This is a genomic window from Nocardia seriolae NBRC 15557, assembly GCF_007990715.1.
Taxonomy (GTDB): Bacteria; Actinomycetota; Actinomycetes; order Mycobacteriales; family Mycobacteriaceae; genus Nocardia; species Nocardia seriolae.
Genome location: NZ_BJWY01000029.1, coordinates 1 through 57,671 on the forward strand (window position 1 = coordinate 1; position 57,671 = coordinate 57,671).

Annotated in this window: 45 protein-coding genes and 1 pseudogene (1 of these 46 running past the window's edge); 32 read left to right on the plus strand and 14 right to left on the minus strand. The window is 67.1% G+C overall.

Annotation, left to right across the window (positions count from 1 at the left end):
- From NS2_RS38410 to NS2_RS11840, 4 genes are all read left to right on the plus strand, one after another.
- Positions 1-158 (plus strand): DddA-like double-stranded DNA deaminase toxin (locus NS2_RS38410; protein WP_222594868.1); only part of this gene is annotated, 158 nt, incomplete at its 5' end.
- Positions 159-178: 20 nt separating this feature from the next.
- Positions 179-601 carry an Imm1 family immunity protein gene (locus tag NS2_RS11830; protein WP_071812251.1) on the plus strand — a complete coding sequence of 141 codons (423 nt, stop codon included), beginning with the start codon at positions 179-181 and terminating at the stop codon, positions 599-601.
- Between the two features lie 273 nt (positions 602-874).
- Positions 875-1,336, plus strand: coding sequence for a hypothetical protein (locus tag NS2_RS11835; protein ID WP_147207162.1), 462 nt, complete (start codon positions 875-877; stop codon positions 1,334-1,336).
- 233 nt (positions 1,337-1,569) lie between these two features.
- Positions 1,570-2,181, plus strand: a complete 612-nt coding sequence (locus NS2_RS11840) for a hypothetical protein (protein WP_063864976.1) — start codon at positions 1,570-1,572, stop codon at positions 2,179-2,181.
- Here NS2_RS11840 and NS2_RS11845 read toward each other — a convergent pair.
- Positions 2,175-2,897, minus strand: coding sequence for a helix-turn-helix domain-containing protein (locus NS2_RS11845; RefSeq protein ID WP_033087589.1), 723 nt, complete (start codon positions 2,895-2,897; stop codon positions 2,175-2,177). The genes NS2_RS11840 and NS2_RS11845 overlap by 7 nt on opposite strands.
- Positions 2,898-3,158: 261 nt before the next feature.
- On the opposite strand from NS2_RS11845, the gene NS2_RS11850 reads away from it, so the two are divergent.
- A complete protein-coding gene (locus NS2_RS11850; protein WP_143161502.1) occupies positions 3,159-3,356 on the plus strand; it encodes a helix-turn-helix domain-containing protein in 198 nt (65 codons plus the stop codon).
- 65 nt (positions 3,357-3,421) lie between these two features.
- On the opposite strand, the gene NS2_RS11855 is transcribed toward NS2_RS11850, so the two are convergent.
- From NS2_RS11855 to NS2_RS11870, 4 genes and pseudogenes are all read right to left on the minus strand, one after another.
- Positions 3,422-3,922 (minus strand): MarR family winged helix-turn-helix transcriptional regulator, encoded by a 501-nt coding sequence (locus NS2_RS11855; protein ID WP_033087591.1) that lies wholly within the window; start codon positions 3,920-3,922, stop codon positions 3,422-3,424.
- A 265-nt stretch (positions 3,923-4,187) separates the two neighbouring features.
- Entirely contained in the window at positions 4,188-4,586 is a 399-nt protein-coding gene (locus NS2_RS11860; protein WP_033087614.1) for a PIN domain nuclease, read from the minus strand.
- Positions 4,587-4,695: 109 nt separating this feature from the next.
- Positions 4,696-4,798, minus strand: a pseudogene (locus tag NS2_RS38415) (type II toxin-antitoxin system VapB family antitoxin); the annotation flags it as partial.
- 119 nt (positions 4,799-4,917) lie between these two features.
- Positions 4,918-5,649, minus strand: a complete 732-nt coding sequence (locus NS2_RS11870; RefSeq protein ID WP_033087593.1) for a S1 family peptidase — start codon at positions 5,647-5,649, stop codon at positions 4,918-4,920.
- A gap of 291 nt (positions 5,650-5,940) precedes the next feature.
- Between NS2_RS11870 and NS2_RS11875 the strand changes: the two genes are divergently transcribed.
- The 3 genes from NS2_RS11875 (at position 5,941) to NS2_RS11885 (ending at position 8,107) form a co-directional block, all read left to right on the plus strand.
- Positions 5,941-6,393, plus strand: a complete 453-nt coding sequence (locus NS2_RS11875) for a DUF4189 domain-containing protein (protein WP_052086318.1) — start codon at positions 5,941-5,943, stop codon at positions 6,391-6,393.
- Between the two features lie 103 nt (positions 6,394-6,496).
- Positions 6,497-7,252, plus strand: coding sequence for a MerR family transcriptional regulator (locus tag NS2_RS11880; RefSeq protein ID WP_033087594.1), 756 nt, complete (start codon positions 6,497-6,499; stop codon positions 7,250-7,252).
- Between the two features lie 195 nt (positions 7,253-7,447).
- A complete protein-coding gene (locus NS2_RS11885) occupies positions 7,448-8,107 on the plus strand; it encodes a hypothetical protein (protein WP_052086319.1) in 660 nt (219 codons plus the stop codon).
- A 62-nt stretch (positions 8,108-8,169) separates the two neighbouring features.
- On the opposite strand, the gene NS2_RS11890 is transcribed toward NS2_RS11885, so the two are convergent.
- Positions 8,170-9,396 carry a hypothetical protein gene (locus NS2_RS11890; RefSeq protein ID WP_033087617.1) on the minus strand — a complete coding sequence of 409 codons (1,227 nt, stop codon included), beginning with the start codon at positions 9,394-9,396 and terminating at the stop codon, positions 8,170-8,172.
- Between the two features lie 312 nt (positions 9,397-9,708).
- Here NS2_RS11890 and glf point away from each other — a divergent pair, with 312 nt between their 5' ends.
- From glf to NS2_RS11995, 21 genes are all read left to right on the plus strand, one after another.
- On the plus strand, positions 9,709-10,905 hold the full coding sequence (gene glf / locus NS2_RS11895; RefSeq protein WP_033087595.1) for a UDP-galactopyranose mutase: 1,197 nt from the start codon (positions 9,709-9,711) through the stop codon (positions 10,903-10,905).
- A complete protein-coding gene (locus tag NS2_RS11900; protein WP_033087596.1) occupies positions 10,902-12,863 on the plus strand; it encodes a glycosyltransferase in 1,962 nt (653 codons plus the stop codon). Before glf ends, NS2_RS11900 begins: the two co-directional genes overlap by 4 nt.
- Positions 12,860-13,450: a phosphatase PAP2 family protein gene (locus tag NS2_RS11905; RefSeq protein WP_081985866.1), complete on the plus strand. Its 591-nt coding sequence runs from the start codon at positions 12,860-12,862 to the stop codon at positions 13,448-13,450. The genes NS2_RS11900 and NS2_RS11905 overlap by 4 nt, the downstream gene beginning before the upstream one ends.
- A gap of 26 nt (positions 13,451-13,476) precedes the next feature.
- Positions 13,477-14,424, plus strand: coding sequence for a decaprenyl-phosphate phosphoribosyltransferase (locus NS2_RS11910; protein ID WP_033087597.1), 948 nt, complete (start codon positions 13,477-13,479; stop codon positions 14,422-14,424).
- 46 nt (positions 14,425-14,470) lie between these two features.
- Positions 14,471-16,417, plus strand: a complete 1,947-nt coding sequence (locus tag NS2_RS11915; protein WP_033087598.1) for an arabinofuranosyltransferase AftB family protein — start codon at positions 14,471-14,473, stop codon at positions 16,415-16,417.
- 320 nt (positions 16,418-16,737) lie between these two features.
- Positions 16,738-17,781, plus strand: a complete 1,044-nt coding sequence (locus NS2_RS11920) for an alpha/beta hydrolase (RefSeq protein WP_033087599.1) — start codon at positions 16,738-16,740, stop codon at positions 17,779-17,781.
- Positions 17,782-18,080: 299 nt separating this feature from the next.
- On the plus strand, positions 18,081-19,169 hold the full coding sequence (locus tag NS2_RS11925; protein ID WP_045437339.1) for an alpha/beta hydrolase: 1,089 nt from the start codon (positions 18,081-18,083) through the stop codon (positions 19,167-19,169).
- 212 nt (positions 19,170-19,381) lie between these two features.
- Positions 19,382-20,431 (plus strand): alpha/beta hydrolase, encoded by a 1,050-nt coding sequence (locus tag NS2_RS11930; RefSeq protein WP_052086320.1) that lies wholly within the window; start codon positions 19,382-19,384, stop codon positions 20,429-20,431.
- Between the two features lie 227 nt (positions 20,432-20,658).
- Complete coding sequence (locus tag NS2_RS11935) at positions 20,659-21,642, plus strand: alpha/beta hydrolase (RefSeq protein WP_071812443.1); 984 nt, start codon at positions 20,659-20,661, stop codon at positions 21,640-21,642.
- Between the two features lie 363 nt (positions 21,643-22,005).
- Positions 22,006-23,046, plus strand: a complete 1,041-nt coding sequence (locus NS2_RS11940) for an alpha/beta hydrolase (protein WP_033087602.1) — start codon at positions 22,006-22,008, stop codon at positions 23,044-23,046.
- A gap of 200 nt (positions 23,047-23,246) precedes the next feature.
- Complete coding sequence (locus NS2_RS11945; RefSeq protein ID WP_425575438.1) at positions 23,247-24,575, plus strand: alpha/beta hydrolase-fold protein; 1,329 nt, start codon at positions 23,247-23,249, stop codon at positions 24,573-24,575.
- A gap of 107 nt (positions 24,576-24,682) precedes the next feature.
- A complete protein-coding gene (locus NS2_RS11950; RefSeq protein ID WP_081985867.1) occupies positions 24,683-25,723 on the plus strand; it encodes an alpha/beta hydrolase in 1,041 nt (346 codons plus the stop codon).
- A gap of 266 nt (positions 25,724-25,989) precedes the next feature.
- Positions 25,990-28,104, plus strand: coding sequence for an alpha/beta hydrolase-fold protein (locus tag NS2_RS11955; RefSeq protein ID WP_081985868.1), 2,115 nt, complete (start codon positions 25,990-25,992; stop codon positions 28,102-28,104).
- Between the two features lie 164 nt (positions 28,105-28,268).
- A complete protein-coding gene (locus tag NS2_RS11960) occupies positions 28,269-28,775 on the plus strand; it encodes a DUF732 domain-containing protein (protein WP_237088105.1) in 507 nt (168 codons plus the stop codon).
- The gene (locus NS2_RS11965; protein ID WP_052086322.1) at positions 28,772-29,752 is read left to right on the plus strand and encodes a cutinase family protein; all 981 of its coding nucleotides are present in this window, start codon (positions 28,772-28,774) and stop codon (positions 29,750-29,752) included. The genes NS2_RS11960 and NS2_RS11965 overlap by 4 nt, the downstream gene beginning before the upstream one ends.
- Before the next feature lie 473 nt (positions 29,753-30,225).
- Positions 30,226-32,148 (plus strand): long-chain-fatty-acid--AMP ligase FadD32, encoded by a 1,923-nt coding sequence (fadD32, locus tag NS2_RS11970; protein ID WP_033087604.1) that lies wholly within the window; start codon positions 30,226-30,228, stop codon positions 32,146-32,148.
- A 116-nt stretch (positions 32,149-32,264) separates the two neighbouring features.
- Positions 32,265-37,397, plus strand: coding sequence for a polyketide synthase Pks13 (gene pks13 / locus NS2_RS11975; protein WP_186817592.1), 5,133 nt, complete (start codon positions 32,265-32,267; stop codon positions 37,395-37,397).
- A 57-nt stretch (positions 37,398-37,454) separates the two neighbouring features.
- Positions 37,455-38,999 (plus strand): acyl-CoA carboxylase subunit beta, encoded by a 1,545-nt coding sequence (locus tag NS2_RS11980; RefSeq protein WP_033087606.1) that lies wholly within the window; start codon positions 37,455-37,457, stop codon positions 38,997-38,999.
- 55 nt (positions 39,000-39,054) lie between these two features.
- Complete coding sequence (locus tag NS2_RS11985; protein ID WP_143161503.1) at positions 39,055-39,375, plus strand: hypothetical protein; 321 nt, start codon at positions 39,055-39,057, stop codon at positions 39,373-39,375.
- Complete coding sequence (locus tag NS2_RS11990; protein WP_033087608.1) at positions 39,333-39,533, plus strand: hypothetical protein; 201 nt, start codon at positions 39,333-39,335, stop codon at positions 39,531-39,533. Before NS2_RS11985 ends, NS2_RS11990 begins: the two co-directional genes overlap by 43 nt.
- Before the next feature lie 85 nt (positions 39,534-39,618).
- Entirely contained in the window at positions 39,619-39,825 is a 207-nt protein-coding gene (locus NS2_RS11995; protein ID WP_045437349.1) for a DUF5988 family protein, read from the plus strand.
- Positions 39,826-39,958: 133 nt separating this feature from the next.
- Here NS2_RS11995 and NS2_RS12000 read toward each other — a convergent pair whose 3' ends face one another.
- Together NS2_RS12000 and NS2_RS12005 are read right to left on the minus strand one after the other, a co-directional pair.
- Positions 39,959-43,312 carry an arabinosyltransferase domain-containing protein gene (locus NS2_RS12000; RefSeq protein WP_033087609.1) on the minus strand — a complete coding sequence of 1,118 codons (3,354 nt, stop codon included), beginning with the start codon at positions 43,310-43,312 and terminating at the stop codon, positions 39,959-39,961.
- 153 nt (positions 43,313-43,465) lie between these two features.
- Complete coding sequence (locus tag NS2_RS12005) at positions 43,466-46,720, minus strand: arabinosyltransferase domain-containing protein (RefSeq protein WP_033087625.1); 3,255 nt, start codon at positions 46,718-46,720, stop codon at positions 43,466-43,468.
- Positions 46,721-47,076: 356 nt separating this feature from the next.
- On the opposite strand from NS2_RS12005, the gene NS2_RS12015 reads away from it, so the two are divergent.
- Complete coding sequence (locus NS2_RS12015; RefSeq protein ID WP_082062608.1) at positions 47,077-48,957, plus strand: serine/threonine-protein kinase; 1,881 nt, start codon at positions 47,077-47,079, stop codon at positions 48,955-48,957.
- A 29-nt stretch (positions 48,958-48,986) separates the two neighbouring features.
- The gene (locus tag NS2_RS12020; RefSeq protein ID WP_052086325.1) at positions 48,987-50,552 is read left to right on the plus strand and encodes a serine/threonine-protein kinase; all 1,566 of its coding nucleotides are present in this window, start codon (positions 48,987-48,989) and stop codon (positions 50,550-50,552) included.
- Position 50,553: 1 nt separating this feature from the next.
- Here the strand turns inward: NS2_RS12020 and NS2_RS12025 are convergent, their stop codons facing one another.
- Both NS2_RS12025 and NS2_RS12030 read right to left on the minus strand, forming a co-directional pair.
- Complete coding sequence (locus NS2_RS12025) at positions 50,554-52,419, minus strand: glycosyltransferase family protein (protein ID WP_033087610.1); 1,866 nt, start codon at positions 52,417-52,419, stop codon at positions 50,554-50,556.
- Positions 52,420-52,575: 156 nt separating this feature from the next.
- On the minus strand, positions 52,576-54,489 hold the full coding sequence (locus NS2_RS12030; protein ID WP_045437355.1) for a galactan 5-O-arabinofuranosyltransferase: 1,914 nt from the start codon (positions 54,487-54,489) through the stop codon (positions 52,576-52,578).
- Between the two features lie 82 nt (positions 54,490-54,571).
- On the opposite strand from NS2_RS12030, the gene NS2_RS12035 reads away from it, so the two are divergent.
- Positions 54,572-54,748 (plus strand): NAD-dependent epimerase/dehydratase family protein, encoded by a 177-nt coding sequence (locus NS2_RS12035; RefSeq protein WP_121556085.1) that lies wholly within the window; start codon positions 54,572-54,574, stop codon positions 54,746-54,748.
- On the opposite strand, the gene NS2_RS12040 is transcribed toward NS2_RS12035, so the two are convergent.
- The 4 genes from NS2_RS12040 to dprE1 all read right to left on the minus strand — a co-directional run.
- Positions 54,745-55,164, minus strand: coding sequence for a PIN domain-containing protein (locus tag NS2_RS12040; protein ID WP_033087611.1), 420 nt, complete (start codon positions 55,162-55,164; stop codon positions 54,745-54,747). The genes NS2_RS12035 and NS2_RS12040 overlap by 4 nt on opposite strands.
- Positions 55,161-55,385, minus strand: a complete 225-nt coding sequence (locus tag NS2_RS12045) for a type II toxin-antitoxin system VapB family antitoxin (RefSeq protein WP_033087629.1) — start codon at positions 55,383-55,385, stop codon at positions 55,161-55,163. The genes NS2_RS12040 and NS2_RS12045 overlap by 4 nt, the downstream gene beginning before the upstream one ends.
- 121 nt (positions 55,386-55,506) lie before the next feature.
- Complete coding sequence (gene dprE2 / locus NS2_RS12050; protein WP_033087612.1) at positions 55,507-56,268, minus strand: decaprenylphospho-beta-D-erythro-pentofuranosid-2-ulose 2-reductase; 762 nt, start codon at positions 56,266-56,268, stop codon at positions 55,507-55,509.
- On the minus strand, positions 56,265-57,671 hold the 3' portion of the coding sequence (dprE1, locus tag NS2_RS12055) for a decaprenylphosphoryl-beta-D-ribose oxidase (RefSeq protein WP_373867318.1). It continues 93 nt past the right edge of the window; 1,407 of the gene's 1,500 nt are visible here — the last part of the coding sequence; the start codon falls outside the window, past its right edge — the gene reads right to left on this strand; it ends in the stop codon at positions 56,265-56,267. Before dprE1 ends, dprE2 begins: the two co-directional genes overlap by 4 nt.

Sequence of the window (57,671 nt, forward strand, 5' to 3'; positions counted from 1 at the left end):
CGACACTAGGTGTCAAAGATGCGAAACTTGTAATAAACAAAACGGAAGGTCCGTGCCGAGGCTGTGATGAGACGCTGCAGTACGTACTGGAACCCGGCAGCCGTCTCGAGGTCCACTGGCCCGGCGGGTTCAAGGTGTATATTGGCGTGAAGTGGTGAGCTAATTGGAAGGAACATGGATGACATTGACAGTCGAGGTTGCCTATCTGCCGGAGCATCGAAAGAATCCGATTTGGCCAAACTCGGCTGAAGAACTCGTCGGAATCGTCGATCAATTTTCGACTGGCGAGAGACCTAGCTGCACCTTGATGTGGATTATACTAACCGACGACCAGGACGAGACTTCCATACTATTCGTTGGCATATCGCCCGGAGCATCCACCGGAAGTCTTCTATTTCAGGGCGAGGAAGGGCAATTCTTCAGTAAAGGTTTGGATGACGCCGAAGGCATCGAAGAGTACTTCGATTTTGGTGAGTGTCGCCGACATCCCGAAAACTCAAAAATAGATATCAGTGGCGTTCGTGCTGCTGTGGCCGAATTCTATTCAATATCAGGGAAACTGCCAAAGTGCATTGAATGGCAGGATTACGTAGAGTACTAAAATCCGACATTGAGCTGAGGTGAGTTATCCGCTGGGCCCAGCGGCCCTCCTGAGGGCGTTGATTGCTATACCATCTCTCGACATCCGGGAAAACGTCGGACAGCTCGATTGAGAGCGCTCTTTCTACCTGCTCGAGTATCCGCACTGGCAAGGTAAATCATATCTACAAGAACTATAGGCCGTACTTATCCCGGGCGGCCAGATTGCACTACATGGCAAGACTATTCGAGTGTCTGCAGCGGCGGCGCGGCGTTGAGGCGAAGAGGTTGGCCGATGGAGCTTTATCTGGCACCGCCTATCGGAGTGGCTCCGTTGGTGCTTGGAATGTCTGTCGACCAGGTGATGCATTCGATGGAGATTTGGGGAAGTCCCGAGTTATTGCCCGGGCCTACCAATCGTGTTCGAGTGCGTAACGATGTCTTGGATCTGGACATCTTTGCGCACTTCAACCCGGATGGTCTCCTCAGTGCTATCGAGATTTGGAGACCTGAAAATATCTACGGGGATACGGTAGTGAAATTCGAAGGAATCGATATGTTCAGAGAGACTGCGGATTCGATTCTAGCTGAACTGCAATTTCGAGGCTATCGTATCGATGACGATGACCCCTATTATCCCACCTTCCCTGATCTGACGCTTGGATTCAATCGGGAAGGCTCGGATGATGCCGACGTTAATGGCCTGTCGCCGTACTTCGAATCGGTTCTGATTGCGGCCTCGGGTTACTACGATTAGATGTAACGGACGGATCCTCCCGCCGCAGGTGATGTAGATATCGCCTTGGTCGTCGATCCTGTCAAGTTCGACAGATGCGGCCAGCAGTTTCTCAGCTATTCACAGGAGAACAACGTTTCGAAGTCCATAATAAAGGAGATTCCGAAGGGGAAGCTCGGCTATACTCGCTGGGCGCCCAGGAGCCCTGGGGGCAACTTGGGTGTCATAATTCCGCCACCAATCACGGCGCCACCGTGACCGGAAATGCGTTGCAGGGCCAGAACATCGGCTACGGCTACGCCGTCAACGGCGTCACGAATTGGACCGTGGCAGCCAACCTCGACCACACGCGACATGTCGGCGCCTCCGCCTCCGCCTGCGCGTTCGAAGGCGCTCCGTCGGCACCGGCCGGGTTCCAAGTTCAGTCGGCGACATCGAGCACGCTCCAGCCGGAATTCCAGACCGCGCAACTGCATAACCTGCTGGGGATTTCCGAGCAGGCGATCCTGCGCGTGGTCGCCACGCCGCCCACCGGTTGCGGGGTGATGCGGCGCGGAGATGGTCTCTGCCCCGGCCACTCGTTGTCCTCGTGCGATGGGCGTTTCACGCTCACCCTGCAAGGTGACGGCAACCTCGTGCTCACCCAGACCGGTACTCCGATATGGGCTTCCGCGACCAACGGCGGCGTCATCGCGATCATGCAGAACGACGGCAACTTTGTCATCTACAACTCCGCCGGGGCATCGTCGTGGGCAACCGGTACGAATCCCAGCGGTTCGACCCTGGTGGTTCAGGACGACGGCAATGTCGTCGTCTATACGGCAGGCGCCCAGCCGCTGTGGTCATCGCACACGGCCGGTCACTGATCGCCGACCCCGGGCACCAGCCGGCGCAACCACCAGGCGCGCTGCGGGTATTCGGGCGAGTAGAGCCGGACCCGCAGCGACCTGACCTGGCGGTCGATCGGATCGCGGACCAGTAGGTCGCTGTCGAAGTCACTGCGGGGCTTGCTGTTCCACAGTTCTTCCCACTCGGTCGCCTCGCTGCACGCGCGGATCGTCGTGCCCAGACCTTGGTCCTTGGCGAGGCCGGGGGAGAGTTGGCGGACGGTGTGGATGCACCGGCGTGCCTCCTTGCGCCATTCCACGATCACCTCGCGGGCGATGGGCTCGAGGAATATCCATTCCAGGAAGCTCGTGCCGGGGACGAGGCCGGGGAAGGTCCGGCGATGGGCCGCGTTCGCGGCGGCGATCGTGAGCGCGGGCAGCGTGTAGAAGCTGGCCGGGTGGTCGAGGACGGCCAGGTCCGCCAGGTCGTCGGCATCGGGTGCGGAGGGCGCGGTCGGTGGTGGTCCGAACAGGCCGGGCAGGCTCAGGTCGAGGATGTGGCGGCGGAACATCGGGGCCACATCCAAGTGGTCGAACAGGATTTGAAGTGAGTGGAGGGTGGGTGGGCGGGTGCCCAGTTCGATCTTTTCGATGAGGGAGACGGACAGGTTGGCCTTCTTGGCGAGTTCGGTGCGCGTCAGCCAGGCGTCTTCGCGGCGTTGGCGGATGTAGTCACCGAATAGGTTGTCAGCCAAGAGGGTTCGCCTTTCCCGCGGGGATTTGTATTGCGCTATGTACGGCGGGGTGTCCCACGGATTGTGCGGACGGAGTTCGTTGAACTCTCATCTCGTTACTCCGGATAATAGAACACATGTTCGAACGATAGCTCAAATGCTGCCGCTGACCGCGATGACGGGGCCGGGGGTGGCGACGGGCTAGGGGTGGAAGGCGGTCTTGTGGACTGGATGGACAGATGTGTCGGGAACCGGGTGGGCCGGGCTGTGAAGGAGGCGGGGGTGAGCTACGTGGACCTGGGGGAACGACTCGGGATGACGGATGCGGTGCTCGCGCGCCGGATGGCCCGACCCGGCTCGTTCCGGGTGGACGAGTTGATTCTCGTCGCCGCGGCGCTCGGTCACGAGGTCCAGGATCTGCTCCCGGCTGCCGATTGCTTGCCTAAAAAAGGCTGTGCGGTCTGTTTAGTTGAAACGTGATCGGCGGCAGGTAATTTCGGCACACGAAGGCGGCGCTCGAAAAGGGAGCGCCGCCTTTTCGTGTTTCAGTCCAGGGAGAGGTCGCCGAGGGATTCGGAGAACTTGCGCAGCAGGGGGATGAGGGTTTCGCGGTCGGTGGGGGAGAGGGCAGCGAGGAGGCGTTGTTCGTTTGCCATGTGCAGCGGGAGGATTCGGTCGATCAGGTCGCGGCCGGTGTCGGTGAGGTGGACGCGGATGGCGCGGCGATCGTGCGCGTCGGGGACGCGTTCGGCCCAGCCCTTGGCGGTCAGGCGGTCGATGCGGTTGGTGATGGCGCCGGAGGTGATCATGGCGGCCTTGTTGAGTGCGCCTGCGCTGAGGCCGGATTCGTTGCCGGAGCGGCGCAGGGTGGCCAGCACGTCGAACTCCCAGCGTTCCAGGCCCTGGGTGCGGAAGAAGTCGGTCAGCTCGCGGTCGACGATCCGGCCGAGGCGGGAGAGGCGGCCGAAGATCTCCATGGGGGAGGTGTCTACGTCGGGGCGTTCCTGCCGCCAGGCGGCGGTGATCTGGTCGACTGCGTCGGGCAAGACGGGCTCCTGGCTGCGGTGGAATAAATCTCAACATTGAGATACTTGACGCTGAGGTACTTGGATGGTGTTATCTCAACGTTGAGATTATCAATGAGGAGCTATCGATGACCGCCTCACGCGCCGGAGCCGCCGGACTCGCCGGGACGCTCGCCCTCACCGGGCTCGCCGCTGCAGCTCCTGGGCATGGTCATCGTGCTCGGCGGCACCCTGCTCGGCCAGAGCGGAACCGCGCCCCGCGCAATGGAATCCGCGACTCAGCTGATCAGGAAATCCGCAGCCTCCGCTGCGGCTGCCCGGTGATTCCGGCGATGGTCTCGTAGTCGCCGTCGACGTGAAGCACGGTGGCGCCCTGGATCTCGGCGGTGGCTGCGATGATCAGATCCGGGATGGGTAGCCGGTGGCAGCCGTGTTGCGCCAGCATGCCCTGCACTTCCAAGGCGCGATCCATGGCTTCCTCGGTGACAGGAAGCCAGACCAGTGATTTCTGCCCGGCGAGCTTGGCCAGATAGTCCTGATGTGATCGCGCGGAGTATCCGATCTCCAGTGCTGTCAGATGGCAGGCGGCGACCAATGTGCCTGGTGTGCCGATGATTTCCGCGAAGTGAGCTGCTGTCCGCTCGTCGCGGAGCACCCGCTCGAATGCTGACTTGTCGGTCAGCATGAACAGGGTTCTCAGTGCCAAGCACCTCCCATCGCCTCGGGCGACAGGTCGGTGTCACTGTCGCGAAGCTGCTGCAGCACCTTCGCGACCGCGCGTCGGTTCGCTACTTCGCGGAGCGCCGCGTTGACGGTGGCCACCTTGGTCTTGGTGCCCAGCTCTTCCGCCGCTAGCGATAGCGCATCATCGTCGATGTCGATCAGGGTTCGAGACATGGCCCACCTCGCTGATATCGGGAAATTCAATCCAAGGATATCAATTTTTGGGCGACGCTGATATGAAGAATGGGGCGTGACCGAATCCGGTCACGCCCCGTTTCGCAGTCTCGGGGGACTCAGGCGATGTGGAAGCCCGCGCCCGCCCCGCCGCGGCTGTCGATGTCCGACAGCACCGCGCCGATATTGGTGGCCAGCTCCGGCTCGTGGATCAGGTTGCCGCCGCCCTCGCACAGCGGCAGTTCGACATTGATCGGTCCGAGCTTGAAATCGGTTCCGGCAACGACCATTCCGACCAGCTGGTCGCCGCGCAGCACCGGCGCGCCGGAGTCGCCGTGGTTGGCACACACCTGGCTACGGAAGGTCAGGGCCTTGGTCTCCCACACCGGTCCACAGGTGAACCCGGTGGTGCGGCCGTTCTTGCAGACGTTCTCACCGATCTGCACCGGGGAGCCGACCGAGTTGATCACCGACTGCGCGACCTTGCGGGTCGGGGTGACCCGCTCCGGGTTGAAAACGATGATGGCCCAATCCATGTCCTCGCTCTTCTGCGCGATGACACCGATGCCGCCGCTGCGGGTGTACTCGGCCGCGACGCGCGCGCCGACCTCGCCGCAGTGGCCGGCGGTGAGGCCGACCAGCTGGTTCTTGTTGTCGTAGCCGACGGCGGTCAGGGTGCAGTCGCTGACCGTGTCCTTGGAGGTGAGGTCCTCCACGTAGACACCGGAACCGCCGCCCAGAGTCACCACCGGGGCGGCGTCCGCGGGGCCGGCGAACAGGAGCGAGGAGCTGACAGCGGCGGCGGCGATGGCCGCCACGCGCAGAACTCGGGCGCGGCCCGCAGAGAACATTGGATTTTCCTCATCCCCCGAGAATCGAATTCGTGCGCGCGCGGTAATCGGGAGTCCGGCAGCGCGCACGCGGAGCATGTCACGCCGGCAACCGACATGCAAGCCCCTACACGGATGACCGATACGGCGGCCGATCCGGAAGGCTTTGCCCGGCAGCCGCTTCCGAGCGGCCGAAACGGACTTGGCCGTGTCGGTGCCCCGTGATAGAACTCCGGGCAGTGGTGATCGCACCACCGAGTGCAACCGGATCGGCCATTCTCGCGGGCCGCTTCCAATTGGGGAGAATTTCGAATGGCTTTTTCGGGCAAGATGGCCCTGACCATGTTTGTTTCCGCCGCGGCCGTGCTGGTTTCGACGGTGGGGGCCGGTACCGCCAGCGCCGAGCGCGGTCCGGACGGTTCGCTCTACGGCTCGCTCGCGCTGAGCACCGATGGTGGCACCTTCTACGGCGCGGCCTGGAACTACCCGAACTGGGCCGGCTCCGATGCCGACGCCCTGGGCCAGTGCGCGCACCGCGGCTGCAAGGTCATGGTGCAGTTCCGCGACGGCTGCGGCGCCATCGCCGAAAGCGCCGATCACAGCTACTACTACGGCGGTTCGGGCGCCAACCGGGCGGCGGCCGAGAAGGACGCCATGGACCGGCTCACCAACTGGATGCCGTCCCCGCCGGCCATGTTCGGCAGCTCCGCGCCGCCGAAGCAGTCGGTCCACATCCGCTACTCGGAGTGCACCGCCGGCGCGTAGACCCGTGTCGTGGGCGCGCGTAGGTTGAGGCTTGACCTTGACGTTGCGTCAACTTGCATCCTGAATTCGTCGAGGCGAACGAGAGGATACGAAAGGCCGGAACGTGAGCGCCGAATGGTCCATCCAGGAATTGGCGAAAGTGGCCCGCACCACCAGCCGCACCCTGCGGCATTACGGTGACCTCGGGATACTGCCGCCGTCGCGGATCGGATCCAATGGCTATCGCTATTACGACCAGGAATCTCTCGTGCGGTTGCAGCGCATCCTTTTGCTCCGGGAACTCGGTCTGGGCCTGCCGGCCATCGCCGAAGTGCTCGACGGGCAAAAGGACACCGCCGCGGCCCTGCGCACCCATCTGGAATTGCTCCGAACCGAGCAGGACCGGATCGCGCGGCAAATCGTCTCGGTGCAAACAACATTGCGCAAGACGGAAGCAGGTGAGCAACTCATGGCAGACGAAGTATTCGACGGATTCGACCACGCCCGGTACAAGGACGAGGTCATCGAGCGCTGGGGCAAGGACGCCTGGGACAGCGGCAACAACTGGTGGAACTCCAAGAGCGACGCCGAGAAGAAGGCGCATCTCCAGACCCACCTCGATATCGCCGCCGACTACGGCCGCGCCCACGCTGCCGGTCTCCCGGTCGACGGCGACGAGGTCCAGGCCATCGTGCAGCGGCATTACGACTGGCTCGGCTCAACGCCCACGAACGGGCCGGTGACCGCGCGGTACTTCAACGGCCTCGCCGACATGTACGTCGGTGACCCGCGGTTCGCGGCGAACTACGACAAGCACGGCGACGGCACGTCCGAGTACGTCCGCGACGCGATCCGGGTCTACTCCGCCACCCGGCTCTAGCCGGAAATCACGCCACCGCAGCCCCTTTCGGCATCCCCCGGAAGGGGCCGCGGTCGTCTGCGGCCGACCCGGAAACAACCTGTTCGTGCATGTCAACGCCCCGGAGTAGGGTCATCCCAGAGTGTGAGGGGAGGAGACCCGATGAGCCATCCATATGGACAATCCGGACAAACCGGTCCAGAGGATCAACCGCAGATGGGCTTCGCGCCGGTGGAGTACCCGCCGCAGCCGACCGCCCAGCCGGTGGGCATGCCGCCACAGACCGGCTATCCGCAGCAGACCGGCTATCCACCGCAGGGCGGCTATCCGCAGCAGCCCTATCCCGCGTATCCCGCCGCGCCGGGCTACCCCGGTGCACCGGGCTATTCGCCCTACGGCGTCCCGCAGACCAGGGCGAGCGGCGGCACCGCCATCACCGCGGGCGTGCTGGCCATGATCGCGGGCGCGCTATCGGTCATCGGCGGGGTCATCATGCTCATCGCCGCCTTCGTGGTGAACAGCGAGGACACGTCGTACCGCAGCGGCAGCCAATACTCCACGCGCGACGACGAGGGCCTGTTCGGCATTCTGCTCGGGGTCGGCGCGCTCGTGCTGGTGGTCGGGGTGCTCTGGTGCGTCGGGGCCATCATGCTGTTCCTGCGCAAGACCGCCGGACGCTTCATCCTCATCGGCATGTCGGCCATCGCGGTGGTCCTCGGACTGATCAGCTTCGTCCTGAAACCCGGCTCGGGCATCATCGGCCTGATCTTCTCCATCGCCATCCTGGTGTTCGCCGCGGTCCCGCCCACCGGCCGCTGGATCGCCGAGGGCAAACAGCCCCTCGTCCCGGCACAGCCCTACTACCCGTACTACTGACGGAAAACGCCACAGCCGCCCGGTTTTCCGACCGGGCGGCTGTGTGCTGTCGGGAGGCCGGATCAGGCCGCGCACATGGATTGCATGACGCCGCGCAGGATCGGCGCGCCGCAGGTGGCGGGTGCGAAGGCGATGGTCTCGGCGATGCCCAGCGGAGTGGTGATGGTCGAGGCCACGCCCGTGAAGCCGGCGATGGTGTTGCCGACGGTGAGCAGCAGGCTGGTGGTGTCGAGGGCGAAGGTGATGAGGGAGAAGAGGTTCTCCACCTTCACATCGGCCAGCGCCACGGTGTTGAGGGCGCGGCCCTCGTAGATGTCGAAGCCCAGGTTGGCCAGGAAGGTGAGCGGGCCGTAGTCCAGTGCGTCCACGATCGGGCCGAGTTGCTCGGTGCGGCGCAGCATCATGACGTCGGCGACCCGGTTGCTCTGCAGGAAGCCTTGCAGCGCCGCGGCATTGGCGTTGATCGCATCGGGGTCGACCGGCAGGGCGGCCGTGGTGAGGAAGTTGCGGGTGCGTTCGACCAGATCACCGGTCCGCAGCTCGGCGATCGGGGTGCAGCTGCCGTCGGCCTTCATCACCTGGTTGGCCAGATCGATCAGTGGCTGCGGCAGATCCACGTGCTCGTCGGGCAGGTCCAGTTGCAGCTTCCGATAGACGCTGTGCGCGTCGCAGCCCACCGACAGCTGCGACTGCACCGCGCGTGCCAGCGACTTCACGCCGTTGAACAGTGCGCCCACGATCGGCTTGAGCACGAACCCGACGGTCGGCACCAGGCTGGCGGCGAACTGGGCCGGAATCTTCACGATGCGGGCGGCGAGGATGAAGACCTCGACCACATCGCGCACCTTCAGCTGCGAGACCGCGACGGTCTGGTTCACCTGGCCGGTGCGCACCGCGTCGAGGCTGTTGACCAGGTAGGTGACGATCGGGTCGTCGAGGAACTGGGTGCGGTCGTTCACCTCGTCCGGGCTCAGCGGCAGGAACCCGCGTCGGTGCACGTGCATCGAGGCGATGTTCTGCCGGAAGTCGTTGACCGACCGGTCGTATGCGTCCTGCTGGCCGGCGGGCACGACGGTGCGGATGGCGGTGGCCGCCGCGCTGATGACGTCGTCGAAGGTGGCCGCGCCGGGCTTGCCGCAGAGTTCGCCCGCGTCGGCGATCTCGGACGCGGCGAGGGTGTCGCCATCGTCGGCGCGGGCCGGAGCCGCGTCCGGAACGAGGGCGGCCGTGCCCAGCACGGCGGTGATGGACAGCGCACCCACGAGTGGGGTGAAGCGAGTGAAGCGCATGGAGATGTTCTTCCGGGTCGAGCGAAGGGGCACGGCCGCGCAAACACACGGCAAAAACTGGTCGTCCGATCAGTTCGGGTGTCTATGTAATACAGCTCTCATGACGCAGCTGTCCGCTCTTTCGTGAACTTTGTGCAAAAACCTGGCAACCTCGTCCACTCACCGGGATGACGGGGATCACTCAGCGGCCGACCCCCGCGGAGATGATCCGGGCCCCGGCAAAGGCGTGGCATCGCCTCCGGGCGAACCCCGCCAACCCACCCCGATGGAGCCCACGCGCGCTTTCGGTCGATGCCGGTACGCTGGGCACCCGTGACCGTCGCATCCCCGTTCGATCTCATCGTTGTCGGCTCCGGTTTCTTCGGACTGACCATCGCGGAACGCACCGCCAACCTGCTGGGCAAGCGGGTGCTGGTGGTGGAACGTCGCTATCACTTGGGCGGCAACGCCTATTCTGAACCGGATCCGGAAACCGGTATCGAGATCCACAAGTACGGGGCGCACCTGTTCCACACCTCCAACAAGCGGGTGTGGGACTACGTCAACGAGTTCACCGAGTTCACGAACTACCAGCACCGCGTATTCGGCCTGCACAAGGGCCAGGCGTACCCGCTGCCCATGGGCTTGGGCATGATCTCGCAGTTCTTCGGCCGCTACTACAGCCCGGACGAGGCGCGGGCACTCATTGCCGAGCAGTCGGCGGAGATCGCCAGCGGCGAGGTGACCAACCTCGAGGAGAAGGGCATCTCGCTGATCGGCCGCCCGCTCTACGAGGCGTTCATCCGCGACTACACCGCCAAGCAGTGGCAGACCGATCCCAAGGAACTGCCCGCGAACATCATCACCCGGCTGCCGGTCCGCTACACCTTCGACAGCCGCTACTTCAACGACACCTACGAGGGTCTGCCCAAGGACGGCTACACCGCGTGGCTGTCGAAGATGGCCGAGAACGACCTCATCGAGGTTCGCCTGGACACCGACTGGTTCGAGGTGCGCGACGAGATCCGCGCCCAGAACCCGGACGCCCCGGTCGTCTACACCGGCCCGCTGGATCACTACTTCGACTACGCCGAGGGCGAACTCGGCTGGCGCACCATCGATTTCGAGACCGAGGTGCTCGAGACAGGTGACTTCCAGGGCATCCCGGTGATGAACTACAACGACGCGGACGTCCCCTTCACCCGCATCATCGAGCCGCGCCACTTCCACCCCGAGCGCGACTACCCGACCGACAAGACGGTCATCATGCGCGAGTTCTCGCGCTTCGCCCAGACCGGCGACGAACCGTACTACCCCATCAACACCCCCGAGGACCGCGCCAAGGTCCTCGCCTACCGCGAGCGCGCCAAGGCCGAAACCGCCTCGAACAAGGTGCTTTTCGGCGGCCGCCTGGGCACCTACCAGTACCTGGACATGCACATGGCCATCGGCGCCGCGCTCAGCATGTTCGACAATGTGCTGCGCCCGCACCTGGAGTCCGGCGCGGCGCTGGTGGACGACGCCGAATGACCGCCCAACTGACTCGGGAAGAGATGAGCACCGAGACCCGCGCCGTATCCCTGCTCCAGCGCGTCATCCTGCCCCGGCCGGGTGAGCCGCTGGACGTGCGCAAGCTGTACCTCGAGGAATCCGAGACCAATGCCCGGCGCGCGCATGCCATTACGCGCACCGCGCTGGCCATCGGCGCGGAGTCCGAGGTGTCGTTCTGCACCTACTTCAATGCCGTGCCCGCCAGCTACTGGCGGCGCTGGAGCGTGCTGAAGTCGGTGGTGCTGCGGCTGGAGCTGTCCGGCCACGGCCGCGTGGACGTCTACCGCTCCAAGGCCGACGGTTCCCGAATCCACGTGCAGGGCAGCGAATTCAGCACGCCCGGCGACGGCGCGGCGGCCGCGGACTTCATCGAGTTCGAGGTGGATCTGGGCCCGTTCGAGGACGGCGGCTGGATCTGGTTCGACATCACCACCGACAGCCACGTCGAAATGCGCAGCGGCGGTTGGTACGCGCTGGTCGAGGCCCCCGGTGAGGGCAGCATCGCCGTCGGCATGCCCACCTTCAACCGGCCCACCGACGCGGTGAAAACCCTGACGGCCCTGGGCTCGGACCCGCTGGTGCTGGAGAAGATCAAGGCCGTCATCATTCCCGACCAGGGCAACCGCAAGGTGGTGGACGAGCCCGGCTTCACCGAGGCCGCGACCCGCCTGGGCGGCCGCCTGGCCATTCACGATCAGCCGAATCTCGGCGGCTCCGGCGGCTACAGCCGGGTCATGTACGAGGCGCTCGAGACCACCGACGCCGAGTACATCGTCTACATGGACGACGACATCGAGATCGAGCCGGACTGCATCCTGCGCGCGCTGGCCTTCTCGCGTTTCGCCAAGTCGCCCATCCTGACCGGCGGTCAGATGCTCAACTTGCAGGAGCGATCGCACCTGCACACCATGGGCGAGATCGTGGACCGTTCCATCTTCATGTGGACCGCGCCCGCGACGGTCGAGTACGACCACGACTTCTCCAAGCATCCGCTGCGCGACCGCGACAACTCGAAGCTGCTGCACCGCCGCATCGATGTGGACTTCAACGGCTGGTGGACCTGCGTCATCCCGCGTCAGGTCGCCGAGGAGATCGGCCAGCCGCTGCCGCTGTTCCTGAAATGGGATGACGTCGAATACGGTTTGCGCGCACGCGAACACGGCTACCCGACCGTCACCCTCCCGGGCGCGGCGGTGTGGCACATGGCCTGGTCCGACAAGGACGACGCCATCGACTGGCAGGCCTACTTCCACCTGCGCAACCGCCTGGTGGTCGCCTCGCTGCACCTGCCCAACGACGGCCGCCCGATGGTCGTCAACACCATCAAGGCCACGCTGAAACACCTGCTGTGCCTGGAGTATTCGACGGTCGCCATCCAGAACGAGGCGATCCGCGACTACCTCGCCGGTCCGGACAAGCTGTTCGAGCTGCTGCCGAGCGCGCTGGGCAAGGTGCACGCCATGCGCAAGGAATACCCGGACGCGGTGGTGCTGCCGTCCTCCACCGAACTGCCGCTGCCCTCGCACGCCGAGGTGGGCGCGGTCGGCGAACCCGGCAACCCGCTCGCCAAGGTGACCCGCCTGGGCAAGGGCGTGCTGCACAACTTCCGCAGGGCCAACCAGAGCCACCATGAGACCCCGCAGCTGAACGTGCCGACGCTGGACGCGCGCTGGTTCCTGCTCTCGCAGGTGGACGGCGTCACCGTAACCACCGCCGACGGGCGCGGCGTCGTCTACCGTAAGCGGGATCCGCGAAAGGCCATGGAGCTGTTCAAGGAAGCGATGCGCCTGCGCAAGGAGCTGGCCGAGCGCTTCCCGGAGGTGCGCGAGCAGTATCGTCGCGCGCACGCACACCTCACCAGCAAGGCCGCGTGGGAAACAGTCTTCGGTATCGATACTGAATCAGGCAGCAACACTTCAAGGAATGAACCCAAATGACCGCTGCTCACACAGCTTCCGGCCCGGACCGCGGCCTGCACGTGGTCCCGGACGAGCCGGTGGCCCCGGCCCCGGCCGAGTCCCCGGCCGAGGTCAAGATCATCAATTTGGTGCAGGGCGCCATCGGGCAGAACCCGGCGGTCATCAAGGCCGCCCGCGGTATGTCCCACTTCGGTGAGCACTCGCTGGGCTGGCTCGGCATCGCCGCGGTCGGCGCGCTGGTCGACAAGCCGCGCCGCCGCGAGTGGGCCGGGGTCGCCGTGGGCGCGTTCGGCGCGCACGCCGCCTCGGTCGTGATCAAGCGCGTCGTCCGCCGCAAGCGCCCGCACGATCCGTCCGTGCAGGTCAACGTGTCGACGCCGTCGAAGCTGAGCTTCCCGTCCTCGCACGCCACCTCAACCACGGCGGCGGCTGTGTTGCTCGGCAGACTCACCGGGCTACCCTTGCCTGCGGTGCTCGTCCCGCCGATGCTGCTCTCCCGCATCGTGCTCGGTGTGCACTACCCCACCGACGTTCTCGGAGGGGCGGCGCTGGGCGCAGCATCAGCAGCCGCCGTGCTCGCAGCCGAAAAGAGACTCGCGAAGTGACCGCCCAGGAAAGAGCCATCGTTGACATGAGCGAAGAGCCGACCAGCACAGACCTAGCGGAGGCGGTCATCAAGGGACCGCCGAAGACGTTGGGCGGCGGCCTGATCAAGGCCATGCGCCCGCGCCAGTGGATCAAGAACGTGCTGGTGCTGGCCGCGCCGCTGGCGGCCGGGAAGACCATCGGCGGCGACCTGGTGATCACCGACCTGTCGGTGCTCGGCCACGTGGCCATCGCGTTCGTGGTGTTCTGCATGGCCGCCTCGGGCATCTACCTGGTCAACGACGCCCTCGACGTGGAGGCCGACCGGGCCCACCCGACCAAGCGCTTCCGGCCCATCGCGGCCGGCGTGGTGCCGGTGAACCTGGCCTACGCGCTCTCGGCGGTGCTGCTGATCGGCTCGATCCTGGTGTCGTTCATCGCCAATTGGCATCTGGCCGTGGTGATGGCGGTCTACATCGGAATCCAGCTGGCGTACTGCTTCGGTCTCAAGCACCAGGCGGTGCTGGACATCTGCATCGTGTCCTCGGGCTTCCTGCTGCGCGCGATCGCCGGTGGCGTGTCCTCCGATATCCGCCTGTCGCAGTGGTTCCTGCTGATCATGGCCTTCGGTTCGCTGTTCATGGCGACCGGAAAGCGCTACGCCGAGTTGAAGCTCGCGCTCGACACCGGCGCCAAGATCCGCAAGTCGCTGGAGTACTACACGCCGACCTACCTGCGTTTCGTCTGGACCCTGTCGGCCACCGCGGTGGTCGTGTTCTACGGTCTGTGGGCGTTCGAGCAGGACAAGACCAAGGACACCATCTGGTTCGCCATCTCGATGATCCCGTTCGTCATCGCCATCATGCGGTACGCGGTGGACGTCGATCGGGGCGAAGCGGGTGAGCCGGAAGAGATCGCCCTGGGGGACCGCGTCCTCCAGTTCCTCGCCATCGCCTTGATCGGAGCATTGGGTGTCGCTGTCTATCTCACCTGACGTGGTAGAGGGAGAAGAGCGAGAGACGGGCGCGCCGACGGCACAATTGCCGCTCGGTCGCGCCCGTCGGCGTGCGGAGGACTCCGCGCGCGGTTTCTCGCGACTATCCCGAGCCACGTTCCTCGGTGGGATGGTGCTGACCGCGACGCTGTTCGCGGCCGGCGCCTGGCAGCGTCGTTGGATCGCCGACGACGGTCTCATCGTGCTGCGCACGGTGCGAAACCTGATGGCGGGCAACGGTCCGGTCTTCAATGCGGGCGAACGGGTCGAGACCAACACCAGCGCGGCCTGGACCTATGTGGTCTGGTTCTTCAGCTGGCTGACCCAGGCCCGGCTGGAGTACGTGGTGCTCGGCATCGCGCTCACCATGTCGGTGCTGGCCATCGTGATCGCCATGCTGGGCGCGGCCCGGCTTTGGGGCGGCACGTCCTCGGCGCTGCTGGTGCCCGCGGGCGCGCTGGTCTACATCGCGCTGCCCCCGGCCCGCGACTACGCCACCTCCGGACTGGAAAACTGCCTGGTCATCTTCTGGCTGGCGGTGCTGTGGTGGGCGCTGATCCGCTGGTCGCAGGCCGAGAAGGTGCGCGTCGCAGGCTTTTTCGCGCTGGTGTTCTGGGCGGGCCTGGCACCGCTGATCCGGCCCGAGATGGCGGTCGTGGGCGGGCTCGCGCTGCTCATGCTGTTCTGCGCCCCGGTGCCCGAGACCCGGTTGCGGCCCTGGATGTTCCGCACCGTGGTCGTGGTGGTGGCCGGACTGGTGCCGATGGGATACCAGATCTGGCGAATGGGCTACTACGGCCTGCCCTATCCGAATACCGCGGTGGCCAAGGACGCGGGCGGGGCCAAGTGGTCGCACGGCTTCACCTATATGTGGGATCTGGTCGGCCCGTACTGGCTGTGGCTGCCGTTGCTGCTGGCCGCGGCGTCGATCGTGCTGGTGCGGCAGGGCCGTGGTGCCGCCGCCCACCGCGAGGCGGACGGCGAGGCCCGGGAAACCAACTGGCGCGGCCGGATCCACCGGTTCAGCCTCTGGCTGCGTACCCCGGCCGCGATCGTGACCCTCATGGTAGGCAGCGGTGTGCTGCTGGTGATCTACGAGCTGCGCGTCGGCGGTGACTTCATGCACGGGCGCATGCTGCTGCCGCAGCTGTTCCTGCTCATGCTGCCGGTTTCGGTGATCCCGCTCCGGTTGCGCAGTGCCGCCGATGCCGGTGCGCGCCGCCTGAACTGGGCGTTCGTATTCGTGCTTGCGGCCTTCGTCGGCACGGCGGGCTGGGCGCTGTTCGCGGCGAACACCACCGCGATCAAGACCGGTACCACGATCCGCGCCAACGGCATTGTGGACGAGCGCATCTACTACGTGCTGCGCACCGGTCACGACCACCCGATCCTGGCCAGCGACTACCTGGACTACCCGTGGATGCGTGCCATGGTGCGCGACATCGACAATTCGCCCGACGGTGCGCTGTTGATCGTCTCGCCGTCGTTCATGAACTGGTACCTGGATCCGGCCCCGCAGCCCGAGCCGGGGAACGACGAGAAGCCCGAACATGTCGTGTTCTTCCTGAATCTCGGCATGACCAGCATGAATGTGCCGCTGGACGTGCGCGTCATCGATCAGATGGGGCTGGCGTACCCGCTTGCCGCGCATACCGATCGGTTGACCGACGGTCGCATCGGCCACGACAAGGCGCTCTACCCGGACTGGGTCGTGGTGGACACCGGCATGGTGGACAAGCACCCGTGGATGCCGTCGTTCCTGGACGAGAAGTGGGTGACGCAGGCTCGAGTCGCCCTGTCCTGCCCGGACACCCAGGCCCTGCTGGCCTCCTCGCGAGCGCCGCTCACCTTCGACCGCTGGCGGCACAACCTGATGCAGTCGCTGGACTTCGCCAAGTACCGCATCGACCGCGTACCCAAGTACGAGATCCAGCGCTGCGGACTGGTCGATCCGACCCAGCCGCCGCCGCCCGCCCCCGCGCTGCCGAAGTAGACGAAAAGACAGCACCCCGCGCCCTTGAACGGGCGCGGGGTGCTGTGTTTATGGGGGTTCGGGGGCGAAGCCCGGCCGCGGGGAGGCGGAGGCCCGAGCTACGAGAGTTGTTGTCCCCCTTTGACCGAAACGTCACATTCCGGGTGCGGGATATGGGATGCTGTCTCGATTTGGTAACACCCCGGCGTGGGTTTCGCGATAAGCTCCGCGAAGACTCCCGTCGCCGACTGTGGAAACCCGCTGCGCGGCAACGGTTGTCGCAATACGAACCCGGGCGGGTAGACCAGGGAGGCCCGGGGCGCACGGACGGAAGGCCGAATATGCGGGGCGTGACGGTTAAGGGTGGGGCGCGGAGCTGGTTGCGGAAGTCGGTGCTGGCCTTGGCATTGGCGACCACGGTGCCGCTGGGGGTGTCGGTCCTGGGAACGGGTACGGCACAGGCGGCCTTCGGTCCGGACGGCATGGACTTCTATGTCGACTCCAGCATGGGTCCGATCAAGAACCGCGTCTTCCGGGCGGCGGACGGCAATACGAACCGCGTGGTCTACGCGCTCGACGGCGAGCGCGCCCGCGACGACCTCAACGGCTGGGAGATCAATACCGATGTCGCCCACGCGCTGACCGCCGCGAACATCAATGTCGTCATGCCGGTCGGCGGCCAGTCCAGCTGGTACGCCGACTGGAACTCGCCGAGCACCTTCCTCGGCCTGCCCGCGGGCACGGCCTCCCAGCAGTCCGGATCCGGTATCACGCAGGCGCTTTCGGGTGGCCCCGGCAAGTCCTACACCTACAAGTGGGAGACGTACCTGAGCTCGGAGCTGCCGGGTGCGCTGCGGGATCGCCTGGGCTTCAGCTCGACTCGCAACGGCATCTTCGGCCTGTCCATGTCCGGCGGCTCGGCGTTCATGCTGGCGGCCTTCCACCCGGCCCAGTTCTCCTACGCCGGTTCGATGTCCGGCGCGCTGGACCTGTCGTTGCCCGGCATGCGCGATGCCATCCGGGTGGCCATGGTGGACGCGGGCGGTTACAACGTGGACGCGCTGGCCGGGCCCAAGGATCTCAAGTGGCAGCACCTGGACCCCTTCCAGTTCGCGCCCAAGCTGAAGGCCAACGGCACCCACCTGTTCATCTCGGCGGGCAGCGGCCTGCCGAGCTCGCTCACCGATATCAACACCACGGTCGTCCAGGCCATGGGTATCGAGGCGGTGTCGCTGGTCGGCACCAAGGCCTTCCAGGCCCGCTGGGCCGCGCTCGGCGGCGGCAACCTGGTCACCGACTATCCGGCCATCGGCGTGCACAACTGGAAGAACTGGGAGGCCGAGACCGGCCGCATGATTCCGGACCTGTCCGCGAACATCGGCTGAACCACACTGCGCGCCTTGGGTATTCGACTCCGATGCCCGGAGATGCCGAAGGCGCGCAGCGCGGTTCGCGCGAGTTTGGAGTGATAGCGAATGCATATGAGTTCACGGGGGCGGAATTCGACCCTCGAGTCGCAATCAGGCACAGGTCTACGCCACATTCCTGGCGAACCGTGGCGCTCGTCACTTTCGTCACGATCCGATAACGTCCCGTTGCCGATCGCGCGATAGGGTCGCCGAGACCTCTGCCGTGGTCACGAGCACACGGTGAGACCGAACGACAGGAAAGGCCGGACAGAAAAATGCGAGGCGATAGACGTCAGAGATCCCGCGGTTGGCTCAAGAATTCCGTGGTCGGATTGGCTCTGGCGATTGCGCTGCCGTTCGGGGTGTCGGCGGTGGGCGCCGGAACCGCCAACGCGGCCCTGGACCCCAGTGGATTCGACTTCTACGTCGACTCGGCGTCGATGGGCCCGGTCAAGTCGCGGGTCTTCCGCGCGGCCGACGGCAACACCGCCCGCGTCGTCTATGCCCTCGACGGCATGCGCGCCGGGCAGGATCTGAGCGGCTGGGAGATCAACACCGACATCGCCCGCGCGCTGACCAACGCGAATATCAACGTGGTCATGCCGATCGGCGGCCAGTCCAGCTTCTACGCCGACTGGAACGCGCCCAGCAGCATCCTCGGTGAGGGCGGCGGCACCGGTTCGGCCGGTTCCTCGTCGCTGTCCTCCTCCGGTTCGGCCTCGGGGTCGTCCTCGGGGTCGGGCGCCTTCCAGATCCTGGGCGGCGGCCCCGGCAAGAGCTACCGCTACACCTGGGAGACCTTCCTGTCCCGGGACCTGCCCAACGCGCTGCAGGCGCGCCTGGGCTTCAGCAAGACCCGCAACGGCATCTTCGGCCTGTCCATGGGCGGTTCGGGTGCGCTGACCCTGGCCGCCTACCACCCGGATCAGTTCAGCTTCGCCGGCTCGTACTCCGGCTACCTGAACGTCTCCGCCCCGGGCATGCGCGAGGCCATCCGCCTGGCCATGATCGACGCGGGCGGCTACAACGTGGACTCGATGGCGCCGCCGTGGGGCCCGCAGTGGCTGCACATGGACCCGTTCGTGTTCGCTCCGCGCCTGCGCGACGCCAACACCCGCCTCTGGATCTCGGCCGCGAGCGCCATTCCGGCCGCGGGTGATGTCACGGGCATCATGCCGGTGATCCAGGGCGTGCCGCTGGAGGCTCTCGCGCTGGTCAACACCCGCGCCTTCCAGGCCCGCATGATGTCGCTGGGCGCCAACAACGTCACCTACGACTTCCCGGCCACCGGTGTCCACAACTGGAACAACTGGAACGCCGAGGTCTACCGGATGATCCCGGATCTGTCCGCGAACATCGGGTAACCCACAACCCCTCGAAAAGGCCCCCGCCCACTTGGACGGGGGCCTTTTTCGTTCCCCGCGGAAGATCGTTTCGCGACTCGCCGCGCTGAGCGCACCGGACACGCCCAGCTGGTCATCCGATAATCGTTCCGTAGCGAAGATGAGTTCTGCGTGATCGATGTGATCTGTTCTGCGTGATCAGTGTTCTGCTCAAACCGAGAAGGGCTGGGTCGATGCGGGTGCGAGGCTTCACGCGAAAGGTTCTGGGCGTCGCCGCTGCCGCCCTCCTGATGCCATTCGGGGTGGCGGTGATCGAAGCACCACCGGCGGCAGCGGCATTCGATCCCGCCATCTTCGACTTCTGGGCCGATTCCCCGTTCATGGGGCCGATCAAGACCCGGGTGCTGCGGGCCCGGGACGGCAACACCCAGCGGGTGGCCTACGTGCTGGACGGCATGCGGGCGCAGGAGGATCTGAGCGGCTGGGAGATCAATACCAATGTGCCCCAGGTGCTGGCCGACTGGAACATCAATGTGGTGATGCCGATCGGCGGGCCGTCGAGTTTCTACGCCGACTGGGATTCGCCCAGTTCGTTCTTCGGCATCACACCGGGCACGGGTTCCGCGGCCTACGGCACCGGTTCGGGCGCGACCGAGGCGCTGGGCGCGGGTCCGGGCAAGAGCTACCGGTACGCGTGGGAGGACTTCATCACCAACCACCTGCGCTGGGAGTTGCAGAATCGCCTGGGCTTCAACCCGAATCGCAATGGCGTGTTCGGGCTGTCCATGGGCGGCAGCGCCGCGCTCACCCTGGCGGCCTACCACCCCGACTTCTTCAGCTACGCCGGTTCCTACTCCGGCTACCTGAACATCTCCGCGCCCGGCATGCGCGAGGCCATCCGCCTGGCCATGCTCGACGCCGGGGGCTACAACGTGGACTGCATGGCCCCGCCGTGGGGTCCGAGCTGGCTGCGCATGGACCCGTTCGTCTTCGCGCCCACCCTGATCGCCAACAACACCCGGGTGTGGGTCTCGGCGGGCAGCGGCGCGCCCATGCCCGAGGATCTGGACATCCCGATCGGTATGGCCGCCGACCGCCTGATCCGCGGCGCGCCCCTGGAAGCCTTGGCGCTGGCCAACTCTCGCGCCTTCCAGGTCCGCATGCTGACCCTGAACGCGCAGAACGTGGTCTACGACTTCCCGGCCAACGGGCTGCACGCCTGGACCAACTGGGCCAATGACGCCTACCGCATGATCCCGGACATGTCGGCGAATATCGGCTGACGATTCGACGATCCGGCCGCCGCCCGAATGGGTGGCGGCCGGTGTCTTTGGCGGGTTCGGGGGCGAAGCCCCTGAGAGCCCCGAGAGTTGGGATTAATCACGGTTTGGTCGCGTGAGGTGTTTCGATAGCGATTCGCTCCGAATTGGGGCCTATAGAAGATCCAGCGTCAGCAGTTTCTGCATTTCGGCTGTGGTCAACGGTGACCACGCTCGTGAAAGGCGAGTCGATGCGGTCTGTTCGGGTGCTTCGCGGTGGGTTGTGGCGGTCCCTGGCGGGACTCGCTGTGGCAGTTGTCGTTTCACTGTCTGGTATGGCTGGGTTGGCCGGGCCCGCGCGGGCCGCATTCGATCCGGGCGGCTACGACTTCTGGGTCGATTCCAGCATGGGCCCGATCAAGTCGCGCATCTTCCGCGCCCAGGACGGCAATACCCACCGCGTGGTCTACGCGCTGGACGGATTGCGCGCCCGCAACGACCTTTCCGGCTGGGAGATCGATACCGCGATCGAACGCGCGCTGACCGCGTGGAACATCAATGTGGTGATGCCGGTCGGTGGCCAGTCCAGCTTCTATTCGGACTGGGTGGCCCCCAGCAACACCAATGGGCAGACCGTGCCCTACGCCTGGGAGACCTTCCTGACCCGGGACCTGCGCAATGCGCTGGCGGCCCGGCTGGGCTTCAATCCGTCCGGCAACGGGGTCTTCGGTTTGTCCATGGGCGGGAGCGCCGCGCTGGTGCTCGCCGCCTATCACCCGGACCAGTTCCGTTATGCCGGATCGTATTCCGGGTATTTGAACAATTCCGCGCCCGGCATGCGCGAGGGCCTGCGCGCCGCGCTGCTGGACGCGGGCGGCTACAACATCGACGCCATGTGGGGTCCGCCGTGGAGCGAATTGTGGCTGCGCAACGATCCTTTCGTTTTCGCGCCGCTGTTGCGCGACCACGGCACCCGGCTGTGGATCTCCAGCGGAAACGGCCTGCCCGGTCAGCGGGACGTGGTGCGTAGCCCACTGGACGCGTACAACGTCGGCAATGCGATGGGCCTGGAAGCCATAGCGCTTGCGAATACCCGCTCGTTCCAGGCTCGGCTGGACTCGCTGGGCGCGAACAATGCGGTCTTCGACTTCACTCCCGACGGCGTGCACAACTGGCCGTACTGGGCCGACCAGGTCTACAAGATGCTGCCGGATCTGAGTGCCAACATCGGTTGAGCGAATCCGCCGGGGCCGCTCGACCGATACCGCCAAGACGCAAGCGGCGTAAGGGATTTCCACGTTGCCGCGACATCACGTGCGATTCGCGATATGGTCACCGCGCCATTACGGTTGTATGCGATGGTGGGAATCCCCTAATCATTAAGCATGACCTTGCCAACCGCTCGGAGCGTCGAATACCCTCCAGCGAGCGCAAGTGTGACCGCCAAGTGGTAGCGCTTCGCTCGCAGAGAACTGTCGGGATTCGCTGCGAGTGCTGATCGCGTATGTCCGTGGCTGGCTTTGTCATGCGGGTGCGCGCGATTGACAACTTAAGACACCGCAGTAGCGCAGTGCTGCGGTAGAGAAGGAGCAGTATCCATGCGTTTCGGCAGGTCCGCCGTGCCGGGAGTATCGCCGCGTGGCCGGGCGCAGAGTGGTTGGCGCATACGGCTCGTCGCCGCCACCGTCACCGCTGCGGCGCTGGCTGTCCCGACCGCCTCCCTGGCCGCCCCGTCCATCGCGAATGCCGCGCCGGTGTTCGGCCCGATGCATCGCGGGGTTCCGGGCAGCTTCGAAGAGCTGATGGTCCCCTCCAGCATGGGCCCGATCAAGGTCCAGGTGCAGTGGGCGCGCAACGGCGGTAGCTCCGCGGTCTACATGCTCGACGGCATGCGCGCCCGCGACGACCGCAATGCCTGGGCCAACGCCGACGAAGGCGACGCCCCCGGCATCTTCGCCAATGACGACGTGAACGTCATCATGCCGGTCGGCGGCCAGTCCAGCTTCTACGCGGACTGGGCGGCCCCATCCAACACCAACGGTCAGAAGTTCACCTACAAGTGGGAGACCTTCCTGACCAAGGAACTCCCCGATTTCCTTTCCGGCTACGGCGTTTCGCGTAACAACGTGGCCATCGCGGGCCTGTCCATGGGTGGCTCGGCCGCGCTCATGACCGCCGCCTACCACCGCGACATGTTCAAGCAGGCGACCTCGTTCTCCGGCTACCTGAACCTGTCCGCGCCGGGCATGCGTGAGGCCATCCGCCTGGCCATGCTGGACGCGGGCCGCTACAACGTGGACTCGATGGCCGCGCCGTGGAGCCCGGCCTGGCTGCGCATGGACCCGTTCGTGTTCGCGCCGCAGCTGAAGAACCTGCCGATGTACATCTCCTCGGGCAACGGCATCCCCGGTCCGCACGACGGCATCGGCTCCTTCGGCGACGCGTTCAACACCGGTAACGCCATCGCCCTGGAGGCGCTGGCCGTGGTGAACACCCGTGCCTTCCAGGCGCGTCTGGGCCAGCTCAGCATTCCGGCCCAGTTCGACTTCACCGCGACCGGTACCCACAAGTGGGGCTACTGGCACGACGAGCTGATCAAGGCCCGCCCGGGCATGCTCAGCGCGCTGGGTGTCGCCTAGCCCGAAGGGGTATGTGCGGCCTAGCCCGAAGGGGTGTGTGTCGCCCAGCCCGCAGGGGTCAGCCCATAGCTGAAACGAATGAACCGGCCATCCGACAGAGTGGCCGGTTCTTTTATGCCTCCCCAAGATTCGCCGCAACGGGGTAGAAAACGTATGTGACAGCTGTGGCAATTGGTAAGAGGGGGAGAGGCGGCCGCAGAGTGCCGGTCGCGCTCGCGGTAGCCACGACGGCCTTGCTGACGGTGGGGACGGCGTATGCGGAACCGGGGGCCGCGCCACCGACGGGCGAAGCGGCCAAACCGACCAAACCCGCTATTCGAAACGCGGTGTGGCTCACCGACAGACGGGTGGCCCTGTGGGTGGACTCACCCGCCATGGGCACCCAGATCCAAGTCCAGCTGCTGCTGGCCCGGGACTGGAATGCCAAGCCGGAGGCCAAATTCCCGATGCTCTTGCTGCTCGACGGGCTGCGGGCCGCGGACGATCAGAGCGGTTGGACGAAAGACGCTGGGGCGGAGGCGTTCTACGCCGACAAGAACGTCACCGTGGTACTGCCGGTCGGCGGCGCGGCGGGTTTCTATTCGGACTGGAAGCAGCCCGACCACGGCAAGACCTACAAGTGGGAAACGTTCCTCACCAAGGAATTACCGCCGTTGCTCGATCGTGATTGGCGCACCACCAATGTGCGCGGCCTGGCCGGACTCTCCATGGGCGGCACCGCCGCCATGACGCTCGCCGCCCGCAATCCGGGCTTCGTACGCTATGCCGCTTCCTTTTCCGGCATGCTCACCCTGACCACCCTCGGTATGCCGCAGGCGGTCGCGTACGCCATGCGCGACGCGGGCGGCTACAACGCCGACGCCATGTACGGCCCGCCCACCGACGCCGAATGGGAGGCGCACGATCCCTACGCGCTCGCGGAAAAACTGAAGGGCCTCAGCCTGTATGTGTCCAGCGGCAGCGGCCTGGCGGGCGTCTACGACATTCCCGCCGGTATTCCGGGGGTGAGCACCAACTGGACCGGTATGGCGCTGGAAGTGCTGTCCCGCTTCTCTTCTCGGCAGTTCGTGGCCAAGCTGAACAAGCTCAGCATTCCGGTGCAGGTGAACTACCGGCCGTCGGGCACGCATTCCTGGCCGTACTGGGATTTCGAGATGCGGCAGTCCTGGCCGCAGGCGGCGTCGGCGCTGGGTGTGGAGGCGGCCAAGCCCGACGGCGCGGCGGCGGGCGCGATTCTGCCTGTGGCGCTGGGAAAGTCGTGGCTGGGTGACTGCCTGACTCCGGAGTACCAGCTGTCCGGCGGTGTGGCGCAGGCCTTCCGGGGCGGTCGGGTGCTGTGGTCGGGGGCCACCGGCGCGCATCCGGTGGGCGGCATGATCGGCGGTGCGTTCGAGGGCGCGGCGGGACCCGCTGGCGCACTCGGCTTTCCCACATCCGACGAAACGCCCATTCAGGGCGGCGCGCAGCAGGCTTTCCAGCACGGCACCATCGTCTTCCGCGACGGCAAGGCCGAGATACACGCCACCTGAACGGGATACCCGCCGAATGCCCGCGGGCCGACGGTAGAGTGCACCGTTGTCCGTGACTCCCGTCACGTCGGTGTGCTTCCCCCCTGCGGTTCAGGAGATCGATCTCTATGGCAGTACAGGGCGCTTCGTCATGCCCGCGCAACGGTTCGGTTCGAAAGTCCCCGCGCGTTCGACAGTCCAGGAATGCTCGCGGCTCGCTCTGGCGGCGCGCCTTGGTGGCCGCTGCGGCCGTGGTGGCGCTGCCCGGTCTGGCCGGGCCCGCGCTGGCCCTGCCCACGCACCCGCTGCACCGCTCGCCCGAGGGCGGGTTCGAGGAGCTGATGGTGCCGTCGAGCATGGGCCCGGTCAAGGTTCAGGTGCAGTGGGCCAAGCACGGCGGCGACGCCGCGCTGTACCTGCTCGACGGTCTGCGCGCCCGCGACGACTTCAATGCCTGGACCTTCGAGACCAACGCGCTGGCGCAGTTCGCCGAGGACAACATCACCCTGGTGATGCCGGTCGGCGGCCAGTCCAGCTTCTACACCGACTGGCGCGCGCCCTCGAGCACGAACGGTCAGAAGCTCACCTACCGCTGGGAGACCTTCCTGACCGAGGAGCTGCCCGCCTTCCTGGAGGGCTACGGCGTCTCCCGCACCAATGACGCGGTGGCGGGCCTGTCCATGGGCGGCTCGGCGGCGCTGGCCCTGGCCGCCTATCACCGCGACCAGTTCAAGCACGCGTCCTCGTTCTCGGGCTACCTGAACATCTCCGCGCCCGGTATGCGCGAGGCCATCCGCATCGCCATGCTGGACGCGGGCCGCTTCAACGTCGATTCCATGGCCTGGCCGTGGAGCCCGGCGTGGCTGCGCATGGACCCGTTCGTCTTCGCCCCGCAGCTGCGCAATCTGCCGATGTTCATCTCCGCCTCGTGGGGCGTGCTGGGCGCGCACGACAATCCGGACTCCGTGATCGGCCTCTTCAACACCGTCAATTCCGTTGCCCTGGAGGCGCTGTCGATGGTCAACACCATCTCCTTCATGGCCCGCATGAACCAGCTCGGCATCGGCGCGCACTACAGCCTGCCGATGCGCGGCACCCATTCGTGGGGCTACTGGCAGGACCAGCTGGCCACCGCGCGCCCGGACATCCTCGCCGCGTTGGGGGTGTAGTTGGCGTATCCCAAGGTGACAGCTGATTTCGTAACGGTCGGGGTAACTCCCCGGGTACGTCCAAAATTGGTGTCGCGACTGACCGCCGGCACGCGTGCGGGACCCCGACGGCTCTTAGCTGTGCGCTGAAGTCGCGGTGAGGCGGGGGAGAAACTGGTCGTTTGCTGTAGAACGGCCGGTTTCCGTGTGTCCTACCGGGAGTCACGTGCTTCCGGAGGTACAACACTTGTGTGGCTGGAGTTGTCCGTGTGATCGAACGAGGGCGTATGCGTTTGCTGGCATGCGCCGTGGCTGCGGTATTCCCGCTGGCCGCGGGCACTTTCGTGGGGAGCGGCCCGGCATCGGCCGCCCCGGAGGCACCCGTCCCGGCCGCGAGCATCCAGAAGATGACGTGGCTCAACGACCGGCGCGTGACCGTCTGGGTGAACTCGCCCGCCTCGGGCGCACCGGTGGAAATCCAGTTGCTGCTGCCCCGCGACTGGAATGCCAAGCCGGACGCGAAGTTCCCGGTCGTCTACATGCTCGACGGCCTGCGCGCCACCGACGACGAGAACGGCTGGACCAAGGACGCGGGCGCGGTCGGCTTCTTCGCCGACAAGAACGCGCTGGTGGTGCTGCCGGTCGGCGGCCAGTCCAGCTTCTACGCCGACTGGCTCGCGCCCGACAACGGCCGCAACTACCAGTGGGAGACCTTCCTGGTGAGGGAGCTCCCGCCACTGCTGGAGAGCCAGTTCCGGGCCACCGATGTGCGTGCGGTGGAGGGCCTTTCGATGGGCGGCACCGCGGCCATGATGCTGGCCGCCCGCAATCCCGGCTGGGTGCGCTCGGCCGCCTCCTACTCCGGCTTCCTCACCCTGACCGCGCTGGGCATGCCGCAGGCCGTCAATTTCGCCATGCACGACGCGGGCGGCTACGACTCCAGCAAGATGTTCGGCCCGCCGTCGAGCCCGGCCTGGAAGGAACACGACCCGTACGAGCTGGCCGACAAGCTCAAGGGCACGGCGCTGTACGTGTCCAGCGGCAACGGCGTGGCGGGCACCACCGACCCGCTCTCCGACATTCCGGGCATCACCACCAATTACGCGGGCCTGGGCCTCGAGGTGCTGTCGCGGCTGAGCACCCAGAACTTCGTGGCCAAGCTCAACAAGCTGAATATCCCGGTCTCGGTGAACTATCGCGCCTCGGGCACCCATACCTGGCCGTACTGGGACTTCGAGATGCGCCAGGCGTGGCCGCAGACCGCCGCGGCCATCGGCGTGGACGCCACCGCGCTGGACTGCAAGATCGCCGGGGCCATCGCGCCCGTGGTGCAGGGCAACAACTGGCTGGGCGACTGCCTCTCCGGTGAGTACCAGGTGCCCGGCGGCGTGGCCCAGGACTTCCGCGGCGGCAAGGTCTTCTACTCGCAGCCCACCGGCGCGCAGCCGGTCGCGGGCGCGATCGGCGGCAGCTATGCCGGACTCAGCGGCGCGGCAAGCGGTTTGGGCTTCCCGACCGCCGTCGAGGGCGGACTGCCCGACGGCCGCGGCCGGTTGCAGCCCTTCCAGCACGGCTCCATCTACTGGACCCCGCAGACCGGCGCGCAGGCGGTGCGCGGCGCCATCTTCGACACCTGGTCCAAGGCCGGCTACGAGCGCGGCCCGGCCGGTTACCCCAACGGCCAGGAGACCCGCACGCCGCAAAGGGACGGCGTGGTGCAGGGTTTCGAGAACGGGCCCATGTACTTCAGCGCCAAGACCGGCGCGCACCTGGTGCAGGGGCTGATCCTGGGCAAGTACGCCCAGCTCGGCTTCGAGAACAGCCCTTACGGTTTCCCGACCACGGAGGAACGGGGCCTGCGCGACTTCGGCCGCTACTCCGCGTTCGAGGGCGGCAATATCTACTGGAGCCCGCTCTCGGGCGCCTGGGGCGTGCACAGCGGTCCGATCATGGACGCCTGGGGCGCAACCGGATTCGAGAACGGCCCGCTCGGCTTCCCGATCTCCGATGAGGGCCAGACGCCGGGCGGTTCGCAGCAGACCTTCCAGGGCGGCACCATCACCGTCCGCGACGGCCGGGTCACCGCGGCCACCCTCGACGGCCGCCCGATCACCATTCCGGGCAGCGAGCAACCCAAGCCCGATCCGGCCCAGCCCGCCGCCCAACCGCAGCCCGCGATTCAGCTGCCGGGTCTGCCCGCGGTACCGCTCCCGGCGGGGCAGACACCAGCACCCGCCGCCCCGGCGGCCCCGGCCACGCAGCCCGCGTCCCCGGCGCCGCAGCCCGCGCCCGCGAGCCCGGCACCGCAGCCCGCCGCGGCTCCGGCCCCCGAACCCGCGCCCGCCGAACCCCCGCAGCCCGCCCCGATCCCGGCGCTGGGCCCGGAGGTTCGCCCCAACTGAGACTTTCCGGACCAATAGGCCCTAACCGGCCCTAAGAAGTAGATGAGGTTCCGTTGCGACCCGCGACTGGACACCGGGTTGCGGCTAGCCTGGGGGCGACCTTTTGCCCTTGGACAGAACTAGGAAGCGAATAGATGCACGGGACCCGTGGAAAGGTATTCGGCGTGGTAGCCGCCGTCGCTGCCGCCGGACTGCTCGCCGCCTGCGGTAGCAATGACTCGACCGCCAAGAGCACGCCCACGCTGACCACCACGAAGGCCGCGACCGCGCCGACCACTCCGGCTGCCGGTGCCCCTTCCGCCACGGAGCAGCAGCCCCCGCAGGCCGCACCGGATTCCGCGACCGCGACCTCCTCGCCCGAGCGTCCGCAGCCGGTGCCGAGCCAGTTCCTCACCACCCCGAGCGGCTCCCCGGCGCTGTCGGACAAGGAGAAGGGCTTCCTCGACGAGCTGAAGAAGGCCGGTATCACCCCGGGCTCCTCCGATATCGCCATCACCGCGGCCAATCTGGTCTGCCAGGGCAAGGCCGAGAACGCCCCGCAGGACCAGATCGTCACCTACGTGACCGCCATCGCCGGCTCCGATCCCTCCTTCGATCCGTCCAAGATGTCGGTCGAGCAGGCGGGCAAGATCTACTACGACGTCGCCTCGAAGAGCTACTGCAACAAGTGACGACACGACGCCGAATCGGACGACGCCGGCCGCGCCCGGCAGGTTGCCTGCTGCTCGTCATCGCCGCGATCGTGATCGTGGTCGTGGTGGCGCTGCTGCTGTGGTACCTGCTGGCGGGCCGGCTGCGGCTGCCCGGCCCCAAGCCGCCGGGCCCGCAGCGTCCGACCTCGCAGCCGGCCACCTGCCCGGACGTGCTCATGCTGTCCGTGCCGGGCACCTGGGAGTCGAACAGCAATGACGACCCCTACAACCCGACCGCGAACCCGGCGTCGCTGATGCTGAACATCTCCAACCCGATTCGGGAGAAGTTCCCCAACGAGCGGGTCGAGGTCTACACCGTCCCGTACGTGGCGCAGTTCTCCAACCCGATCGCCATTCCGCCGGACGGCCAATCCTCCTACAACAACAGCCGTTCCGAGGGCGCCAAGCGCGCCGCCGACAAGCTGACCCAGACCTACGCCCAATGTCCGCTCACCACATATGTATTGGCGGGCTTCTCGCAGGGCGCGGTGATCGTCGGCGATCTCGCCGCCCAGATCGGCGCGGGCAAGGGCCCGGTCCCCGAGGACCTGGTGCTGGGCGTGACCACCATCGCCGACGGCCGCCGCGATATCGGCGATCCGGGCGAGGCCACCGAAATCGGCCCCACCCCACCCGGAGTCGGCGCGGAGGTCGCGCTGCGCGGCCTCAACGTCCCCGGCATCACCATGACCGGCCCGCGCGGCGGCTTCGGCAAGCTCACCGGCCGTACCTTCACCATCTGCGCCGCAGGCGATCTGATCTGCGACGCCCCGCGCCAGGCGCTGAGCCCGGGCAATGTTCTCGGCAGTCTCAATGTTCTCGTCCGTGCCGTGGGCAACCCGGTCCACAGCCTCTACAACGGTTACCGGGTCGACGACAACACCACCGCCACCGAGTGGACCGTGAACTGGGCGTCGGGCCTCGTCGAAAACGCTCCGCACCCGGCACATTCGTAAGCGATCGCTCAGAGCTTCTTACGCGTTGGGGCGCACCATGGGTGATCAGTACCCGTCCCGGTATGTGACCCCACCCGACCGACCCCCCAGTTTCAGGGTCACCCGGTAAAGTGCTCCGGGTTGCGACACAGCCGAGACCCGGTGAGTGCGGCAACTCACATCCATGTCCTGGTTGTGTCCCATGTGGGGCGCTGCCCACCCATTTGGAGGCATTCGCGCCGGTGAATCCGTAGTCCAGAGGTGTGAGCTGGGAGATGTTCGGCCGCTCCAGAGCATGGCCGGGCAGGCCCTCTGTAACATGTCCCTGGTTTGAGAACATCTAGCCAATAGACGGTCACCGCGCAGACCGCAACACAATTCTGCAGGTTGGCTCTCCCATGGAGCTCCCGCGGGCGAAGAGAGTCGGGGCCTCACAGGTAACAGCGGCAATGCATGCCGTCTCATGCCGCGTGTGCCTCGGAGGAGAAGAAGGAATGGACGAGACTTTCGACGATTACCTCGACGAAACGGGGAACATCACGATTCCCGAGGGACGCACCCTCGTCGACTACGTCGAGAAGCACACCCACGGTAATGACGCCAACGACTTGGCCTACCGCTATATCGATTACTCACGCGAGCGCGACGGTGAGTACCAGGACCTCACTTGGAGTCAGTTCGGCACGCGGCTGCGCGCGGTGGCCGCCCGACTGCAGCAGGTGACCAAGCGGGGCGATCGCGTCGCGATCCTGGCTCCGCAGGGCCTGGACTACGTCATCTCCTTCTTCGCCGCCATCTACGCGGGCACCATCTCCGTGCCGCTGTTCGATCCGGACGAGCCGGGCCACACCGATCGCCTGCACGCCGTGCTCGGCGACTGCACGCCCGCCGCGATCCTGACGGCGAGCTCCTCCGCCGCCGGTGTCCGCCAGTTCTTCCGGTCGCTGCCCGCGGCCCAGCGCCCGCGCATCATCGCGGTGGACGCGATTCCCGACAGCGTCGGCGAATCCTGGGTGCGCCCGGACATCCGGGTCGACGACATCGCCTACCTGCAGTACACCTCCGGCTCCACCCGCGTGCCCGCCGGTGTCGAGATCACCCACCGCGGTGTCGGCACCAATGTGCTGCAGATGGTGAACGCGCTTGACCTGAACGAGAACTCGCGCGGTGTCACCTGGCTGCCGCTCTACCACGACATGGGTCTGTTGACGGTGATCCTGCCCGCCGTGGGCGGCAAGTACATCACCATCATGTCCCCGGCCTCGTTCGTACGCCGCCCCGCGCGCTGGATCAACGAGCTGGCCGCGGTCTCCGACGGCGCCGGAACCTTCGCCGCCGCACCGAACTTCGCCTTCGAGCACGCCGCCGTGCGCGGCCTGCCCAAGCCGGGCGAGTCGCTGGACCTGTCGAACGTGATCGGCCTGATCAACGGCTCCGAGCCGGTGACCACCACGTCGATGAAGAAGTTCAACGAGGCGTTCGCGCCCTACGGCCTGCCCAAGACCGCCATCAAGCCCTGCTACGGCATGGCCGAGGCCACCCTGTTCGTGTCGGCCACCCGGCACGAGGACGAGGCCAAGGTCATCTACGTGGATCGCGTGGAGCTCAATGCCGGTCGCGTGGTGAAGGTCGAGCAGGGCACCGAGAACGCCATCGCGCAGGTGTCCTGCGGTTACGTGGCGCTGTCGCAGTGGGCGGCCATCGTGGACGGCGAGTCCATCGATTCCCCCGAGGGCGCGCGCGAGGTGGCCGACGGCCAGGTCGGCGAGATCTGGTTGCACGGCAACAACATCGGCATCGGCTACTGGGGTCGCGCCGAGGAGACCCAGAACACCTTCCGGAACCAGCTGGCGCACCGCCAGGCCGAGGGCAGCCACGCCGATGGCGTTCCGGCCGACGGCATCTGGCTGCGCACCGGCGACTACGGCGTCTACGTCGACGGCGAGCTCTATATCACCGGCCGCGTCAAGGACCTGGTGATCGTGGACGGCCGCAACCACTACCCGCAGGATCTGGAGTACTCCGCGCAGGAGGCCTCCACCATGGTGCGCGACGGGTTCCTCGCCGCCTTCGCGGTGCCCGCCAATCAGCTGCCCGCCGAAGTATTTGCGCAGGACAGCCATTCGGGTCTGAAGTACGACGCCGACGATGCCAGCGAACAGTTGGTAATCGTGGCCGAGCGCGGTCCCGGTGCCGGTAAGGCCGATCCGCTGCCCATCGCGGACGCGGTGCGCGCGGCCATCTCCTCCCGGCACGGTGTCACCGCGCGTGACATCCTGCTTGTCCCCGCCGGGTCGATCCCGCGCACGTCCAGCGGCAAGATCGCGCGTCGTGCCTGCAAGGCTGCTTATCTGGAGGGCACACTGCGTGGTGGTTACACGCAGCAGGCTTTCCCCGATGCACCAGACGAGGAGTGAGACGACCGTCTCACAGATGAATGGCGCGAGCCGGTTCGGCTCGCGCCATTCATGCATGGATCACCAACCCGGATTCACGCCGCGCACCGTACGCAGACAGGTAGCTTGAGGAACTGATGGCTGAGAACGAGGGCATCGACCCGACCCAGACGACCGATAACGCTCCGGCAGTTGACGGCGAGAAGCCGAAACCTCCCGTCTCCGACATGTCGGTGGCGGATCTGCGGGAGTGGCTGCGGCGCTGGGTCTCCGACGCGACCGGGCAGCCGCTCGAGAACATCACCGTGGACCGGCCGATGGAGGAATTCGGTCTGGCGTCCCGCGATGCGCTCGCCCTCGGCGGCGATATCGAGGAGCTGACCGGGGTCGTGCTGAACGCGACCATCGTTTACCAGCACCCCACCATCGGTTCGCTGGCGGAACGAATCATCAACGGGGAGCCCGATCTTCCGTCCGACGTGGCCGACGATTCGTTCTACACGCAGGGTTTCCAGCCGGGCGACGCGCACGATATCGCGATCGTGGGTCTGTCCACCCGGCTTCCGGGCGCGGGCGATACGCCCGAATCCACCTGGGAATTCCTGATCAACCGCGGTGACGCCATCCGCGATCTACCCGAGGGCCGCTGGGCGGAGTTCCTCGACGACCCGCGCCTGGTAGAGCAGATCGCTAAGTCCAACGTCAAGGGCGGCTACCTCGACCAGGACGTTCTCAAGAGCTTCGACGCCGAGTTCTTCGCCACCTCGCCGGTCGAGGTGGAGCGCATGGATCCGCAGCAGCGCTGGGCGCTGGAGCTGACCTGGGAAGCCTTGGAGCACGCCAGGATTCCCGCCAACACCCTCAAGGGTCAGCAGGTCGGCGTCTTCATCGGTTCCACCAGCACCGAGTTCATGATGATCGCGGGCATGGCGGCCGGGAACACCGATCCGGGCACGCCGCTCTCGGCCGAGGGCTACAGCATCATGGGCAGCGTCTCGGCCATCATCCCCAACCGGGTCTCGTACTTCTACGACTTCCGCGGCCCGTCGGTGGCCGTCGACACCGCGTGCTCGTCCTCGCTGGTGGCGGTGCACCAGGCGGTGCGGGCGCTGCGCAACGGCGAGGCCGATCTGGCCTTGGCCGGTGGCACCAATGTGCTGCTGTCGCCTGCCGCGACGCTGGCCTTCGACGCCAATGGCGGTGTGTCGAAAGACGGTCACATCAAGGCGTTCTCCTCGGATGCCGACGGCATGGTGCGCTCCGAGGGCGGCGGTCTGGTGGTGCTCAAGCGCCTGGCCGACGCCGAACGCGACGGCGACACCATCTACGCGGTGGTCAAGGGCACTGCGGTCAACAGCGACGGCCGCTCCAACGGCCTGCTGGCCCCGAACCCGGACGCCCAGGCCGACGTGCTGCGCGCCGCCTACCGCGATGCCGGAATCCCGCCGTCCCACGTCGATTACATCGAGGCGCACGGCACCGGCACCCCCATCGGCGACCCGATCGAGGCGGACGCGCTGGACCGGGTCATCGGCCGTGGCCGCGAGGCCGACAAGCCCGCGCTGCTGGGTTCGGCCAAGACCAACTTCGGCCACCTGGAGGCCGCCGCCGGTGCCGCCGCGCTGGCCAAGGTCGTCCTGTCGTTGCAGCACAACGTCATTCCGCCGCACCTGAACTACGCGGGGCCGAGCCCGTTCATCCCGTTCGACCAGGCGCACCTGAAGGTCACCGACCAGCCGACCGAGTTCCCGCGCTACAGCGGCAAGGCCGTCATCGGCGTCTCCGGCTTCGGTTTCGGTGGCACCAACGCCCACGTGGTCATCCAGGAGTACGTGCCCGAGCCCGCCGCGCTGGAGTTGCCCGAGGTCACCGATCTCGACGACGAGACCACCGACGTGATCGCCGAGGCCGAGGCCATCACCGAAGCCGCCGCGCCGGAGCCGGAGTGGGGCAATCGCGAAGAGCCGATGCCGCTGATCATCCCGGTCTCGGGCTACCTGCCCTCGCGCCGCAAGCGCGCCGCCAAGGATCTGGCCGACTGGCTGGAATCCGAAGTCGGACAGGCGACTCCGCTGGTGGACGTGGCCCGCACGCTGGCCAAGCGCAATCACGGCCGCTCGCGCGGCGTGGTGGTCGCCAAGACCCACGAGGAAGCCATCGCGGGCCTGCGTGCCATTGCCGAGGGCAAGCCCGGCACCGGTGTCTGGACCGCGGATTCCCCGGCCGCCCGGGGCGCGCTGTGGGTGATGGCCGGTTTCGGTGCGCAGCACCGGAAGATGGGCAAGCAGCTCTACACCGAGAACTCGATCTTCCGTAAGGCCGTCGACCAGGTCGACGAGCTGGTCATGGACGAGGCCGGGTACTCGGTCAAGGAGATGATCCTCGACGACTCCATGGATTGGGACATCGGCACCGGCCAGGTCGGCACCTTCACCATCCAAGTGGGTCTGGCCTCCATCCTGCGCGCGCACGGCGCGGAGCCGGAGGGCGTGGTCGGCCACTCCCAGGGTGAGGTTGCGGGAGCCTACATTTCGGGCGGCCTGCCGCTCGAGGACGCGGTTCGCGTGATCTGCGCGCGCTCGCGGCTGATGGCCGAGGGCGAGGCCATGCTGACCGACGACCAGGTGCGCAATATGGCGCTGCTGGAGTACTCGGCCGAGGACATCGCCAAGCTCATCGAGACCGAGTTCCCCGATATCGAGGGCGCGGTCTACGCCGCGCCCAACAACACGGTCATCGGCGGCATGCCGGACCAGGTGCACGCGATCGTGGCGCGCGCCGAGTCCGAGGGCAAGTTCGCGCGCGTGCTCCAGACCCGCGGCGCGGGCCACACCTCCCAGATGGACATGCTGCTGGGCGAACTCGCCGCCGAGCTGGCGGGCATCGAGCCCACCCGCCTCAAGCGCGACCTGTACTCCACCGTCCACGCGAACGCCCACTACCGCGCGGGCAACCCGCCGGTGCACGACGTGGACTACTGGGTCATGAACATGCGCGGCTCGGTGTACTTCACCAATGCCATCCGCCAGGCGGTCGACACCGGCATCACCACCTACCTGGAGCTGGCGCCGAATTCCGTTGCGCTCATGCAGGTGCTGGGCACCACCTTCGCGGCGGGCGTGCACAATGCCGCCCTCATCCCGACCCTCAAGCGCAAGGAGGACGAGGCCGCGGGCGTCATCTCCGCGCTGGCGCAGCTCTACGTGCACGGCCACAAGGTGGACCTGCCCTCGCTGCTGCCCGCCGGTGAGTACGGCGACGCGCCGCGCACCGCGTTCCTGCGTAAGCAGCACTGGCCCAAGGTTTCCGGCGGCTTCGGCGGCGGCTCGGGCAATGCCCGCTTCCCCGGCGCGCACGTGGCGCTGCCGGACGGCCGCCACGTGTGGGAGGTCCAGGCGTCCGCCGTCGCCGACCTGGCCGCGCTGGTGAATGCCGCTGCCGCGCAGGTGCTCTCGGATGTCACCGTCGGCGCTTCGGTCGCGCACGGCCAGCTCCCCGCCGCAGGCACCCTGACCACCACGCTCACCCCGCACCCGGGCGGCGCGTCGGTCTCCGTGCACGCCAAGGAGGGCAATGCCTTCCGCCCGCTCTTCGACGCGGTCGTGAGCTCCGGTGCTCCGCTGCCGGAATCGGTTGTGGCGCAGCCCGTCGCGGTCGTCGAGGCGGCCCCGGTCGTCGCGGTCGTCGAGGCCGCCCCCGGTGAGCGCTGGGATCCCAACGGCACCCAGACCATCGAGGCCCGCCTGGCCGTCATCGTGGCCGAGTCCATGGGCTACGCGGTCGAAGACCTGCCCATGGAGATCCCGCTCATGGAGCTGGGTCTCGACTCCCTGATGGCCATGCGCATCAAGAACCGCGTCGAATACGAATTCGACATCCCGCAGCTCCAGATCCAGGCCGTGCGCGACGCCAGCCTCCTGGAGGTCGGCAAGGTGCTGCGCTACGCGGTCGAGCACCGCGATCAGCTCGACGACATCGCCGCGCGTCAGGCCGCCGGTGAGGACATCTCGGTCGACGCCGACTTCATCTCCGCCGCCCGCACCGCCATGGCCGAGGGCAAGGACCCGGCCGCGCTGCTGCCCAAGGTCGAGACCACCTCCCCGGTGGACGAGGCCGAGCAGATCGTGGCCGAGGCCGAAGCCGGTGCGGCCGAGCACGAGTCGGCCGCGCCGATCGCCGAGACCGACGCCGACAATGTGCCCCCGCGCAATGGCGAGGAGCGCCTCGCCTTCGCCACCTGGGCGCTGGTGACCGGCAAGACCGCGGGCGGCATCTTCAACCAGCTGCCCGAGGTCGACGACGCCACCCTGGCCAAGCTGGCGGCCCGCCTGTCCGAGCGGGTCAAGGCCGAGGTCGATCCGGCCGAGGTGCGGGCCTGCAAGACCATCGAGCAGCTGTCCGAGGTCGTGGTCCGCTACCAGGGCAAGAGCTCAGACCTCGAGGGCTTCGTGCGCACCCTGCGTGCCAAAGAGACGGGCTCGGACGCGGTGCCGGTCTTCGTGTTCCACGCCTCGGGCGGAAACACGCTGGTCTACGAACCGCTGCTGAACCGGCTCCCGGCGGGCACGCCGATGTACGGCTTCGAGCGGGTCGAGGGAACCATCGAAGAGCGTGCGCGCCAGTACATTCCGGAGATCCGCAAGCGGCAGCCGGAGGGCCCGTACATCTTCTACGGCTGGTCGCTGGGTGCGGTGTTCGCGCTCAAGGTCGCCGAGATCATGCGGGCCGAGGGCGCGGACGTGCGGCAGGTCGGCCTGATCGACCTGGCGCTGCCGGTCGAGCCGTTCAATGATTCCCCCGAGGAGCGGGTGGAGCGGATCCGCCGCTACCAGGCCTTCGCGCAGAAGACCTACGGCTTCAATGGCGAACTCGACGACGAGCAGCTCGAGGAGCTGGCCGCGGCCTCCGACTCGGAGCAGATCGAGATCATCATGGAGCTGCTGAAATTCGCCGGGGTGGACATTCCGGGTGGCGTGATCGAACACCAGCGCACCTCGTGGATCGACGGCAAGGAACTGGAGAAGATCGAGCCGACCAAGTACGACGGCGCGGTCACCCTGTACCTGGCCGATCGCTACCACGACGGAATGATCGAGCTGGAACCGCGTTTCGCCGACCGGCGGCCGAACGGTGGCTGGTCCGAGCACATTCCGAATATCGAGGTCATCCGCATTCCGGGCGACCACATCCAGATCATCGACGAGCCCCGGATCGCGACCATCGGCGCCGATCTCACCAAGAAGCTGACGGAGATCGACACCACCGCATGAAATAGCGCCACCGCGTCACGGGTTCTGCGAAAGTAGGTTTTTGCCGAAAGGAGACCAGTGAGCACCACCGCCGAGAAGCTCGCCGACCTTCGACACAAGCTCGACATCGCGAGGGAGCCGGCGGGGGATGCGGGCATCGCCAAGCGGGCCAGGAAAGAGATTCCCTCGGCCCGCGACCGCATCACTATGCTGCTGGACCCCGGTACCTTCGTGGAAATCGGTGCGCTGGTGCGCAATCCGGGTGACCGGAACGCCCTCTACGGCGACGGCGTGGTCACCGGCCACGGCCTGGTGGAGGGCCGCCCGGTGGCCGTCTTCTCGCACGACCAGACCGTTTACGGCGGTTCGGTCGGCGAGATGTTCGGCCGCAAGGTCGCCTACATCATGGAATTCGCGGCCAAGGTGGGCTGCCCGGTGGTCGGCATCAACGACTCCGGCGGCGCGCGGGTGCAGGAGGCGGTGACCTCGCTGGCCTGGTACGCCGAGCTGGGCCGCCGCCAGGAACCGTTGTCCGGCTTGGTGCCGCAGATCTCCATGATCCTGGGCAGCTGCGCGGGCGGCGCGGTGTACGCGCCCATCAATACCGACGTGGTGGTGGCCACCGAGGCGGCCTACATGTTCGTCACCGGCCCCAAGGTGATTCGCGAGGTCACCGGCGAGGACGTCAGTCTCGAGGAGCTGGGCGGCGCGAATTCCCAAGCGCAGTACGGCAATATCCACCACGTGGCCAAGACCGAGGCGGCCGCGTTCGAGTGGGTGCGCGACTACCTGAGCTATCTGCCGTCCAGCTGCCAGGAGCTGCCGCCGATCGTGAATCCCGGTCTGGAACCGGAAATCACGGAATCGGATCTGGAGCTCAACACCCTCATGCCCGACGCCGACAATGCCGGTTACGACATGCACGAGATCCTGATCCGGATCTTCGACGACGGCGCGTTCCACGAATTCGGTGAATCCGCGGGCAAGAACGTGATCTGCGGTTTCGCCCGGGTGGACGGGCGCACGGTCGGCGTGGTGGCCAATCAGCCCATGGTCTACGCGGGGGCGCTGGACGCGCGCGCCTCGGACAAGGCGGCCCATTTCGTCCGGCTCTGCGACGCTTTCGAGATTCCGCTGGTCTTCGTGGTGGACACGCCGGGCTTCCTACCCGGAGTGGAACAGGAGAAGATCGGCGTCATCAAGCGCGGCGGCCGGTTCATCTTCTCCTTCGTGGAGGCGACGGTCCCGAAGGTGACCGTGGTGATCCGCAAGTCCTACGGCGGCGGCTACGCGGTCATGGGCTCCAAACAGCTGGGCGCGGACGTGAATCTGGCCTGGCCGACCGCCCGCATCGCGGTCATGGGCGCGGAGAGCGCGGTCTCGCTGATCGGGGCCAAGACCCTGGAGGCCGCGCCCGAGGACCAGCGGGCGGCCATGCGCAAGCAGATGATCGACTTCTACAACGCCACCATGGCCACGCCGTGGGTGGCGGCCGAGCGCGGCTATATCGACGCGGTCATCGAGCCCGCGCACACCCGCCTGGAGATCCGCCGGGCCCTGCACCTGCTGCGGGACAAGACAATCCCACGCAATCCGCGCAAACATCACCTGCTCCCGCTGTAGCTGTGAAAATATCGCATTTCATTTTGAAGTGCGAACTCGGGAGCGCGATACGACCATGGCTACCCTTCGAATCCGGCGATCCATCCTCGGCGGCGTGGCGGCCGCCGCGGCCGCCCTGGCGGTCACGGCCGCCGCGCCCTCCGCGTCCGCGGTGGTCACCGGCATCACGCCCGGTACCGGCCTGGCGCATGTCAATTCGACCTACACGCTGACCGCCACCGACTTCGGCGCGAGCGCGGGCACCGTGGTGACCTTCTGGGTCGGCGACGCCGCCGGCGGCAGCCTCACCCTGCTCGGCACCGCGCCGGTGAACTCGGGCCTGGCGACCATCTCGTGGACCCCACGGCGGTCGGCTCCGGCACCGCCAAGATCGTAGCCAGCGACGACGGGAGCAGCACCAGCGGCAATGCCGCGGTCACCAGCGTGCCGTTCACCGCGGTCCCGGCGGGCAGCCTCGGCACGGGCAGCGCGGCGAAGATTCCGATCATCGGCGGCCTGCTGAGCAGTTTGCTCGGGCTCGTCGGCCTGGCCTGATCCGGGCCGGTCGCCTTTGTTCAGGCGGCTCGCCGATTGCGCTGAATCTATCGGGTGGCCCGCGCAGATGTGAGAGCCTTCAGCTATGAGTACCTCACCGATGGCGCTACTCGAAGGCGGGCCGGATGGCCTCGAACAGCGGATTGTTCCGATCACCCCACCGGGCATCGAGCTGCGGGTGGCGTTCGGGGGAGGGTACGAACGATTCAAAGTGACGCCACGCTGGCAGGACACCCCGGAGGGGAGCCTGCCGGTCTACGAATGGGTGGCGCATATCGAGGCCAAAAAATAGAACGCGACAACTGATTTCATAAGGTTCCGGGTAACTCGTCGGGTACGACCAAAATCGGGTTGGCTCCCAACGCAGGCACGGGTGCGGGCGGTCGACGGCTCTCGGCCGCCCGCTGAAGCCTCGGGGAGGCGGGCTAGAAGACTCGCATCTTCCCCGGCGACCAGAACCCGGAGCGGTTCACCACGTGGGTGTCGAGCTGGGCGGGCTTGGGGAACGTGCCCGGGTCGGACGGGTTCGAGTAGTAGGGGTTGTACTGCTCGAGCGAACCCCAGTCGCGGTCGTAGTTGTCTTTCAGATAGGTCGGGACCGTCTTGGAGGACGACAGCATTTCCGCCCAGCCCAGCGGACCGCCGAATTCCTCGGCCTGCCAGGTGTTCGTGGAGCTGGTGGCCAGTGGCCGGTCGGGCAGGATACGGAACTTCGGGGCCGAATCCACCACGCCGTTGCGGTGATCGAACGGGTGCTGGCACGGGAACTGCAGGCCCACCGCCCAGTCCAGCAGGATCGGCTGGGTGGATCCCAGATAGCTGTTGAGCGACACCAGCTTCGGCACCCGCGGCGGGGTGAAGGCCAGCCACTGGTCGCCGATCAGGATCGGGTCGCGGGCGTAGATGCGGACCGCGTCGGCGTCGTCGGGCAGCGCCGAGCGCGGGATGCGCAGGTTGCGCCAGGACGGGGCCGGGCCGATGTCGAGCGGGCGGTACTGACCCAGCTCGGTGACGCTGCCGTCCGGATTGTGGTGGCCGTACTTCAGGAAGATGTCCTGGCCGTAGGTCATGTTCCCGGTGTCGTCGAAGGACATGACGCGACCGGCGGCCGAGATCACGACCAGCGGGGTGTCGTCCGAACGCGGCGGCAGCGCATACCAACTGGAGGTGAGCTCGGCGGGCTGCTGCACGCCGTCCTGGTAGCTGCCCATCACCGGGGTGGTGGCCGGGTCCAGGCCGAAGGGCAGGGCCACGTTCGAGCCGTTGACGCCCTGGGCGCCCTTGCCGCCGCCGGTGCCCGCGTTCTGGCCCTTCTCGAAGGCCGGGCCGACGGTCTGGGTGGAGGTATTGCCGGTGCCCGGCTTCACCTCGACGCTGTCGGCGTCCAGCTTGTCGGCGACGCCATTGGGGGAGAAGCCCTTCGGGTTCTCCCCGGCCAGCGGGTCGCCCTCGGCCGGGGGATGCGCGGGATCGATGATCGGCGTCAGGTTGCCGCCATTGGTGTTCTGTTCCACCAGCACGTCATTGGCGAGGCCGCAGGACTTGCCCGCCAGCGCGTCGAAGTTGGAGCGGGCCAGCGAGTACGCCGGGTACTGCTGGGCCGCGCCCTTGACCAGTGACAGCACCTCGAACGCCACCATGAGCGCGGCCACCACGGTGAGCGGGATGGCGGCGAAACGCCGGACCCGCCTGCCGCGCTTGGTCTCCCCGTTCGCCTCGGGCTTGGCGTAGCCCTCGCGCAGCGACTGCCACGCCACCACGGCCAGTGCCAGCCCGAAGAGCATGAGCATGAAGGTGTTGGACTGGAAGCCGTGCAGCGAGACCCGCTTGTCGTACCAGGGCACGCCGTAGCTGGAGACGTACCAGTAGCCGTTGATGCCGGAGAAGGCGACGGCCAGGGTGAACAGCAGCCCGGCCAGGAAGACCGAGCGGTTCTTGCGGGAGCGCAGCGCGGTGGCGGACACCGCGACCGCGGTCACCGCCGCCAGTGAGCCCGCGATGCCCGCGTACGAACCGAAGTGGTGGGTCCACTTGGTCGGGTTGAACATCATGAAGAAGATGGTTCCGAAGACCACGCCCATGAGCCGCCAGGTCGGCGCGCTCGCGATGCCCGGCACCTGCCGCCGGCGCAGCAGCACCAGCATGGTGGTGATCAGGCACAGGATCATGAGCAGGAAGGCGAAGCGCCGCGCCAGCGAGCCGTCCACGGTCTCGACGAACAGGTAGTAGTAGCGCAGATAGTCCTCGTACCAGGCCAGATTCGGCCCGGTCGCCTGGCGGACCCGGTTGGCCTCCATGATTCCGGCGAAGGTCTGGTCGGCGAAAACCACTACCAGGACCAGGAATCCGGCCGCCATGATGGGGGCCAGCAGGGCCAGGTCGCCGAACTGCTTGCGCCGCCGCACCACGATGCGGACCAGCGGGCGGATGCCCGCGAGCAGCGCCGCCACACACATCAGCCCGGTCGGTGCCGCCGCCAGCGTGAACGCCGCCACCAGCACCGCCACCGCGGCGGGCAGCAAACGCGAAGTGGCGATGGCCCGTTCGATGGAGACCCAGGTCAGCAACGCGCCCAGGGCCACGATGGGCTCCGACCGCAGGCCGTTGTCGTAGGGCAGCCAGAAGGCCAGGAAGACCAGTCCGCCGGTCCACAGCGCCACCTTGGAGCGCGCCACGGCATTGCCCAGCCGGGGCACCACCTCGCGGCTGATCACCAGCCAGCACAGGATTCCGCAGAGCAGCGCGGGAATTCGCACCCACGGGCTGGCGGTGGAGATTTCGGCGAACGCCTGGATGACGTAGTAGTACCAGCCGAACGGAGCCTCCGGCACGCCGAACCAGCGGAAGTAGTTGGCCAGGTAGCCCGCGTGCGGGGCGGCCCGGACCATGGTCAGGATGTAGCCGTCGTCGGAGGTGTTGGCGCCCACGAAGTGCCACAGCAGCAGGGTGCCGATAATGCCGCCGTCCGCCCAGGTCGGCTTCAGCCAGTGCGCGGGCAGGATGCGCCGGTGCCCGCGGCCGTCGCTGGTGTCCAGCACCGCGAGCGCGCCCATTGCCAGCAGGGTGAGCAGCACGGCGGCGATGATGGCCACCAGCTTGAGCACGGTCGGCGAGGAGGAGAACCGCGAGTCCACCGTCATGTGGAACGAAAGGCCGTCGGGGACCACGCCTTTCATATCGGTGAAGACGCCCACCACCTGGGGCCGCAGGTCGCCCAGCAGCTTGCCCTCGACCGGGACGGTGACCAGTTCGCGGCCGCCGTCGGCGGTCGGCTTCTCGACGCTGCGGGTGACGCCCTCGAAGACCGCGGTGGTCTGGTTGTCATCGGAGCTGATGACGATCTTGGAGCACTCGTTCATCTCGGCCCGGGTCGCGGTGGCCACCACGGCATTCCGGTCCAGCACGTCCACGCTCTCGCCGGACACGCGAACGAACATGGCCTCCAGGTCCGCGCCCTTGCCCTGCGGCGGCGCGGTTGCCAGCAGGATGCCCCCGCGCGGATCCAATTGCCCGACCGCGGAACACGGAATGCTGACGTTCACGTCGATCGGCACCTGCGACACCAGCGCCGCCTGCACCGGATCGAGCGAACCGCCCTGCGGCCAGCTCACCTCCGCCTGCGTCTGCTGCACCGGCAGGAACGGCGTCGCCAGCGCGAACAGCGCGCCGAGCACGCCCGCGACGATGGCGATCAGCTTCGCGATCTTGAAATCGCGTGGATCCACCGGGGCGGTCGCCGGGGGATTCGGCTTGGTGAGAACAGCGGAGGCGTCGGGCACGGTTGCTGATCGTAGCTCCCCCGCCTCCCCGAGACTTGGCGCACGGCTTGGGAGCCGTCGCAAGTTTCGCGCGCGTGCCGACGGTCGGGGAGCAACCCGATTTCGGACGTACCCGACGAGTTACCCTCGCCTCACGAAATCAGTTGTCACCTTTCATTTGACCTTGATCGGGGCATCCTTGGACAGACCCGACCGGGTTTGGACGGTCACGTCCAGGGTCGGCTTGGTATTCGCATTCGGGACATATGGGGTGAACTGCTCCAAAGCGCCCCAGTCCCGCCGCCAGTCGTGGTTCAGGTAGCTCGGCCGGGTCTCGGCCTCGAGCAGCAAGCCCGTCCAGCCCAGTGGACCGCCGCCGATATCGTCCTGCCAGGCATTGGAGGCGTCCTGCCCGACGCGGTCGGGCAGGATTCGCCATTCGGGCACCTCGGCCACGCCGTCGTGGTGGTCGAAGGGCCGCTGGCAGGGGAAGGCCAGGCCGACGTGCCAGTCCTCGAGCACCGGAGCCCGGTCGCCGACAAGGGAATTCAGGGTCTCGAGCTTGGGCAGGCGCGGCGGGGTGACGGCCAGCCACTGGCGCGGGGTGATGTCGGCGTCATTGAGCACCAGGCGAATGGCATTGGCCCCGGCCGGAATCTGATCCAGCGGGACGCGCAGATTGCGCCAGGACGGGCTGGGGCCGATGTCGATCGGGCGGATCTTCCCGGTATTCGTGACATTGCCCTGGGCGTCGCGGGTGCCGTACTCCACGAACAGGTCCTGTCCGTAGGTCTCCACGCCGTCCTTGTCGATGGACTTGATGCGTCCGGCCGCCGTCACGATCAGCACCTTGTAGGCGGGATCATTGCGCACGCTGTTCAGCTTCTCGGCGTTGTACCACTGCGTGGTGAGCTTCGAAACCTGCTGCTCGCCATCGGTGTAGCTGCCCATGACCGGCGTCTTGGCCGGGTCCAGCCCGAAGGGCAGGGCCACCGAGCTGCCATTGATGCCGACCTCCTCGCTCTTGCCGCCGCCGGTGCCCGCGCCGGTGGTCTTGGAGGTCTTGTTGCCGGACTTGCTGTCGTTCACCGAGTTGGCCCCGCCGGTGACGGTCTCCTCCGCGTCGGCGGTGAGGTCGGAGGCGACGCCATTGGGGGTGAATCCGGTGTTCTCCGCGGCCAATCCGTCCGCGTCCGAGCCGGTCCACGGGTGCAGCAGCGAGTCGGCGGTGTCGGTCTCGACCAGCACCTCATTGGCGAGCGCACACGAATCGCCCTTCAGCGCCCGCAGATTCGACTCCGCGATGGAGTAGGCCGGGTACTGGCCGACGGCCGCCTTGGCCAGCGACAGCACCTCGAACAGCACCAGCGCGGCCGCGGCCACCGTCAGCGGCATGCTGGCGAACTTGTCGAACCCGCGCACCGGCTTCGGCGGCGCGTACGGCTCCCGGAAGTGCTGGTAGGCCGCGACCAGCAGGCACAGCACCGCCAGGCCCAGGAACAGCGTGGAGAAGCCCTTGCCCGCGATGAGCGGGGCCTTGTCGAACCACGGCACGCCGTAGCTGGACACGTACCACCAGCCATTGGGTCCGGTGAAGGTGATGGCCAGTAGGAAGAACACCGCGGCGGTGAACAGCGTCCGATTGCGCGGCGAGCGAATCCCGTTGACGCCCACCGCCACCGCGGTCAGCGCCGCCACCGACCCGGCCAGTCCCGCGTACACGCCGAAGTGGTGGGTCCACTTGGTGGGCGTGAACATCATGAGGAACAGCGACATGAAGATGATGCCCAGGATGCGCGCCGACGGCCCGCGCGAGGTGCCCGGAATGCGGCCGTTCTTGCGCAGCATCACCATCACGCACACGCCCAGGCACAGCAGCATGGCCAGAATCCCGAAGCGGCGGGCCAGCGAGCCGTCGGGGGAGAGCGTGAGCAGCGAATCCCAGCGGGTGCGCTCGTCGAACCAGGCCACATTGGGCCCGATGAGGGTGCGCACCCGGGTCGCCTCCATGACCGAGGCCAGGGTCTGATCGGCGAAAACCACCACCAGCACCAGGGTTCCGGCCGCCACGCCGGGCGCGAGCAGCGCGCCGTAGCGCAGCAGCCAGGAGCCGGGGCCCTCGGCGCGCTTGATGATGACCATCAGCACCGGCCGCGCGCCCGCGATGAGCGCCGCGATGCAGATCAGACCGGTCGGCCCGGCCGCCAGCGAGAAGGCCGCGATCAGCACGCCCACGGCGGCGGGCAGCAGACGCCCGGTGGCAATGGACCTTTCGATGGAGCACCAGGTCAGCAGCGCGCCCGCCGCGATGAGCGGTTCGGGCCGCAGACCGTTGTCGTAGGGCATCCAGGCGGCCAGGAACACCAGTCCGGCGGTCCAGATGGCGATATTGTCGCGTCGCACCCGCGAACCCAAGCGCGGCAGCACTTCCCGGCTGATGACCAGCCAGCAGGTGATGCCCGCCAGCAGCGCGGGCAGCCGCATCCACGGGCTGGAGTCGCTGATCCGGGTCATCCAGGCCAGCACCTCGTGCGGCCACCCGAACGGGGCCTCCGCGACCCCGAACCAGCGGTAGTAGTTGGCCATGTAGCCCGAATCCTTGGAGGCCCGAGCCATATTCAGGATGTAGCCGTCATCGGAGGTGTTCGCGCCGATGACGTGCCACACCAGCAGCGTGCCGATCACCGCCACATCGGCGAGCCGGACGCGCCACCAGTGCGCCGGCACGAACCGGCGCGGCTTGCGCCCGTCGGAGGTGTCGAGCAGGTGCAGCGCGAACAGTGCGATGAGGGTGAACACCACCGCGCCGATGGTCGCCGCCCGCTTGGTCCAGTTCGGGCTGGAAGTGAATCGCGCGTCGATGTTCACGGTGGCGGAGGCGTTTCCGAGCTGATCCCGATTCAGATCGGTGAACAGGCCCACCACCTGCGGGCGGGTATCCCCGGAGACCTTGCCGACGAACGGCGTCCCGTCCTCGCGGTTGACACCGGCGAACTCCACCCGCGTCTCGGTGGCATCGGAATGCACGGTGATCGAGGTGCAGTCCCCGATCTCCGAGACCGGCGCGGACAGCAGCGGAATCAGCCGCACCAGCACCGAGAGCGTGCGCCCCTTCTCCGGCTCGTCGGTGACCTTGACGACCAGGCCCTTCGACTCGGCCTGCCCCGATGCCGCGGGCACGGTCGAGAACAGCGTGCCGGTCGGCAGGTCCCGCAGCACCTGGCACGGCAGGCTCACATCCAGGTTCAAAGGCACATACGACACCAGCGGGGCATCGACATTCGCCGTATCCCCTTGCGGCCAATGCAGTGTCGGCCGGTCCTGGTGGACCGGCAGGATCGGCGTGATCACCGCCAGCAGGAATCCGAGTAACCCGGACACCAGGGCGACGAGGCGGATGCGGTGGAACGCTCGGGAGTCTGCGCGCACGAGCACCGACTCTATCGACCCCATTCCGCCGCCTCGGAGAGGCTGCACTTTGGCGTCCTCCCTACCTTGAAGGGTGGGGATTCCTGCCAGCGCCTGGCGGGCGCTCTGGGCGGGTTCCTGTTTCGCTGGGACGTGTCTGCCGCCTGGGCGGCAGAACTTACCGCCCCTCCGCAGGCGTTCAGCCTCTCCGCCCGTCCGGCGGCGAGGATGTTGCGTGACGCGTTGAGATCGCGGTCGAGGACCACCCCCGCACGCCGGGCACGTCCGCACCCGCTGGTAGCCGAAAACGCGGATGTCAGTCAGGATGGTTGTTATCCGAACTGGGCGTGGGGCCGGGCCGGAAGACAAGAGGAAGCATGACCGAGCTGCGACCTGGCGAAGTAATCGCCGGGTATGTGATCGCGCGGCGAATCGGGGCCGGGGGATCGGGCGTCGTCTATGCGGCGCGGCACCCGCGGTTACCGAGGCTTACAGCTCTCAAGATCTTGAAACGCGATGATGTCGTGGTCGGGGAGGACGACGGCTGGCGGCGTTTCGAGCGGGAGGCCGATATCGCCGCGCACTTCGACCATCCGAATATCGTGCAGGTCTACGACCGCGGCGTCGCCGACGACCTGCTGTGGATCTCCATGCAGTTCATCGACGGCATGGATGCCGCTGAGCTGCACCATGTTTCGCCCGATCGCGGGCTGCGCATCGCCACCGAGATCGGGGCCGCGCTGGACTACGCGCACGACAAGGGCGTGCTGCACCGGGATGTGAAGCCCTCCAACATTCTCATCGCCGCTCCCGACAGCGGCCGTCCCGAGCGCGCCCTGCTCACCGACTTCGGCATCGCCCGGCTGCGCGACGAGACCATCAAGCTCACCCATACCGGAAATATCTCCGCCACTTTCGCTTTCGCATCACCCGAACAGGTGAGCGGCAAACCGGTCGGTCCTCGATCCGATCAATACTCCCTGGCCTGCACGCTTTTCGTACTGCTCACCGACCACCGGCCCTTCCGCGCCGACAATCCACTGGGCTGGGTGCACGCCCACACCCAGGAGCGGCCGCTGCGCGTCAGCGAGGTCAATCCCGAACTCCCCGCCGCCATGGACGCGGTCTTCGACCGGGCGATGGCCAAGAATCCGGACGACCGCTACGACAGCTGCGCGGACTTCGCCTACGCCGCCACCGAGGCCTACTACTCTGATCCGGCGCTGGCGCTCACCGCCCCGGCGCGCCTGCTGCCGCATCCGCCCCCGCCCCGGCGATCCGGCCGGGACCGGAAACAGCTGTGGCAGAGCCTGTTACACAGCCGCACCCTGGTACCGCTGGCCGCGGCGGCGATCACCGCCGCCGGTGTCGGCTTCGCCCTGCACCGGACCGACCCGCCGCCCATCGTGGCCACCGGCGGCCTGGTTCCGGACAAGTTCGTCGGCATCTGGCTGGCCACCGAGGGCCAGACCAACTACCGGCTGACCGTGCAGCAGGCCAAGATCGGCGATCCGGTGCTGTCCAATCGCGTGGACGGCGTTCTGCCCAACGGCAATCCGTTCCACTGCGAGTTCTCCGCGCCGCTGGACGAGGTGCCCCGCGACGGCGACCGGCTGATCGTCGGCACCTCCCAGATCGTCGCCCGGGAACCGGCCAATGCCTGCAAGGCCAATGGCCCGACCACCCTCACCCTGCTGGCCGACGGCCGCGTCAGCCGCAAAACCGATGTGAGCGGCCTGATCACCTACGCCAGCGCCGACACCGTGATCACCTCCTGGGGCCGCGACGACACCGCCATCGCCCGTGCCTTCCCCAGCCTGATCGGCCGGCTCGCCTCCACCGGGACCTCGGTCGGCTGGCAGGGCGGATCGTGCGCGGCCCGGGACCCGGGCCCGGGGGAGGCGGCCCAGGGCGCGCACCGGGTGCGGTGCAATGCCGACGACAACACCGGCCAGGTGCACTTCGACGTCATCGACTTCGACACCCGACCCGGACAATCCGTGGGCCAGCTCTTCTTCGACAACAAGATCCGCACCGTCGGGGTCAGCCACGACGACGTGGCGGGCGAACTGACCGTCACCACCGCGGCCGCCGTGGATCCGGCCGCCACCCAGGACACCGAGGCCCATCGCGCGCTCGCCACCGTCACCTTCCCCGATGGTGACCCCAGATCCCGATTCGTCATGGTGCTGCGCTGGCCCGGGCACACCGTGGACAGCCTCCTGACCGACTGGCTCGAAAGGGCTCCCCTGAAGTAGGTAGTTCCGTAGTAGGTAGGTGCGCGACCATGGCCGAGCTGAAGCCGGGCGAGGACATCGCCGGTTACGTCATCGAACGCTGGATCGGCGCGGGGGGATCGGGCACGGTCTACGCCGCCCGCCATCCCCGGCTACCGCGCCTGGCCGCCCTCAAGGTCTTCAATCGCGAGGAGGTGAACGCCGATGCCGAGGGCTGGCGGCGCTTCGAGCGCGAGGCCGACATCACCGCCCGCTTCGACCACCCGAATATCGTCTCGGTCTACGACCGCGGGCGCGATGACGGCCGCCTGTGGATCGCCATGCAGTACGTGGAAGGCCCGGACGCGGACGGACTTTCGGGGCTGTCGCCGGAACGGGCGCTGCGGATCGGCGCGGGCATCGCGGCCGCGCTGGACTACGCGCACAGCAAGGGCGTGCTGCACCGGGATGTGAAGCCGTCCAACATCATGCTCTCCCCGGCCGAGGACGGCCGCCCCGAGCGCGCGCTGCTGACCGACTTCGGGATCGCCCGGCTGCGCGACGAGACCACCCATGTCACCAAGACCGGGGACATCTCCGCGACCTTCGCCTATGCGTCTCCGGAGCAGGTGTCGGGCCGCCCGCTGGACCCGCGCACCGACCAATACTCGCTGGCCTGCACGCTTTTCGTGCTGCTCACCGGATCTCGGCCGTTCCTGGCGACCGATCTGGCCGGTCTCATCTACGCGCACACCAGCACGCCGCCGCTGCACGTGACCCAGGTGCGCCCGGATCTGTCGCCCCGGTTCGACGCCGTCTTCGATCGCGCCCTCGCCAAGCATCCGGACGAAAGGTACGCCTGCTGTACCGATTTCACCGACGCCGCCTGGGACGCGTGGCGGGCGGGTGTCATGCCGACCGCGATCGAGACGCCGCCGGGCTTCGTCACCGATCCCACCGTGCTGCGCTCCTCGCGCACCGACCCGACCCTGCTGCGGCCGGGCGGGCATCACACCGACCCCGGGTTGCCGGCCTACGGCGCGAGCGCGGGATTCGTCGAAGACGGTGCGCCACACCGGCATCGGACTCCCGAACCGGTGCGCACCGCCCCGGGGACGGGCCGCGGAGTGCTGATCGGGCTGCTGGCGGTGCTGGCGGCGGCCGTGCTCGGCGGCAGCGCGATCGGGGTGGTCGCCGAGCTGGAGAGCCACGGAACCCCCAGCGGCGCACCGCTGTCCGCCGCCATCCCGACCATGGCGAGCGTGCTGTCGACCACCGCGGTCGCCGCCACGGTGCCCGCCGCGCCCGCGGGCCGGGTGCCGGCGGAGTTCGTCGGCGAATGGACCGGGACCAGCGATACCAACACCAATGACTACCGCTTGACCATTCGCCAGGGCGAGCTGAACCATTCGCTGGTGACCTCGACGATCCTGAGTGGCGGCCGGGTGATCTGCGTCTTCGACTATCGGCTGCTGGGGGTGCCGAGCACGGGCGACATCACGCTCGGGGCGGGCGCCCTCAGCTCGGGCGGCAGCGGCTGCACGGTCCAGGGCACGCACGAACTGGTGCTGAGCAACGGCCTGATCACCCGCGCGCTGTCGGTGAGCGGCTTCGTGACCTATCGCAAGGCGGGGTGAGCTACACCAGGCCGCGCACATCCCAGAGCCACACGCCGTCAACGTATTTCGCAGGGAAGCCGAGCAGTTGATCCAGGGTCAGGCGCAGGGTGTCGCCATTGTCGGTGGGCGGCAGCACCACCACGTCGGCGTGCCAGTAGCGCAGGTCCGTCAGGGCCTGGGCGCGCGCGGCCTCGTCCACCACCGGCACCGTATTGGACTGCTGCGCCCGCATCAGCAGGCTCGCGGTGGGCCGATCGTCCGGGCCGTAGCGGCCCTTCTTGGAGCTGCCGGTCGGGCCGACGAAATAGCCACCGGCGAGCGGGAATTCGAAGCCCGAGTCGATCTGCCAGCGCAGCGCGCGGGCGTCGGGCGGGGTCGGCGGCGGCGCGATCACCACCGAGCCGTGCGAAACGTATTGCCGCACCGTGCCATCGGTGAAGAAGGCCGGGGTGGCCGGGCGCTGCACCACCGGCAGGATGGTCGGGGTGAGCGGCAGCAGGGCGAAGACCAGCGCCGCGAACAGGGCCAGCGGCCGCCAGTCGGTCGCCGAGACCTTCCAGTAGTCCAGCGCCCGCTGGGTGGCCAGCGCCAGGATGAGGGCGATGGCCGGAATCGCGGCCATGGTGAAACGCGATTCCAGCACCGTATCCAGCAGTGCGACATTCTCCAGCCGCTTCCACGGCAGGCCGATGCCGGTGTCGTGCTTCCCGATCATCAGGGTCGCGCCCAGCGACAGCACGGTGAACACCACGATCACAGTGGCGGCCGCCCGCACCACCCGCTCCCGCCACATGAGCACCGCGGCCACCACGACCCTGATCCACAGCGGCCAGCCGAAGTAGGAGTTCTCCTCGGTGGGATTGATGGCCACGTTCTGACCGTGCGCGACCATCCCGCCCAGCGATTCCGATGGGAACTGGAACAGCGCCTTCAGGTCGTTCTGCATCGTCCCGTGGTCGATGCTGCGGTAGGACTGCGGGCCGAAGAACTTCCACCACAGCGGAATCTCGGTGAACGCCAGCGTGATCAGCGCGGCCAGCAGCACGGTCGGGGTGACGGTGCGCAGCGCGCGCAGCCCGGTCTTCGGCGCGTGCAGGTAGTAGACGAGCGCGAAAACCCCGAAGGACAGCGCGAAAATGAGCAGCGGCTCCTCGCCCAGCGCGATCTGCAGGGCCACCAGCAGACTCAGGACGAAGGCGTCGCGATTGCGGCGCGCCTTGCGTACTTCCTGGGAGGCATTGGCGCGCTTGGTCATCCGGATGAGCTGCAGCGCGATCAGCGGAAGCAGGGCCAGCACCACGAAATTCGGGTGCGCGTTGGCGTGCGAGATCATGGCCGGGGCGAAGCCGCAGAACAGGCCGCCCACGGCCGCCGCGAACTTGGACGCGACCGCTTCGCGGGAGAACAGCCAGTACCAGGCGAAGGCGGTGCCGAACAGGCCCAGGGTGAGCACCAGCACGAAGGTGACGGTCGGCCCGAACAGCAGGGTGACCGGCGTCAGCGGCACGCCGACACCGAACATGGCGGTATTGGCCATCATGTTCACGCCGTCGGGATAGTTCTGCAGCAGACTGCCGAGCGGGTTCTCCAGGTGCGCCACATTGTGCGCGGTGACGGCGAAGAACCACTCCCACATGGTCTGGTCCTGGCCGCTCTTGATGAGGTAGCCGCGATCGGTGTGCAACCACTGGCCCGACAGCACCAGCACCGCCAGCGACAGGTACGCGGCGGCCACGATCAGATCGGCACGCGCCAGCCGTAGTCGCCGGACGGTCCGCTGCGTTCGAGTGAGCTTGGCGGAAGCCGACTCCGGCGCGGTCCGGTCGAGAACCGTTACCGCCGAATCGTCTTCAACCCCCCGGTCGAATACCCGCCCCTGTACCACGCGCGAACTCCTCGATGCCTTGCAATGAGCGGCCCACGCTACCGGTTTCGCCTGAGATTGCACTGGCAAGTCGCGAAGTTATCCACAGGAACGGGTATTTATCCACAGAATACGGGCGATTTCTGTTTATAAGTGATGCTTGTCTCGTTCCTTCCTTCAGACACGCACGACCAGGGTGAACGGTCCGATATCGGTGATCCGGTAGTGCGGGTCATCGAAGAGCGACTTGGGGAACGACACCGTGAACCGCTTCACGTTCGGGTCGTTCGGGTAGACGTCCTGCGAGAGCCGCAGCGTGTAGTCGTTCCCGGAACTCCGGAACAGGAAGGCATCCGGCGCGCGCCAGCGGCAGTGGTTCAGCGCGTCGGTCAACTCCTGCGATGTCTTGAATGTGCTCCACCGCTGGATCTCGGCGGTACGGGCGGCGAAGTCGGCCAGCGGGTTCGCGTAATGCGAAGTGAGAGCCTGGAATCCGTAGTACGGATAGACGGCCAGGAAACTGGTGTCCGTGGTCAGCACCACGCTGGCGTCGCGCGGCCGCCCGGTCTGCTCGAGCAGCTTCGCGTCGATCTCGCGGTAGTACGACACCGCCGAGGGCGCCCGCTTGTCCGCGCGCACACCATTGCCGTCGGTGTCGGTGTAGGCGGTGGTGATCTCCGCCGCGAGCACATTCGGGATCTCCTGGCTGAATCCGATGGCCCCGGCCAGCGCCACGGCCGCCGCGGCCAGCCGGAACCGGCCGGGCTCGTTGAGCGCCTGGTAGACCGCCCGCGCCCCCTCTGCGAACCCGAACACACCCGCCGCCGCCAGCAGGGCGTCGAGCGGGGCCTCGAGCCGGAAGGCCAGCAGGGTGGTGCCCGCCGCGGTCGCCGCCATGGACAGCAGGCACCACAGATAGATGGCGACCACACCGATGCCGAGCGCCTGCGCCCGCCGCGAACTGCCCGCCCGCAGCACCAGCCAGACGGTCCCGAGCAGGCAGAACGCACCGAGCAGATCGAACTGGGTCATGGGCAGCGGCAGCCGCGATCCGCTCTCGGGCAGGTAGTGGAAGGCCGAACCGGAACCCAGGGAAGCCTTACCGGACAGGAACTTCAGCAGGAACGGCGTCCACACGGTCAGCGCCAGCACCCCGGCCACCACACCGATCCCGATCAGCCGCACCAGAATCGGCCACACCGCCCGCCATGTCCGCTGTGCGCGCCCCGCCAGCCCCGCGGCGATCAGCGCCATGAGACACACGGCGAACACCGCGACACCGAAGTACAGGCTGTAGAAGGTCGCGGCCAGACCCAGGAACAGCCCGGTCCCGACCACCGCGCCCCAGCCCCCGGCCGTCTCCTCGTCGCCATTCGTGACGGGCCGGTGCAGCGCACCCCAGGCCAGCACCAGCGCGGGCCCGAGCAGCAGCGTCAGCACCGCGCTGTACGCCTCCGGCGCACCGTAAGCCAGCGTCACCGCGGTCGTCGCGGACGCCACCGCCACCGCCCAATCGCCCCGAATCAGCTTGGACCACAACACCAGCGCGACCACCGCCGCCACCGCCAGCCCGATGATCGCGTACGGCTTGAACGCTTCCCACCCGGCCATCCCGGTCAGGCTCGCGAACCGCCCGCCGACCCAGAACCACCCCGCCGGATAGAACGGCGGCAGATCGATGTAGTTCATATCGTGCAGCGCGGCACTGTCGGTCAGCCGCGTCAGGTACTGCGTCCGAAACTCCTGATCCACCGACATTCCGAACAGATACAGCTTGGTAGCCGCCAACGGCATCCCCAGCGTCACCGTCACGAACGCCGAAACCCCGCCCCAGGACAGCAGTTTCGCGAGCCATCCCCACTTGTTCATGCGCAACAGCACGATGGCCGCCACCAGCATGGCCAGCGCGACAACCTGCCCCACGGCGGTCAATGACCGAGTCACATTGGACGAGTTGAACGCCGGCCAGTGCACGGTGGAGAAGGCGACCAGTCCGACCCCGGCCACGACCCCCGCGACCACCGCCGCGAGCACCGCCTCACCGATAGCCCCACCGGTCTGCCGCGCCAGCAGCGTCACTCGCTCGCTCATCCGCACCCAGCCTCCGCATTCGTCTCCATGGACCGCGCGTCAGCCTAGTCACTATGTTCGGAACCGCCTCGAAGGAAGGGATGTGAGCGTGCGAGTACTGGTCACCGGCGCGGCGGGCTATCTCGGCCGAGCCTTGATCCCCGCCCTGGCCGCGGCGGGCCATACCCTCCGCCGGGCCGTCGACCGTATCGACGCGATCATCCGAGACAGCCTCGTCCTCGACACATCGTGCGACACCCGCCCGCGGCCGAGGCGCTAGGTCAAAGGACCGTCGTGCACGTTGAGCTGGCGGAGCTCGGTGGCGAACCTGGCGGCGGTCACGAAGTCGGCATCATCGTGGACCACGACGAGCCCGTGATAGGCGGCCGTGGCGCAGATCTGCAGATCTACGGCGGAAAGCGATCTATGGCAGCCATCTTCGGCGGCGCGGTGCTGTAGCCCCGCGATCCAGAGGCCAGCGGACTTCGGCACCGTGACATCGCTGTAGAGGGTGTCGAACATTCCGCACAGCTGCGAATACTCTTTCAAGTTTCGTGCGGAGCGAAGGAACTCTGCGCGCTGTGGATAACACGAATGCAGATCGCCTTCGGCGGCCGGGCCGAGCCAGCGCTCGACCAGGGCGCGGTCTCTGAGAATGCGCCACAGCGCGGACGAGTCGACGAGGTAACCGATCATGGAGTCGGTGGCTCCTTCTCGGCTCGGTGAGCCGCTTCGGCCCCTTCGATGTCCCAGTCCTGAGCGATCTCGAAGTAGCGCTCGAACGAGGCCGCCCGCGATAGCCGCTGGTTGTATTCGCGTAGCGCGGCAGCGACCGCGGCGGTCTTGGTCCGGTGCCCGCCCAGCCGTTTGGCCGTTTCCAGGGCTTCCTCGTCGATCTCGATGTGGGTCAGCGACATGATCAGCTCCATGTACAAAAATAGGCCAGTCGGGTCGACTTATTGTACATCCGAGCCCTGGGCCGGATACGAAACTGCCGTACCGCCAGGTCGGCGGTACGGCAGCATCGGAGTCTGATCGTCAGATCGGCAGCTTGCGGAAGATCGGGCGCGGGACGTGGCGCAGGATCATCATGACGTAGCGGAAAGTGCCCGGGGCCCAGACGATTTCCTTGTTCTTCTCGGAAGCCGCGACCGCGAGCAGAGCGACGTCTTCCTTGTTGACGGTGAGGCCGTTCTCCTTGGCGTGGGCCGAGAGACGGGTGCGCACCATGCCGGGGCGGATGACGGTGACGCGCGGGCCGAACTTGGCCAGCGCCTCGCCGAGACCCAGGTAGAAGCCGTCCAGGCCCGCCTTGGTGGAGCCGTAGACGAAGTTGAAGCGGCGCACGCGCTCACCGGCGACCGAGGACATGGCCAGGATGCGGCCGTAGCCCTGGGCCTTGAACTTCTCGCCGAGCAGCACACCCACGGAAACCGCGGCGGTGTAGTTGATCTCGGCCATCATGACGGCCTTGCGCTGGTCCTGCCAGAAGATCTCGCCGTCGCCGTCGATGCCGAACGCGACAATGGCCACGTCGACGTCACCGGCCGCCCACGCGGCGTCGATGACGGCCGGGTGGCTGTCGGTGTCGAGCGCGTCGAAGTCGATGAGCTGGACCTCGGAGGCCCCGGCCGCCTTCATCTGGCTGACCGCGTCCTCGCGCAGCGGATCACCCGGCAGCGCGGCCAGGAGAATGCGCGCGGGGCCCTTCTTCAGGTACTCGGCGCAGATCGCCAAGCCGATCTCCGAGGTGCCGCCCAGCAGCAGAATGGACTGCGGATTCCCTACCGCATTGATCACTGAAGCTCCAGCCTTCTCGCCATATCGGACATGAAAACGCCTGTGGGGTCGACACTTCGGCGGATCTTGATCCACTCGTCGATCCGGGGATACATCTTGTGGAAGGTCTCCGCGGTGGTGCGGGAGTCCTTCGCGGTGTACAGCCGGCCACCGAATTCCATGACCCGCCGGTCCAGATCGTTGACCAGCTCATTGAGACCCGGCCGAATCGGGAAGTCGCAGCAGATGTTCCAACCCGGCATCGGGAAGCTCAGCGGAGCGGGGTTACCCGGCCCGAAGAGCTTGAAGACGTTGAGCGCCGAGATGTGCCCGGACGCCTGGATATCGATGATAATCCGCTTGAATTCCTCGACCGCGTCGGTCGGCACCACGAACTGGTACTGCAGGAATCCGGCCGGACCGTAGGCCCGGTTCCACTCCGCGATCATGTCGAGCGGGTGGTAGAACTGCGTCAGATTCTGGATCTTGCCGGTATAGGTGCCACCCATGGCGTAGTACGCCTCGCCGACGGCGCCCAGGGTGAGCCGGTTCGCCGTAATGCTCGGGAAGATGTTCGGCACCGTGAGCAGCTGTGGCGCATCGAATTTCAGCGGATTGCGCTGCTTCTTCTTCGGCAGCTCGTCCACCGTGGCGAGGCGTCCGCGGGTGATGCAGGCGCGACCCAGTTTCGGCGGCGGGTTCATCACGTCGAACCACGCGCTCGAGTAGGTGTAGTTCTCTTCGCTGCCGTCGCTGTGCGCGGCGATGGTCTCGTCCAGCGTGGTGGTCTTCACGCCGTCGTTGATGAAATACGCGGTCTCCGTCGGGATCATCTCGATGGTCGCGCGCATGATGATGCCGGTCAGGCCGTTGCCGCCGACGGTGGCCCAGAACAGCTTGGCGTTCTTCTTCGGCCCGATGGTCTGGACCTTGCCGTCGGCGGTGAGCAGGTCGATGGACCGCACGTGATTGCCGAAGGAGCCTTCGCTGTGGTGGTTCTTGCCGTGGATGTCGGACGCGATCGCGCCGCCGATGGTCACCTGCCGGGTGCCCGGCAGGACCGGAACCCAGAGTCCGAACGGCAGTGCCGCCTTCATGAGCTGGTCCAGGCTGACGCCGCCGTCCACGTCGAACAGCCGTGAGTCGCGGTCGATACGGTGAACGCGGTTGAGCGCCGGCATATCGATGACCAGACCGCCCGAGTTCTGCGCGTGGTCACCGTAGGAGCGGCCGAGCCCGCGGGCGATGACGCCGCGACGGAGGTGTGCGGGCTTGGAGTCGTTGTCCTCCGCGACCATGGCGACCGCGTTGACGATCAGCTCGGGGTCATTGGTGGAGAGCACTTCGGACGTTGCGGGTGCGGTGCGACCCCAACCCGTCAGGCGTCGGGTCTGCGTCGGCAGGTCGAAGGACCTCGGCGACAC

Bases quoted from the DNA above. Each gene is read 5' to 3' on its own strand.
- NS2_RS11835 (WP_147207162.1), top strand. From the start codon at position 875: ATGGAGCTTTATCTGGCACCGCCTATCGGAGTGGCTCCGTTGGTGCTT.
- NS2_RS11905 (WP_081985866.1), top strand. From the start codon at position 12,860: ATGACCGCTGCTCACACAGCTTCCGGCCCGGACCGCGGCCTGCACGTG.
- NS2_RS11890 (WP_033087617.1), bottom strand. From the start codon at position 9,396: ATGCGCTTCACTCGCTTCACCCCACTCGTGGGTGCGCTGTCCATCACC.
- NS2_RS11985 (WP_143161503.1), top strand. From the start codon at position 39,055: ATGGCTACCCTTCGAATCCGGCGATCCATCCTCGGCGGCGTGGCGGCC.
- NS2_RS11955 (WP_081985868.1), top strand. From the start codon at position 25,990: ATGCGTTTGCTGGCATGCGCCGTGGCTGCGGTATTCCCGCTGGCCGCG.
- fadD32 (WP_033087604.1), top strand. From the start codon at position 30,226: ATGGACGAGACTTTCGACGATTACCTCGACGAAACGGGGAACATCACG.
- NS2_RS11930 (WP_052086320.1), top strand. From the start codon at position 19,382: ATGCGGGTGCGAGGCTTCACGCGAAAGGTTCTGGGCGTCGCCGCTGCC.
- NS2_RS11940 (WP_033087602.1), top strand. From the start codon at position 22,006: ATGCGTTTCGGCAGGTCCGCCGTGCCGGGAGTATCGCCGCGTGGCCGG.
- NS2_RS11995 (WP_045437349.1), top strand. From the start codon at position 39,619: ATGAGTACCTCACCGATGGCGCTACTCGAAGGCGGGCCGGATGGCCTC.
- NS2_RS11920 (WP_033087599.1), top strand. From the start codon at position 16,738: ATGCGGGGCGTGACGGTTAAGGGTGGGGCGCGGAGCTGGTTGCGGAAG.
- NS2_RS12040 (WP_033087611.1), bottom strand. From the start codon at position 55,164: ATGATCGGTTACCTCGTCGACTCGTCCGCGCTGTGGCGCATTCTCAGA.
- pks13 (WP_186817592.1), top strand. From the start codon at position 32,265: ATGGCTGAGAACGAGGGCATCGACCCGACCCAGACGACCGATAACGCT.
- NS2_RS12045 (WP_033087629.1), bottom strand. From the start codon at position 55,385: ATGTCGCTGACCCACATCGAGATCGACGAGGAAGCCCTGGAAACGGCC.
- NS2_RS11900 (WP_033087596.1), top strand. From the start codon at position 10,902: ATGACCGCCCAACTGACTCGGGAAGAGATGAGCACCGAGACCCGCGCC.
- NS2_RS11925 (WP_045437339.1), top strand. From the start codon at position 18,081: ATGCGAGGCGATAGACGTCAGAGATCCCGCGGTTGGCTCAAGAATTCC.
- NS2_RS11910 (WP_033087597.1), top strand. From the start codon at position 13,477: ATGAGCGAAGAGCCGACCAGCACAGACCTAGCGGAGGCGGTCATCAAG.
- NS2_RS11860 (WP_033087614.1), bottom strand. From the start codon at position 4,586: ATGCTGACCGACAAGTCAGCATTCGAGCGGGTGCTCCGCGACGAGCGG.
- NS2_RS11875 (WP_052086318.1), top strand. From the start codon at position 5,941: ATGGCTTTTTCGGGCAAGATGGCCCTGACCATGTTTGTTTCCGCCGCG.
- NS2_RS11885 (WP_052086319.1), top strand. From the start codon at position 7,448: ATGGGCTTCGCGCCGGTGGAGTACCCGCCGCAGCCGACCGCCCAGCCG.
- NS2_RS11950 (WP_081985867.1), top strand. From the start codon at position 24,683: ATGGCAGTACAGGGCGCTTCGTCATGCCCGCGCAACGGTTCGGTTCGA.
- NS2_RS11830 (WP_071812251.1), top strand. From the start codon at position 179: ATGACATTGACAGTCGAGGTTGCCTATCTGCCGGAGCATCGAAAGAAT.
- NS2_RS11935 (WP_071812443.1), top strand. From the start codon at position 20,659: ATGCGGTCTGTTCGGGTGCTTCGCGGTGGGTTGTGGCGGTCCCTGGCG.
- NS2_RS12030 (WP_045437355.1), bottom strand. From the start codon at position 54,489: ATGAGCGAGCGAGTGACGCTGCTGGCGCGGCAGACCGGTGGGGCTATC.
- NS2_RS12015 (WP_082062608.1), top strand. From the start codon at position 47,077: ATGACCGAGCTGCGACCTGGCGAAGTAATCGCCGGGTATGTGATCGCG.
- NS2_RS12020 (WP_052086325.1), top strand. From the start codon at position 48,987: ATGGCCGAGCTGAAGCCGGGCGAGGACATCGCCGGTTACGTCATCGAA.
- NS2_RS11870 (WP_033087593.1), bottom strand. From the start codon at position 5,649: ATGTTCTCTGCGGGCCGCGCCCGAGTTCTGCGCGTGGCGGCCATCGCC.